At 61.0% G+C, this 57,671-nt stretch carries 38 protein-coding genes and 1 pseudogene (1 of these 39 running past the window's edge); 21 read left to right on the forward strand and 18 right to left on the reverse strand.

Features of this window, described 5'->3' with window-relative positions:
* Positions 1-99 precede the first annotated feature (99 nt).
* Positions 100-174: pseudogene (locus J1G18_RS27970) on the reverse strand (flavin reductase family protein); the annotation flags it as partial.
* A 122-nt stretch (positions 175-296) separates the two neighbouring features.
* Between J1G18_RS27970 and J1G18_RS09070 the strand changes: the two are divergent.
* From J1G18_RS09070 to J1G18_RS09080, 3 genes are all read left to right on the forward strand, one after another.
* Positions 297-986, forward strand: a complete 690-nt coding sequence (locus tag J1G18_RS09070; RefSeq protein WP_027613675.1) for a GntR family transcriptional regulator — start codon at positions 297-299, stop codon at positions 984-986.
* A 133-nt stretch (positions 987-1,119) separates the two neighbouring features.
* The gene (locus J1G18_RS09075) at positions 1,120-3,231 is read left to right on the forward strand and encodes a PAS domain-containing sensor histidine kinase (protein ID WP_223007520.1); all 2,112 of its coding nucleotides are present in this window, start codon (positions 1,120-1,122) and stop codon (positions 3,229-3,231) included.
* Between the two features lie 182 nt (positions 3,232-3,413).
* Positions 3,414-6,047: an excinuclease ABC subunit UvrA gene (locus tag J1G18_RS09080; protein WP_223007521.1), complete on the forward strand. Its 2,634-nt coding sequence runs from the start codon at positions 3,414-3,416 to the stop codon at positions 6,045-6,047.
* A 1,053-nt stretch (positions 6,048-7,100) separates the two neighbouring features.
* On the opposite strand, the gene J1G18_RS09085 is transcribed toward J1G18_RS09080, so the two are convergent.
* Genes J1G18_RS09085 through J1G18_RS09110 form a run of 6 tightly spaced genes read right to left on the reverse strand, consistent with a single transcriptional unit; the run spans position 7,101 to position 12,528 of the window.
* Positions 7,101-9,044: a response regulator gene (locus J1G18_RS09085; protein WP_135295934.1), complete on the reverse strand. Its 1,944-nt coding sequence runs from the start codon at positions 9,042-9,044 to the stop codon at positions 7,101-7,103.
* On the reverse strand, positions 9,034-9,909 hold the full coding sequence (locus tag J1G18_RS09090; RefSeq protein WP_134786543.1) for a sensor histidine kinase: 876 nt from the start codon (positions 9,907-9,909) through the stop codon (positions 9,034-9,036). The genes J1G18_RS09085 and J1G18_RS09090 overlap by 11 nt, the downstream gene beginning before the upstream one ends.
* Positions 9,902-10,912 (reverse strand): ATP-binding protein, encoded by a 1,011-nt coding sequence (locus J1G18_RS09095; protein ID WP_223007591.1) that lies wholly within the window; start codon positions 10,910-10,912, stop codon positions 9,902-9,904. Before J1G18_RS09095 ends, J1G18_RS09090 begins: the two co-directional genes overlap by 8 nt.
* Positions 10,909-11,313, reverse strand: a complete 405-nt coding sequence (locus J1G18_RS09100; protein ID WP_003225570.1) for an anti-sigma regulatory factor — start codon at positions 11,311-11,313, stop codon at positions 10,909-10,911. The genes J1G18_RS09095 and J1G18_RS09100 overlap by 4 nt, the downstream gene beginning before the upstream one ends.
* A complete protein-coding gene (locus J1G18_RS09105; RefSeq protein WP_095136273.1) occupies positions 11,310-11,672 on the reverse strand; it encodes an STAS domain-containing protein in 363 nt (120 codons plus the stop codon). Before J1G18_RS09105 ends, J1G18_RS09100 begins: the two co-directional genes overlap by 4 nt.
* A gap of 4 nt (positions 11,673-11,676) precedes the next feature.
* Complete coding sequence (locus J1G18_RS09110) at positions 11,677-12,528, reverse strand: STAS domain-containing protein (RefSeq protein ID WP_096796830.1); 852 nt, start codon at positions 12,526-12,528, stop codon at positions 11,677-11,679.
* A gap of 250 nt (positions 12,529-12,778) precedes the next feature.
* Here J1G18_RS09110 and J1G18_RS09115 point away from each other — a divergent pair, with 250 nt between their 5' ends.
* Positions 12,779-13,048 (forward strand): hypothetical protein, encoded by a 270-nt coding sequence (locus J1G18_RS09115; RefSeq protein WP_098964212.1) that lies wholly within the window; start codon positions 12,779-12,781, stop codon positions 13,046-13,048.
* A gap of 62 nt (positions 13,049-13,110) precedes the next feature.
* Here J1G18_RS09115 and J1G18_RS09120 read toward each other — a convergent pair whose 3' ends face one another.
* Positions 13,111-13,632, reverse strand: coding sequence for a DUF4142 domain-containing protein (locus J1G18_RS09120; protein WP_097087254.1), 522 nt, complete (start codon positions 13,630-13,632; stop codon positions 13,111-13,113).
* Between the two features lie 204 nt (positions 13,633-13,836).
* Here J1G18_RS09120 and J1G18_RS09125 point away from each other — a divergent pair, with 204 nt between their 5' ends.
* On the forward strand, positions 13,837-14,079 hold the full coding sequence (locus J1G18_RS09125; RefSeq protein ID WP_027613686.1) for a DUF465 domain-containing protein: 243 nt from the start codon (positions 13,837-13,839) through the stop codon (positions 14,077-14,079).
* Between the two features lie 108 nt (positions 14,080-14,187).
* Positions 14,188-14,352, forward strand: a complete 165-nt coding sequence (locus tag J1G18_RS09130) for a hypothetical protein (protein ID WP_167734148.1) — start codon at positions 14,188-14,190, stop codon at positions 14,350-14,352.
* A gap of 304 nt (positions 14,353-14,656) precedes the next feature.
* On the opposite strand, the gene J1G18_RS09135 is transcribed toward J1G18_RS09130, so the two are convergent.
* From J1G18_RS09135 to J1G18_RS09150, 4 genes are all read right to left on the reverse strand, one after another.
* Positions 14,657-15,727: an SMP-30/gluconolactonase/LRE family protein gene (locus J1G18_RS09135; protein ID WP_223007522.1), complete on the reverse strand. Its 1,071-nt coding sequence runs from the start codon at positions 15,725-15,727 to the stop codon at positions 14,657-14,659.
* Positions 15,724-16,869: a sterol desaturase/SRPBCC family protein gene (locus J1G18_RS09140; protein WP_223007523.1), complete on the reverse strand. Its 1,146-nt coding sequence runs from the start codon at positions 16,867-16,869 to the stop codon at positions 15,724-15,726. Before J1G18_RS09140 ends, J1G18_RS09135 begins: the two co-directional genes overlap by 4 nt.
* 112 nt (positions 16,870-16,981) lie before the next feature.
* Positions 16,982-17,845 carry a LysR family transcriptional regulator gene (locus J1G18_RS09145; RefSeq protein ID WP_210557347.1) on the reverse strand — a complete coding sequence of 288 codons (864 nt, stop codon included), beginning with the start codon at positions 17,843-17,845 and terminating at the stop codon, positions 16,982-16,984.
* A gap of 895 nt (positions 17,846-18,740) precedes the next feature.
* The gene (locus tag J1G18_RS09150; RefSeq protein ID WP_223007524.1) at positions 18,741-20,459 is read right to left on the reverse strand and encodes a hydrogenase maturation protein; all 1,719 of its coding nucleotides are present in this window, start codon (positions 20,457-20,459) and stop codon (positions 18,741-18,743) included.
* Positions 20,460-20,754: 295 nt separating this feature from the next.
* Here J1G18_RS09150 and J1G18_RS09155 point away from each other — a divergent pair, with 295 nt between their 5' ends.
* From J1G18_RS09155 to J1G18_RS09200, 10 genes are all read left to right on the forward strand, one after another.
* Positions 20,755-21,264 carry a sigma-70 family RNA polymerase sigma factor gene (locus J1G18_RS09155; RefSeq protein WP_027613691.1) on the forward strand — a complete coding sequence of 170 codons (510 nt, stop codon included), beginning with the start codon at positions 20,755-20,757 and terminating at the stop codon, positions 21,262-21,264.
* Positions 21,261-22,208, forward strand: coding sequence for a FecR domain-containing protein (locus tag J1G18_RS09160; protein ID WP_223007525.1), 948 nt, complete (start codon positions 21,261-21,263; stop codon positions 22,206-22,208). Before J1G18_RS09155 ends, J1G18_RS09160 begins: the two co-directional genes overlap by 4 nt.
* A 90-nt stretch (positions 22,209-22,298) precedes the next feature.
* Positions 22,299-25,220, forward strand: coding sequence for a TonB-dependent receptor (locus J1G18_RS09165; RefSeq protein ID WP_098964205.1), 2,922 nt, complete (start codon positions 22,299-22,301; stop codon positions 25,218-25,220).
* A gap of 269 nt (positions 25,221-25,489) precedes the next feature.
* A complete protein-coding gene (locus tag J1G18_RS09170) occupies positions 25,490-25,966 on the forward strand; it encodes an MbcA/ParS/Xre antitoxin family protein (protein ID WP_193774858.1) in 477 nt (158 codons plus the stop codon).
* A complete protein-coding gene (locus J1G18_RS09175; RefSeq protein ID WP_027613695.1) occupies positions 25,963-26,466 on the forward strand; it encodes an RES family NAD+ phosphorylase in 504 nt (167 codons plus the stop codon). Before J1G18_RS09170 ends, J1G18_RS09175 begins: the two co-directional genes overlap by 4 nt.
* A gap of 117 nt (positions 26,467-26,583) precedes the next feature.
* The gene (locus J1G18_RS09180; protein WP_223007526.1) at positions 26,584-29,226 is read left to right on the forward strand and encodes a TonB-dependent receptor; all 2,643 of its coding nucleotides are present in this window, start codon (positions 26,584-26,586) and stop codon (positions 29,224-29,226) included.
* A gap of 226 nt (positions 29,227-29,452) precedes the next feature.
* On the forward strand, positions 29,453-31,303 hold the full coding sequence (locus J1G18_RS09185) for an extracellular solute-binding protein (protein ID WP_223007527.1): 1,851 nt from the start codon (positions 29,453-29,455) through the stop codon (positions 31,301-31,303).
* On the forward strand, positions 31,290-32,354 hold the full coding sequence (locus J1G18_RS09190) for a microcin C ABC transporter permease YejB (protein ID WP_223007528.1): 1,065 nt from the start codon (positions 31,290-31,292) through the stop codon (positions 32,352-32,354). Before J1G18_RS09185 ends, J1G18_RS09190 begins: the two co-directional genes overlap by 14 nt.
* Positions 32,354-33,376 (forward strand): ABC transporter permease, encoded by a 1,023-nt coding sequence (locus J1G18_RS09195; RefSeq protein ID WP_223007529.1) that lies wholly within the window; start codon positions 32,354-32,356, stop codon positions 33,374-33,376. The genes J1G18_RS09190 and J1G18_RS09195 overlap by 1 nt, the downstream gene beginning before the upstream one ends.
* A 1-nt stretch (position 33,377) precedes the next feature.
* Positions 33,378-34,952 carry an ABC transporter ATP-binding protein gene (locus J1G18_RS09200; RefSeq protein ID WP_135295924.1) on the forward strand — a complete coding sequence of 525 codons (1,575 nt, stop codon included), beginning with the start codon at positions 33,378-33,380 and terminating at the stop codon, positions 34,950-34,952.
* A 233-nt stretch (positions 34,953-35,185) separates the two neighbouring features.
* Here the strand turns inward: J1G18_RS09200 and J1G18_RS09205 are convergent, their stop codons facing one another.
* Together J1G18_RS09205 and J1G18_RS09210 are read right to left on the reverse strand one after the other, a co-directional pair.
* Complete coding sequence (locus tag J1G18_RS09205; RefSeq protein WP_019690779.1) at positions 35,186-35,500, reverse strand: SCP2 sterol-binding domain-containing protein; 315 nt, start codon at positions 35,498-35,500, stop codon at positions 35,186-35,188.
* A 64-nt stretch (positions 35,501-35,564) separates the two neighbouring features.
* On the reverse strand, positions 35,565-36,275 hold the full coding sequence (locus tag J1G18_RS09210) for a histidine phosphatase family protein (RefSeq protein WP_223007530.1): 711 nt from the start codon (positions 36,273-36,275) through the stop codon (positions 35,565-35,567).
* Positions 36,276-36,479: 204 nt separating this feature from the next.
* On the opposite strand from J1G18_RS09210, the gene sohB reads away from it, so the two are divergent.
* Together sohB and J1G18_RS09220 are read left to right on the forward strand one after the other, a co-directional pair.
* Entirely contained in the window at positions 36,480-37,511 is a 1,032-nt protein-coding gene (gene sohB, locus J1G18_RS09215) for a protease SohB (protein ID WP_027613703.1), read from the forward strand.
* 187 nt (positions 37,512-37,698) lie between these two features.
* Positions 37,699-42,522, forward strand: a complete 4,824-nt coding sequence (locus tag J1G18_RS09220) for a dermonecrotic toxin domain-containing protein (RefSeq protein WP_223007531.1) — start codon at positions 37,699-37,701, stop codon at positions 42,520-42,522.
* Between the two features lie 24 nt (positions 42,523-42,546).
* Here J1G18_RS09220 and J1G18_RS09225 read toward each other — a convergent pair whose 3' ends face one another.
* Positions 42,547-43,041: a DUF934 domain-containing protein gene (locus tag J1G18_RS09225; protein ID WP_098964198.1), complete on the reverse strand. Its 495-nt coding sequence runs from the start codon at positions 43,039-43,041 to the stop codon at positions 42,547-42,549.
* Entirely contained in the window at positions 43,025-44,683 is a 1,659-nt protein-coding gene (locus J1G18_RS09230) for a nitrite/sulfite reductase (RefSeq protein WP_098964197.1), read from the reverse strand. The genes J1G18_RS09225 and J1G18_RS09230 overlap by 17 nt, the downstream gene beginning before the upstream one ends.
* 524 nt (positions 44,684-45,207) lie before the next feature.
* Here J1G18_RS09230 and J1G18_RS09235 point away from each other — a divergent pair.
* Positions 45,208-46,281 (forward strand): ABC transporter substrate-binding protein, encoded by a 1,074-nt coding sequence (locus tag J1G18_RS09235; protein ID WP_223007532.1) that lies wholly within the window; start codon positions 45,208-45,210, stop codon positions 46,279-46,281.
* Between the two features lie 6 nt (positions 46,282-46,287).
* Here J1G18_RS09235 and J1G18_RS09240 read toward each other — a convergent pair whose 3' ends face one another.
* Positions 46,288-46,506 (reverse strand): DUF2970 domain-containing protein, encoded by a 219-nt coding sequence (locus tag J1G18_RS09240; protein ID WP_007967863.1) that lies wholly within the window; start codon positions 46,504-46,506, stop codon positions 46,288-46,290.
* Positions 46,507-46,683: 177 nt separating this feature from the next.
* On the opposite strand from J1G18_RS09240, the gene J1G18_RS09245 reads away from it, so the two are divergent.
* Entirely contained in the window at positions 46,684-53,700 is a 7,017-nt protein-coding gene (locus J1G18_RS09245) for an NEL-type E3 ubiquitin ligase domain-containing protein (RefSeq protein ID WP_223007533.1), read from the forward strand.
* A gap of 50 nt (positions 53,701-53,750) precedes the next feature.
* Here the strand turns inward: J1G18_RS09245 and metH are convergent, their stop codons facing one another.
* Positions 53,751-57,461: a methionine synthase gene (metH, locus tag J1G18_RS09250; protein ID WP_223007534.1), complete on the reverse strand. Its 3,711-nt coding sequence runs from the start codon at positions 57,459-57,461 to the stop codon at positions 53,751-53,753.
* Between the two features lie 156 nt (positions 57,462-57,617).
* Between metH and J1G18_RS09255 the strand changes: the two genes are divergently transcribed.
* A protein-coding gene (locus J1G18_RS09255; RefSeq protein WP_223007535.1) for a fatty acid cis/trans isomerase crosses the window boundary here: on the forward strand, positions 57,618-57,671 show its 5' end (the start). The gene runs 2,241 nt beyond the window's last position; the window shows 54 of its 2,295 coding nt (coding positions 1-54); it begins with the start codon at positions 57,618-57,620; its stop codon lies beyond the right edge, outside the window.

The raw sequence follows: 57,671 nt of genomic DNA on the forward strand, positions 1-57,671 counted from the left end.
GTGGGTCAGTCGCCAAATGTTTTACTGACCCGGCGCATTCGCGAGCAAGCCCGCTCCCACAAGGGAAAGGCGTTTCGCAGCCGATTTATTTGGCGTCCGCCAAAACCGCTCGCCACCGCCCGCTGCTTCCGTCCACGTTTGCAATGAGCGGGTCGGCAAATCGAAGTCATCCCGCCCTAATCGTATCCAGACCCTGCATCAGGAGGCCGAAGGCGATATCCTGCGCCACACTTATCTGCGCAAACGGCGAATAACGCTGCAACACCGTGTTTGCCCGAGGCTAAAGGAGTGTTCGAATGACCGAGAAGAAACTGGAAACCACGGTCGACCGCGTCTACCAAGGGGTTTACCAAGCGATCAGCAAGCGTTCGCTGCGTCCGGGGATGAAGCTGGGCGAAGCGTCCCTGGCCGAACTGTTCAATGTCAGCCGCACGTCGGTACGAGCCGCGCTCAAGCAACTGGAAGCCGAGGGGCTGGTCACCACCGAGCCGAATAAAGGTGCATCGGTGTCGCTGCCGAGCAACGAAGAGATCCGCTCGCTGTTCGAAACCCGGCGGCTGATCGAAATCGGCATGGTCACTGAACTCTGTCGGCGCAAGGACACCGCCGCCATGCAGGTCTTGCGCGAGCACCTGCTACTGGAGGACGCAGCCCACGCGGCAGGCGATCACGAGCAACTGATTTACCTGCTCGGCGAGTTCCACCTCAAACTGGCGCGCAGCCTCAACAACCCGGTGCTGCTCGACTGGTTCCAGAAGCTGATTTCCCGCGCCTCGCTGTATGTCGCTGCACTGGATGACGACAGCCATGAAGCCTGCCGTGACAACGAACATCTGCGCCTGATCGAATACATCGAGGCGGGCGACCAGAGCGCCGCCATCGAACTGACCTGCACGCATTTGAACGGCATCGAGAAGGCGATTCTCGACGTCGCGGCGAAGATGAAAACTGGCTACCATCCGCTCAAGCACCTGATCGGGGTCTGATCCGGGCCTGCTCTGAAATCGGCTATACCTCTAATGAAACCATTACGGCCGATGAGGCTCGAAACAGACGGGCGTCGCGGCGTTCTGCCGTCGCGATGTATCGGGCAAACACCACAGGACACCGAGTCAATCGATGCAGTTTTTATCCGATAGCCACGGTTGTGAAGGCTGGAAAGGCGAGATGGCCGAACGCATTTGCGCGTTCGACTGGCGCCTCACCGAACTCGGCCCGCTCGACACCTGGCCTGCCAGCTTGTGCAGCACCGTGCAATTGATGCTGGCCTCGCCCTTGCCGATGGTCATGCTCTGGGGCCATGCCGGCTACATGATCTACAACGACGCCTACTCGCAGTTTGCCGGTGGCCGCCACCCCTATCTGTTGGGGGTGCCGGTGGAGCTGGGCTGGCCGGAAGTCGCCGAGTTCAACCGGCATGTGGTCGACACCTGTCTGGCGGGCGGCACCTTGTCCTACCGCAACAAGGAGCTGGTGCTGTTGCGCGATGGCGTGCCCGAAGATGTCTGGATGGATCTGTATTACAGCCCGGTGGCCAACGATGACGGCGTGCCTTCAGGAGTGATGGCGATGGTGGTCGAGACCACCGAGTTGGTGCGCTCCGAGCGCCTGCGTCAGGCGGCAGAAGACGCTTATCGGGCCGACAACGAACGGGTGCGTCTGGCGCTGAATGCCGGGGCCTTGCTCGGCTCGTTCGTCTGGGACGTGAAGAACAATGTGCTGTCGGCCGACGAGCGTTTCGCCCGAACCTTTTGCTATCCGCCGGAGCAGGATCTGAGCAACCTGCCGCAATCCGTCAATGAGTCGCGGATCCACCCGGACGACCTGGCGTGGGTCCATGACCGGGTCAGTCATTCGCTGCAGACCGGTGAGCCGTACAACGCCGAATACCGCGTGCGGCGCGCGGACGGCAGCTACCTGTGGGTGCTCGCCAGTGGCGCCTGCGAGTTCGACGAACACGGTGCGCCGTTTCGTTTTCCCGGGGTGTTGATCGACATCCATGAACGCAAGATTGCCGAAGAATCCCTGCTCAAATTCACGCGCAACCTGGAGCAGCGGGTGGCCAGTGAAGTGGATGCCCGGCTGGCGGCGGAAGAGCAACTGCGCCAGTCGCAGAAGCTTGAAGCCATCGGCGGACTGACCGGCGGCGTGGCCCACGATTTCAACAACCTGCTGCAGGTAATTGCCGGCAACCTGCATTTGCTGGCGCGGCATGAGCCGGACAATGCCAACGTGCAACGCCGGGTCAGCGCCTCGCTGGCAGCGGTCGAGCGCGGCGCCAAGCTGTCGTCGCAACTGCTCGCTTTTGCCCGGCGCCAACCGTTGTCGCCGGCGGTGTGCGATCCGCGGCAGATCTTCGACGGCGTCGGCGAATTGCTGCAGCGCGCGTTGGGCGAAACCATTCAGATCGACGTGCAATTGCCGCAGGACCCGTGGCACATCAACGTCGACCGCAATCAACTGGAAAACGCCATTCTCAATCTGGCGATCAACGCCCGGGACGCGATGAAAGGCGAGGGCACGATTGTTCTCAGTGCCATTAATACTCGGCTGGACAGCACTTTTTGCGCGGGCAAAGGCATCGTCGCCGGCGATTTCGTGCGGGTGGTGGTCAGCGATACCGGCGTCGGCATCGCGCCGCAAATGCTCGAGCAGGTGTTCGAGCCATTCTTCACCACCAAGGCTGACGGCCAGGGCACCGGGCTCGGTCTGAGCATGGTGTTCGGCTTCGTCAAACAGAGTGGCGGCCACGTCGAGATCGACAGCACCGTGGGCGAAGGCACGCGGGTGCAACTGTACTTTCCACGCAGCCTGCGTCCGGTTCTCGATGAGACGCCGAGCGTCGACCCGCAGCAGAGCGGCGGCCACGAGACCATTCTGGTGGTCGAGGATAACGACGCGGTGCGCGCCTCGGCAGTGGAGTTGCTGCGCGAGGAAGGCTACCGCGTACTGACTGCGAGCAATGGCGACGTGGCAATGCAGTTGCTGCTGGACGGCGCGCAAGTGGATCTGATTTTCACCGACGTGGTGATGCCGGGGCTGATCAAAAGCTCTGATCTGGCAGCCTGGGCCAAGGTGCAGACACCACCGGTGGCGGTGCTGTTCACCTCCGGCCACACCCGCGACATCATCTCGCGCAACCACCAGTTGAGTCCGGACACGCATTTGCTGGGCAAACCGTATGGCCCGGAGGCGTTGTTGCAGATGATTCGCTCGGTGCTGAGTGCCTAACTGGCGAATTCCCGATTCCCTGTGGCGAGGGGATTCATCCCCGATGGAGTGCGCAGCACTCCCCAGCATTTTTCCAGCTATATGGAATTTGCAGTGACTGCGCCGGCTGCGCCGCCGATCGGGGATAAATCCCCTCACCACAGGGTTCAACTTCGCTCCTAATTTTTCTGCAGGGACAGCTAATGACTTCCAAACGCACCTCCAAAGCACCCGCCGGCATGGTCCGGGTGCGTGGCGCCCGCGAACACAATCTGAAGAATGTCGACGTCGATATCCCTCGCGATGCGCTGGTGGTGTTCACCGGTGTATCCGGTTCGGGCAAGTCGTCGTTGGCCTTTTCGACCTTGTACGCCGAAGCCCAGCGGCGTTATTTCGAATCTGTGGCGCCGTATGCGCGGCGGCTGATCGATCAGGTCGGGGTGCCGGATGTCGATTCCATCGAAGGCCTGCCGCCCGCCGTGGCCCTGCAGCAGCAGCGTGGTACGCCGAGCACGCGTTCGTCGGTCGGCAGCGTGACCACCTTGTCGAGCCTGATCCGCATGCTCTATTCCCGCGCCGGCAGTTACCCGCCGGGGCAACCGATGCTCTACGCCGAGGATTTCTCGCCGAACACCCCGCAAGGCGCGTGCCCGGAGTGCCACGGTCTGGGCCGGGTCTACGAGGTGACCGAGGCGCTGATGGTGCCCGATCCGAACCTGACCATCCGCCAACGCGCCGTGGCGTCCTGGCCGCTGGCGTGGCAGGGGCAGAACCTGCGCGACATCCTCGTGACCATGGGCATCGACGTCGACATCCCCTGGAAGAAACTGCCGAAAAAGCAGCGTGACTGGATTCTGTTCACCGAAGAAACCCCAACCGTGCCGGTGTACGCCGGGCTGACCCCGGAGGAAACCCGGGTCGCCCTCAAGCGCAAGATGGAACCGAGTTATCAGGGCACCTTCACCGGCGCCCGCCGTTACATCCTGCACACCTTTACCCACTCGCAAAGTGCGCTGATGAAGAAGCGCGTTTCGCAGTTCATGCTTGGCAGCCCGTGTCCGTTATGCGACGGCAAGCGCCTCAAGCGTGAAGCGTTGTCGGTGACCTTTGCCGGTTACGACATCGGTGAGCTGTCGCAGATGCCGTTGCTGCAAGTGGCCGAAGTATTGAAACCCGTGGCTGCGGCGACCTATCTGCAGCAGGCCGAAGAAAGCGGCGAAACCCTCAGCCATGCGCAAACCCGCGAGGCGCGCCAGCAGCGCGTGGCCCACGGTGCCAGCGGCCACGCCAGTGCGCCGGACGTGCGCCACACGCCGAACCTGTCGCTGGAAAAACGTCTGGCGGCGCAGCGGATTGCTGAGGACTTGCTGGAGCGGGTCAGCACCCTGACCGATCTGGGCCTCGGTTATCTGGCGCTGGAGCGCAGTACGCCGACACTGTCGTCCGGCGAGCTGCAGCGCCTGCGCCTGGCGACGCAATTGGGCTCGCAACTGTTCGGCGTGATCTACGTGCTCGACGAGCCATCCGCCGGTCTGCATCCGGCCGATGGCGAGGCGCTGTTCGAAGCCTTGCAGCGCTTGAAGGCCGACGGCAACACGCTGTTTGTGGTCGAGCATGATCTGGAAACCATGCGCCGCGCCGACTGGCTGATCGACGTCGGCCCGGCGGCGGGCGAGAAGGGTGGACAGGTGTTGTACAGCGGCCCTCCGGCCGGGCTGGCCGAGATCGATGAGTCGCAGACCCGCGCCTATCTGTTTGCCGAGAGCCAGCGGCAGACCCGCACCGCGCGCAAGCCGAGCGGTTGGCTGAAACTTGACGGGATCAGCCGCAATAACCTGCACAACCTCAGCGCTGAATTTCCCTTGGGCTGCTTCACCTCGGTCACCGGGGTTTCCGGTTCGGGCAAGTCGAGTCTGGTCAGTCAGGCGTTGCTCGAACTGGTCGGCGCGCAACTCGGGCGGCCGCTGGTTGAGGACGAGCCGGAAGAGCTCAGCCTCGAAGACGATGCGCCGCAGGCCAGCACTGGTCAGGTGACGGCGGGGTTGGAGTCGATCAAGCGCCTGGTGCAGGTCGATCAGAAACCCATCGGCCGCACGCCACGTTCGAATCTGGCGACCTACACCGGGCTGTTTGACAATGTGCGCAAACTGTTCGCCGCCACGCCCGAGGCACGGGCGGCGGGGTATGACGCCGGGCAGTTTTCCTTCAACGTCGCCAAGGGTCGTTGCCCGACCTGCGAGGGGGAAGGTTTTGTCAGCGTCGAGTTGCTCTTCATGCCGAGCGTGTATGCGCCGTGCCCGACCTGTCATGGCGCGCGCTACAACCCGCAGACCCTGGCGATTCAGTGGCAAGGCTTGAGCATTGCGCAGGTGCTGCAACTGACCGTGGAAGAGGCGGTAGAAGTGTTCAGCGAGCAGCCGGGGATTCGTCGTTCACTGGAGGTGCTGCGTGACATCGGCCTCGGTTATCTGCGGCTCGGCCAACCGGCCACCGAGTTGTCCGGTGGTGAAGCACAACGGATCAAACTGGCCACTGAGCTGCAGCGCAATCAGCGCGGCGCGACCCTGTATGTGCTGGATGAACCGACCACCGGGCTGCATCCGCGGGATGTCGATCGGCTGCTGGAGCAGCTGGACAACCTGGTCACGACAGGGCACACAGTGATCGTCGTCGAGCATGAAATGCGCGTAGTCGCACAGAGTGACTGGGTGATCGACATCGGCCCGGGGGCTGGTGATCAGGGCGGCAAAATCGTCGCCGCCGGCACGCCGCAGAAAGTTGCCGCGAGCAAGAAGAGCCGAACCGCACCGTTTCTGGCGCGGGCCTTGAACCAATAACCGCGGCGATCCCACTGGCCCCATCGCCAGCAGGCTAACTCCCACAGGTTTTGCGGTGTGCACAAGGCTGGTGATCACCACAGCCCCAAAGTGGGAGCGGGCTTGCTCGCGAAAGCGGTGTGTCAGGCAACGAGATGCTGGCTATACCGACGCTTTCGCGAGCAAGCCCGGCTCCCACAGGTTTTGCGGTGTGCACAAGGCTAGTGATCAACACAGCTCCAGTGTGGGAGCGAGCTTGCTCGCGAAAGCGGTGTGTCAGGCAACGAGATGCTGGTTATACCGACGCTTTCGCGAGCAAGCCCGGCTCCCACAGGTTTTGCGGTGTGCACAAGGCTGGTGATCACCACCAATCCAGTGTGGGAGCGGGCTTGCTCGCGAAAACGGTGTATTAGGCAATCAGATGCTGAATGTTCCGACGCCTTCGCGGGCAAGCCCGGCTCCCACAGGTTTTGCGGTGTGCACAAGGCTGGCGGTCAACACAGCCCCAAAGTGGGAGCGAGCTTGCTCGCGAAAGCGGTGTGTCAGGCAATAGAGATGCTGGCTATACCGACGCCTTCGCGGGCAAGCCCGGCTCCCACAGGTTTTGCGGTGTGCACAAGGCTAGTGATCAACACGCCCCAAAGTGGGAGCGGGCTTGCTCGCGAAAGCGGTGTGTCAGGCAACGAGATGCTGGCTATACCGACGCTTTCGCGGGCAAGCCCGGCTCCCACAGGTTTTGCGGTGTGCACAAGGCTGGTGATCAACACGCCCCAAAGTGGGAGCGGGCTTGCTCGCGAAAGCGGTATGTCAGGCAATAGAGATGCTGGCTATACCGACGCCTTCGCGGGCAAGCCCGGCTCCCACAGGTTTTGCGGTGTGCACAAGGCTGGTGATCAACACAGCTCCAGTGTGGAAGCGAGCTTGCTCGCGAAAGCGGTGTGTCAGGCAACGAGATGCTGGTTATACCGACGCTTTCGCGAGCAAGCCCGGCTCCCACAGGTTTTGCGGTGTACAAAAGGCTGGTGATCACCACCAGTCCAGTGTGGGAGCGGGCTTGCTCGCGAAAGCGACGGGTCAGGCACCATCAAGCGTGCGGCGGACCTTGTCCAGCAGTTCGCTGATCTGGAACGGCTTGACCAGCATTTCCATGCCGCTGCCGAGGAACACCTGGCGATTGATCGCGGTCTCGGCATAACCGGTCATGAACAGGATCGGCAGGCTTTCACGCCAGCCCCGCGCCACGTCCGCCAGTTCCCGGCCGCTCATGCGCGGCAGACCGACGTCGCTCAGCAGCAGGTCGATCGTCGGATCATTCTGCAAGCGCTCCAGCGCGGTTTCGATATCCGCCGCCTGCGTGCAGCGGTAACCCGCGTCTTCCAGCACTTCGGTGACGAACATACGCACTGCCGGCATGTCTTCGACAATCAGGACATGCTCGCCGGCACCCTGCGGATCCACCTTCGGCGCCGGGATGTCGGCGCCGGTCGGGTCGTTCGTCGCCGGCAGCATGATGGTCACTTCGGTGCCACGCCGTGCCACGCTGCGGATATGTGCATCGCCACCGGACTGGCGGGCGAAACCGTAAATCGTCGACAACCCCAGACCAGTACCCTGGCCCAGCGGTTTGGTGGTGAAGAACGGGTCGAACACCTTGTCGATCACACTGTGCTCGATACCGGTGCCGTCATCGCGCACCGACAGCGCGACATACGCACCATCGGCCATGTTCGGGTCGCCGTGGGAATACGCGGCATAGGTGTTGACCCAGATATTGCCGCCTCGGGGCAGCGCATCCCGGGCGTTGATGACCAGATTCAGCACCGCGCTTTCCAGCTGTACCGGGTCGACCAGGGCAATCGCCGGTTTGTTGGTCAGTTCAAGTTTGAGGGTGATGCGTTCGCCGATGGTGCGCACCAGCAATTCTTCCAGCGAGCGCACCTGCTCATTGATGTCTACCGGCCGGGTATCCAGTGGCTGTTGGCGGGCGAAGGCCAGCAGACGATGAGTGAGCGAAGCCGCACTCATCGCTGAATTCAGCGCTGCTTCAGCATAGAGCTGCACTTTGTCGGGCCTGGCATCGGCGATGCGTTTCTGGATCAGTTCGAGGCTGGTGATGATCCCGGTCAGCAGATTGTTGAAGTCGTGGGCGATGCCCCCGGTGAGCTTGCCCAGTGCGTCCATTTTCTGCACTTGCAGCAACTGCGATTCGGCGCGCACCCGCTCGGCGACTTCCTTTGCCAGTTGTGTGGTGGTGTCGTCCAGCTGTGCCAGGTGCGAGCGCTCGCGGTGGCGATGCTCGGTGACATCTTCGACGAATACCAGGCTCAACTGCGGCGTGCGATATGGCGAAATCTGCCACTCGGTTTCGCGGACCTCGCCCTGTACGCGCATGTTCAACGTGCCTTTCCAGCGCTCGCCATCGACCAGCCGCAGGCGCAACTCGTTGAGGATCGCGCCCTGGTCTTGGTCAAAGCACTCGCTGAGAGTTTCCGGGTTGCGGTTGTCTTGAATCATCTGCGTGAAGGCGTGGTTGCATTCATGCACTTTCAGGTTGGCATCGAGCACGGCAATCGGCGCCGAGACGTTGACGAAAATCTCGCGAAACCGGGCCTCGCTCTCGCGCAGCGCGTTTTCGGTATCACGCACTCGCAGCAAGGTACGCAGGGTTGCCAGCAATACGTCCGGGTCTACCGGGTGAATCAGGTAAGCATCCGCCCCGGCGTTCAGGCCGGTGATGATGTCGCCGGTCTGGATCGACGCCGCAGACACGTGGATCACCGGCAGCAGCGCGGTGCGAGCATCAGCACGCAAGATGCGCACGATGTCGAAGCCGCTCATGTCCGGCAGGTTGACGTCGAGGATCAGCGCATCGAGTGGCTCGCTCGCGATCAGCGCCAGGCCTTCGCTGCCGGTGCCGGCCTCCAGCACCTCGTAGTCATGGCGCTCCAGGCGCCGGCGCAAGGCGTAGCGGGTGGCGGCGTTGTCGTCGACGATCAATAGACGGATGTCACGTTTCATCGACGTTCTCCAAGGCGAGCGCCAGCGGAATGATCACGAAAAAGGTCGAGCCGACCCCCGGTGTGCTGTCCATCCCGACCTCGCCGCCGAGCAGGGCAGCGAAGCGCTTGCACAGGGACAAGCCGAGGCCGGTCCCGCGCAGACGTTTCTGCAGCGGCGAGTCGACCTGCGAGAAGTCCTCGAACAATGCACCGTGCAGCTCCGGCGCGATACCGATACCGGTGTCGCTGACGGCAAAACGTACTTTGTCCGAGCCTTCCAGGCGCGCCGAAACCCGCACTTCACCGCGGGTGGTGAATTTCAGAGAGTTGGAAATGAAATTGCGCAGAATCTGCCCGAGTTTTTTGTCGTCGGTGTACAGGCGTGGCAGGCCGACCGGCTCTTCGAAGATCAGGTCCACCGCCGAGGCATCGACGATCGGCCGGAACATCCCGCGCAGGGCGGAGAACAGGTCGAACATGTCGAACCATGCCGGGGAAATAGTGATCCGCCCGGCTTCGATCTTCGCCAGATCGAGCAAGTCATCGACCATGTCGCTGAGTTCACGCGCGGCGCTGCTGACGAACGCCACCTGCTTGTGCTGCTCGGGGCTGAGCGGGCCGTCGAGCTCATCGGCCAGCAGGCTGTTGATGCTGAGGATCGAGCCGAGCGGGGTGCGGAACTCATGGCTCATGTACGACAGAAAGCGGCTTTTCAGGTCCGAGGCCTGCCTCAGTTCTTCCGCCTGGGTGTCGAGTTCGGCGTAGAGCGCCAGCACGCCCTGGTTGGTCTCGTCGAGTTCCTCGCGCAGGGCCGCGGTCTCGCTCTGCAATCGGGCGATCAGCGCAGCCTGTTCGGCGGCATTCAGGCTTGGCGACTCAGCCATGGGCGGCCTCCAGGGCAACGACCAGCACGGTTACATCGTCGCGCCCGCGACAGAAGTCGCGGTGCAGGACGCTGGCTATCACGGCGGGATGGCGGTGCACCAGACCGGGGTAGTCTTGAAGATTCCAACGGGACTGCAAGCCGTCGCTGTACATGATCAATAGATGTCCGTTCACGTGAGCATAGTCAAAGGGCTGGGCTTTCCGGTATTGGCCGCCGACGATGCCCGGATGCGAGGCCAGCCCGCGCGACTTGTCGGCGGTGATCAGGCTGGCGCCGATGTTGCCCACCCCAGTAAAGGTCAGGCCGTCGCGGGCGGCATTGTACTGGGCGAACGCGGCGGCGCCGCCACGGCTGCCGATCATGTCGCGGTGCATATCCTCCATCAGCAGCACCGGACTGGCGAACGGGGTCTCGGCGAACACCCGCTCGCCGGCCTTGGCCGCGCGTTCGGCATCCTCTCCGTGGCCGAGGCCGTCGATGATCAGCGCGCTGACATTCGCGCCGTTGTACGCCAGGTGCCAGGTGTCGCCACACGCCGGATCGTTGTGCAGCGAATGCTGGCTGACGCCGTAGCGCAAGTCCGGTTGGCGGTCGCCGCGCGGATATAGACGCGCCAGCAGCACCGCGCCACGGGCATCGGCGTGCACGTCGAAGACCTCGGTCTGCCGCGCCACGGCACCCAGACCGATACCCTGGGTGCCACCGGTGGAAAAACCATCGGTCAGGCAGGCGTCCAGATCAAAGCCCTGTGCGCGATCGACCGCGAGCATCTCGATGCCGAATCCGCCGGGGCGCGGCAACAGCCGCAGGTGAACTTCGCCGCGGCTGGCGTGCTTGAGCACGTTGCTGGCCAGTTCGGTGGCGACCAGCGCCACCCGCCCGGCATCGGTTGCATCAAAACCGTGTTGCTCGGCGAGCCGTTGCGCGGTGCGCCGGGCATGGCCGATCTGGCTGCTGTCTTCGATCAGCAGCACCTGGGTCAGCGACCCAGCGATATTCATGTCCATCGGGTGATCGTTATTCGCGTGCCCTTGCCCGGCTCGGTGTCCAGTTCGAACTCCTCGACCAGGCGTTTTGCCCCGGTCAGGCCCAGGCCCATGCCGCTGCCGGAGGTCCAGCCGTCGGTCATCGCCAGTTTGATATCGGCAATACCGGGGCCTTCGTCGCGGAACGTCAAGCGCAGCCCGACCTTGTGATCTTCATCGAGAATCTGCCAGTCCATGTCGCCGCCGCCACCGTACACCATGGTGTTGCGGGCCAGCTCGCTGACCGCCGTGACCATTTTGGTCAGGTCGATCAGGCGCATCCCGCATTCGGTGGCGAGTTTGCGGGCGGTCTGGCGTGCGAGCACGACATCCTGCTCGATATGGATGGGTTGAGTACCGCTGCTGCGTACGGTCATTGCCGGTCTACTCGTTCCTGCAGCAGTTTCATCCCGCGCTCGACGTTCAGTGCGGTGCTCACGCCGGGCAGGGTCAGGCCGAGTTCGACTAGGGTGATCGCCACGGCCGGCTGCATGCCGACCAGCATGGTTTCGGCGTCCATGATTTTCGACAGCCCGGAGATGGTGCTGATCATCCGGCCAATGAACGAGTCGACCATGTCCAGCGCCGAGATATCGATCAGCACACCGCGAGCCGAAGTGTTGCTGATGCGCTCGGACAAGTCGTCCTGCAACGTGAGGGCAAGCTGGTCATGCATGTCGACCTGAATGGTCACCAGCAGGAACTTGCCCATTTGGAGAATCGGGATACGTTCCATCGGCTCAGACCGCTTTGCCGAGGCTGATACCCAGGCGGGAGAGGGCGAGCTTCAGTGCGTCGGCCAGATTGGCCTTGGTCACCACGCCTTGCAGGTCGAGGCCCAGATGGACGATGGTCTGGGCGATCTGCGGACGCACGCCGCTGATGATGCAGTCGGCACCCATCAGACGAATGGCGGTTACGGTTTTCAGCAAGTGCTGGGCGACCAGGGTGTCGACGGTCGGGACGCCGGTGATGTCGATGATGGCGATTTCCGAACCGGTGTCGACGATGCGTTGCAGCAAGGACTCCATCACCACTTGGGTGCGTTGCGAATCGAGGGTGCCGATCATCGGCAGCGCCAGGACGCCGTCCCACAGTTTGACCACCGGCGTGGAGAGCTCCAGCAGTTCTTCCTGTTGGCGCTTGATCACTGCTTCGCGGGACTTCTGGAAGGTGCGGATGGTGTGCATGCCGAAGGCGTCGAACAGTTCGGAGATTTCCCAGAGTTGTTCGGCGAGCAGCGCTGGCTGTTCTTTATAGTGCGCTTGCAGCAGGGCAAACAGCGGGCCCTTCAGGGCGAAGATGAAACTGGCAGTCTGTTGCGAATCCTGACCGAGCTGGGCACGGCTGTGGGAGAGTTTTTCGAGGAACTGGCGGGTGGCTTCCCAACCCGGCGCATTGATGTTGGTGCCGTTGTCATCCTGCAGGCCATTGATCACCAGTTGCAGGAATTCGCTGGTCTGTTGTTGCAGGTCATGGTCTTTGAGATTGCGGGTGGCGCCGCTGGCTTCCAGGCCGTTGATCCATTCGCTCAGCAGTTGGGGTTGTTTGTTTTTCATCGCATCGAATGTGCTGTTCTGCAGTGCTGCCATGTGCCTGTTGCTCCGTAGCGTATTGGGGCCGGTTCTGTAAAAAGTGACCGGTGCGAAGTCAGTGACCTTTGCCGTTCAAAATAGTTGTTCAGGTGCGCAAGGATATTTTTGATCCGGCGCAAGGAATGCCCCGGTAACTCTAGTCGGCGCCCTTCAAACCAGCGATGTTTTGAACGTTGGCACCGTAGCGGCTTCGAATATACGAGGCCGACGGGTTTGAGTCGCGCCGGTAGTGAAAAACGAGGTAGCCATGAACGAGCAAACCAAGCAACAACAGAACCACGGTACAGAGCCGATCAATCGCAACGACCCGGCCATCGACCCGCAAGTGCCGGGACAGAGTCCGCCAACGCAACCCACGGGTGGCACCGAGCAGGCGCAGAGCGCCGATCCGGCGGTGGATCAAAAGAACAAACACACCGATAACGACAACGAGTTCAGCCCCGGTTTCGAGCCTGAGCCCGATCGTCCGAAGCCCGGTGAAGAAACCGATGCCGACATCGATACTGACGGCGGTTGATCGCGCTGAAACGACAAAAGGCCGCATTTATCAATGCGGCCTTTTGCTGTACAGCGCCCGGGTTACTTGCTCGGGTGCTTGGCTTGCAGCTCTTTGGCCGCGGTCAGGTGTTTTTCCAGCGCCGGCAACATTTTCTGTGCGAAGGCCTTTAGTTCGGGGGCGCCTTTGACTTTGTCGTCGGTGACGGTGTTGGCTTCTTTCTTGAACAATTCGATGGTTTCTTCGTGGGCCTTGACCTGGTTGTTGGCGTAGGCCGCGTCGAAGGATTCATCGCGCATGTCGAGGATCTTTTCCTTGGCCTGCTTGACCAGAGTCGTGGTGTCCGGGACTTCGATGTCATTGGCCTTGGCAATGCTGGCCAGTTCGTCGTTGGCCTTGCTGTGGTCGGTGATCATCATGTTGGCGAACGCCTTGATGTCGGCCGACTGACTTTTTTCCAGGGCGAGGCGACTGGTCTCGATCTCCGCGATGCCACCGGCAGCGGCGTTGTCGACGAAGTCGTTGGAAGTGGCGGCGAAGGCACTGCCCATGCCGCTGCTCAGAGCGACAGCCAGAACGAGATGACGCAGGTTGAATCCGTCCATTGATGTATCTCCACACAGGTTTTTGTTGACGTTATGCAATGGAGGGAGCGCAGCGAAAAAAGGTTTGATCGCGTTTCCGACAGGGCGACGAACGGCAACCGCTGGTCTGACAGGTGGTCGACAGAACGGCCCGACCAAGGCCATTCTGATAACTGCCAGCGCAATCGGTCGCGTTGGTTGCCGATCAACTGACGGAGGTGTTCCATGCCGGTGACTCATGACCTGTATCAGGACTTGAAGCTAACGAAGGAAGAGGTCCAGCAAAAACGCACCGAGGATCCATTTCTGGATGCACTGATCAACAAGTATTCCCAGGCGGACGCCGAAGTAGTCAAGGCCGAGACGGCGACCTCGGATGCACCCAGTGATGACACCCTGAAGAAACTCAAAGAGAAACGCTTGCAGGTCAAAGACAAGATCGTCGCGCAGTTACAGGCTCGATCCTGACCGTCAGTCGCTTCACCGCTTCACAATGGTGAAATGACTGAACGCAGCCCCCGACCGGCACCTCGGATGTACAGAGTCTTCACTCAGCGACTCTTTTCGAGGTGCCCCATGAACAAACCCAGATTCCCCAGTGAAGAGCAGGGCGGTTTCGACCCGGTTCCCACTCACCCTGAGCCCAACAGCCCGGCACACACCACCACTTTTCCCGAAGAGCCGGACGAAGATCTTCCTGAAGACGAAGATCCGGACAAGTTCGACAGATCCGGTAACTGACAGTCCGACTTCGCGAGCAAGCCCGCTCCCACAGGATTTTCAGGTGTCCACAAAGGTTGTGCCAGCCGCTTGAACCTGTGGGAGCGAGCTTGCTCGCGAAGAGGTCAGCCCATTCAACATCATCGTTGCCTGACACTCCGCCTTCGCGAGCAAGCTTGCTCCCACATCGGAATGCGGTTCCCCTGTGGGAGCGGGCTTGCTCGCGAAGAGGCCAGCCCATTCAACATTATCGTTGCCTGACACTCCGCTTTCGCGAGCAAGCTCGCTCCCACATTGGAATTACAGCTCCCACATTTGCCATGCATCATTTCAATGCATCCGCCAACGGCAGCCGCGCCATGTGCGTAGCCTTCAGCGACCCCAGATACAACCAGTCCCCATACTCGCGCGCTGTGGTGATCGGCGAGTAATTGCCGCTGCTGGCGTCCTGCAGATTGGCGATCACCTTGCCCTCAAGATCCAGCCCCAGGACGAACCCGCGTTTCTCCACCGGTTTTGGCAGCACCGTCAGCGCGCGCACGATCATCTTGCGCACCCGCGGATGCCCGGCGGTCCGATCGAGCAAGGCACTGCGCGGTGCGTACAGCGCGACCCAGAAGCGGTTGCTGCCATTGAACGCGAGGTTGTCCGGCAGGCCGGGCAGGTTGTCGATGAACAGGTCATGGGTACCGGCCTTGGGCCCCGTCAGCCAGTAACGGCTGATGCGGTAGGCGCCGGTTTCATTGACCAGCACATAAGCGTCATCCGGGCCGAGGGTCACGCCGTTGGCAAACTGCAGTTTGTCCAGCAGCACGCTGGTCTTGCCGGTCTGAAAGTCATAGCGCAGCAGGCGCCCGTCACCGCCATGTTCAATGATCGCCTCACCGTCATGCCCGTAGCCCCAGCGGCTGCTGGCATCGCTGAAATAGGCGTAGTGCCCGGATTTGTCGATCGCCACGTCGTCAGTAAAACCGAAAGGCAGGCCATTGGCCTCGGTGGTCAGAGGAATCAATCGACCCTGAGCGTCGAGCGACAGCAGACCCTTGACCCCGTCGGCAATCACCAGCAAACCATTGGGATGCCGCGCCAGGCCCAGCGGCCGGCCGCCAGTATCGCTCAGCACCTTGCGCTCCTTGCCATCGAGGCTGGTGCGGATCAGGCGCCCGTCATGCAGGCCAGTGATCAGGTAATCGCCCTCCAGCAGCAGTGCTTCGGGGCCGTCGATATCGCTCGGGCCAACCTGTTGGACGGCCTTGAGCCGCTGGTTTTCCGCGTAGACCCCTTCGTTCAGTGACGGCGCCGCTGGCGGTTTCCACGCCACCGGCTGCACCTTGGTCGGCATCAGCAGCAGAAACGCGATGACGAGGATCACCAGCAATAACAGCAGGCGCTTCATGAAAGGTGCCCCGTCAGCGTCAGGTGCCTGAGCGCCATGTCGCGCAGGGCCTGCATCGAGGTCGCCGATTCCCGCTCGATACGGCGCTTGAGCAGCAGCAGATTGGCCAGGCGCATGCCCAGCCCCTCGAACTGATAATCCAGGGTGCGCACGAACCGTGTGCCGTCGCCTTGCGCAGCACACTCGTAAGTCAGCAACAGCGACAAGCCATGATCGCCGCGCGCCCTGGCGCACCAGCGGCGACCGGGCAGGTATTCGGTGACCTCCCAGCGCAAATGGCCGGCGCGCCCGCCGGCATGAATGTCTTCTTCGAAACGCGCGCCAGCATGCAGCGGGCCTTGCGGTCCGTCGATTTTCAGCGACGACGGGTGCCACTCGGGCCAGTGGTTGACGCTGGCGGCGTAGCGGAGCAGGGCGATCGGTTCGCCGGCGATATCGATCTGGTGCTGCATGCGGGTCATGGGCGATCTCGAATAGCGTAACGGGGCGGGTTGCGGCTCCCAGTAGAGGGTGCCGAACAGGTAATCCATCAGCGGGAAAACGATATTGAAATTACGCTCCTGCATGCACTCGCGGCGGTGATGCAATTCGTGCAGATGACGCATCTGGCGGATCCATGGCAAGCGGGTCAGCAGGTTGTGCGGTGGCAGATGCTCGCAAGCGTGAAACACCTCGTAGGTCAGATAACCCAGGACCATGCAGCCGCCGAACAGCCCGGCGACATTGGCGTTGAACTGCGCGAGCAGCCACCACAGCGGCAGGGTGAAAACCAGTGTATGCACGACGATAAGCCAGGCTGGAAACAGAATCACCCGCCAGTCGCGGGCGCCGTCATACGTCATGTGGCCGGGGGTGAAAAAGCTGTGATGGTCGCCGGCATGCCGCGCATAGAACAGCTTGGCGAAGGTCTTTTTGTGGTGGCCGAGATGGCGATGGACCATGTACACGCCAAAGTTGAACAGCAGCAGGGTCAACGGCACGCTCAGCCATTCCAGCGGCTGCACCTGATGCGCGCTGCTCCAGAAAGCGCCGATCGCGAGTACGCCGAACAGCAGCACGAAGGCGCCGTGCAACCACGGGTTGTACAGCGGATGAATGGCCGCACGGTAGCGGCTGCGGAATGCCTCGGTGGTCTGCCTCACTGCGTTCACCTGTGGGTATTGTTGTTATACCCGGCAGATTAGCCGATCCGGCCGTTTGTGCAGGCCGGACCTTGAGGTCAGTTGCGCCATGCTCCGGTGTAAAGCGGCCGACTCAGCTCAGCGGGTTCCAGCGTTGCGACCAGTCGTCATCGGTGGCGATTACCTGGCGCAGCAGATCGAACGCCTGTTGCAGCGTCGCCGAGTCGCGCTCGCGGGCATACACCAGATAGGTTGGATAGCCGAATTCCGGGGCTTTGGTGACCGCTTCCAGGGCGCCGGTTTCCAGATAGCTGCGCACCACACGGGTACGGAAGTAGCCACTGCCGCCATGTTCGAGGATGTATTGCAGGGCCAACGGGCCGAGGTTGAAACTCAGCGCGGCTTTGGCCTTCTCCGGCAGTGCGGCGTCGTGCTGGCGACGAAAATCCGGCCCCCAGTCGATGTAGACGTAGGGATCCGGGCGGTTCGGCGCACGCACCAGAATCAGTTTTTCTTCCAGCACCTGCTCAACCTGCAGGCCCGGCCAGTATTCCGGCTGATAGACCAGCGCGGCATCGAGCACGCCGAGTTCGAGTTGGCGCAACAGGTTTTCACCGTCGCGGATTTCCATGCGCAGGGCGTGGCCGGGGATCTTATCGCGCAGTTCGGCGGCCCAACTGAGCATCAACGGGTTGCACAGGCTGACTTCGCCGCCGATGTGCAGCACGTTGTGATAGCCGTCCAGCAGCGGCAGGTCGCGCCGTGCGGCTTCCCAGGTCTGCACCAGTTGATTGGCGTAGACCACGAAGGCCTCGCCGTTGGCAGTCAGTTTCGCCCCGGCGCGGTTGCGCACGAACAGCGTACTGCCCAGCTGACTTTCGAGTTTCTGCACCCGGGCGGTGATCGCTGTCTGCGTGACGAACAACTTCTGAGCCGCCGCCGCGAGGCTGCCGTGACGGACGATTTCCAGAAAGGTGCGGGCGAGGTCGATGTCCATGGGCGGGCCGGTGTCTGAGGTGCGGGCATTGTAAAGGCAAAAGCCCCTCACCCTAACCCTCTCCCTGAGGGAGAGGGAACTGATTGGGGGATATTGAAGAAATACACCGACTTGAACGATCAGCGTTGAATCCATAATCGACCGAGATATTTCAGGTCGATGCGGGGCGCCAGACACTTTGGTCAGTTCCCTCTCCCTTGGGAGAGGGGGCTGATTGGGGGATATTGAAGAAATACACCGACTTGAGCGATCAGCGTTGAATCCATAATCGACCGAGATATTCCAGGTCGATGCGGGGCGCCAGACACTTTGGTCAGTTTCCTCTCCCTTGGGAGAGGGGGCTGATTGGGGAATATTGAAGAAATACACCGACTTGAACGATCAGCGTTGAATCCATAATCGGCCGAGATATTTCAGGTCGATGCGGGGCGCCAGACACTCTGGTCAGTTCCCTCTCCCTTGGGAGAGGGGGCTGATTGGGGGATATCGAAGAAGTACACCGACTTGAGCGATCAGCGTTGAATCCATAATCGGCCGAGATATTCCAGGTCGATGCGGGGCGCCAGACACTTTGGTCAGTTTCCTCTCCCTTGGGAGAGGGGGCTGATTGGGGGATATTGAAGAAATACACCGACTTGAACGATCAGCGTTGAATCCATAATCGACCGAGATATTTCAGGTCGATGCGGGGCGCCAGACACTTTGGTCAGTTCCCTCTCCCTTGGGAGAGGGGGCTGATTGGGGGATATTGAAGAAATACACCGACTTGAGCGATCAGCGTTGAATCCATAATCGGCCGAGATATTCCAGGTCGATGCTGGGCGCCAGACACTTTGGTCAGTTCCCTCTCCCTTGGGAGAGGGCCAGGGTGAGGGGAAAGGCAGTCACCGCAAAATCAACTGGCCAACTCGGTCGAACGCACCCGCGCCCAGTCTTCCACCAATCGCGCCGGCGTGCCGCAGGCCTTGCGCTTGTAGACGAAGTGGCTGCACTTCTCGGCAAACTGATTGCGGTTGTAGAGCATGTCTTCCTGCATTTCCTGCAGCTCGTTTTCCCGACATTGCTGGATCAGCACCTGATCAACCCGCAACTTGCGCTCGCGCACGGCAGCGTAGGTCGGGTCGGTCAGTGCCGCGTTGGCCCGTTGCAGCAACCACAAGGAAAACTCATCCGGGCAGCGCGGGCCGATTTCCTGGACCATGCCCAGTTGCAGCGCCTGCGTGGCACTGACCGGCAGGCAGGCCTGGGTCAGTTGCTCGGCCATCGCCGGGCCGACGGCGCGCGGCAGGCTGTAGGTCCAGTATTCCGAGCCATACAGGCCCATGCTTTTGTAATGCGGATTGAGCACGATGTCCGCGCGGGCAAACACGATGTCAGCAGCCAGTGCGAGCATCACGCCGCCAGCCCCGGCATTGCCGGTCACGCCGCTGACCACCAGTTGCCGCGCGCTGAGCAGCTCGGCGCAAACATCGTCGATCGCCTGAATATTCGCCCACGCTTCGGCGCCCGGATCCTGCGCCGCTTGGATCACGTTCAGGTGCACGCCGTTGGAGAAGCTGCCGCGCCCGCCCTTGATCAACAGCACGCGGGTGTCACGGGACTTGGCCCAGCGCAGCGCTTCAACCATGCGCTGGCACTGTTCGGTGCTCATCGCACCGTTGTAGAACTCGAACGTCAGCTCCCCGACATGCCCGGATTCGCGGTAGCGGATCGGCTGATAGGCCTCGTCGTTGAACGGCTCGCTGGCGATCGACCAGTCGAGGGTCGGCACGCCGTTCAGTTGCCCGGCCAGCACATGCCGCGCCGGTTGCTTGAAGGTCTCCTCGCCGGGTAGCGGCTTGCGCCGCAACGAGCCGATCCACAGGCTGTGATCGCCGGTGGCGACCAGCACCGCGTCGTCATGCACCGCGAGGATTTTGCCGGGAATCCCGGTGCGCTGATCGAGGTGCGCGTCGTACACGTAATACTGCCCGCCGGCCAGGCTTGCCAAGACCCCGGGCTGGCCGTCCGCGGCGTCGATGCAGCGTTTGATGAACCGCGAGCAGTCGTGCCAGCTGAAGGTGCGATCGGCCTGTTTCATGTTTGGCTGCAGGCGACCACGGACTTTGGGATCGGTGTAGTCCAACGCGACGGGTTGCACGCCGTCGATGAATTTGTCGACCACTTCGCGAATGCAGCGAATCGCCGCATCGCTGACCCGCCCGTTATACAGCTCGGACTTGCGCAAGCCCGACGGCAGATTGAATTCGCAGGTGGCCCAGACCGGGCCGGCGTCCATTTCTTCCACCGCTTGCAGCGCAGTCACGCCCCACTGTGTGAGTTCATTGGTGATCGCCCAGTCCAGCGCGCTGGCGCCACGATCACCGACGATGCCCGGGTGGATGATCACCACCGGGCGCCGCGCATTGCTCCACAGCGCCTGCGGTACGCGGTCCTTGAGGAACGGGCAGATCACCAGATCGGCGCCGCTGTGTTCGATCTGTTCGCACACCGATGCCTCGTCGGTGAACACCACGACGCTGGGCGAGTGCCCGGCCTGACGCAGTTCCAGCCAGGCGCGTTGAGTCAGGCCGTTGAAGGCCGATGACAGCAGAATAATCTTCAGTGATCGCATGGTTTTCTTCCTTGAAGGGATAGCCGCGGGCTCCCGGTGAGCCGTCCTTGGCGTTCGATGAAGCGCGCAGATTAGAGAGTGGCTGCGCGCGGGCAACTGATCAGGGTCAACGTTGTGTCAGTCAATATTTCTGCGGCGACGGAGCGCCTTATTCTCAAAGGTTTGCTTATCCTGATTTTTAATTACTTCAAATGTCCGCAACGCTATTGCACAGTCGCGCCTGATCAAGAGCCGGACGATCCCGGCAAAACGATAGTTTTTCGCAGCGGGTGGGACCCGTTTCAGGGAGCAAGGCATGGGTGATGTTCAGAACCCGCATTACCGGATGATTGGGCACATGTTCCAAAAGGACTATCGCTGGCTGTGCGCTGCCGTTGGCCGCACGCTGGGTTGCCCGCACAGCGCACAGGACATCGCCTCGGAAACTTTTTTACGGGTGCTGGCCCTGCCGGACCCGAGCGCCATTCGCGAGCCGCGGGCGCTGCTGACCACCATCGCCCGGCGGCTGGTCTATGAAGGCTGGCGCCGCCAGGATCTGGAGCGCGCTTATCTGGAGAGTCTGGCGCTGGCGCCGGAACCGGTGCATCCATCGCCGGAAGAACGCGCGCTGGTGATCGAGGCATTGCTGGCAGTCGATCGCTTGCTCAATGGCTTGTCGGCCAAGGCCAAAGCCGCGTTTCTCTACCATCAGCTCGACGGTTTGACCTACAGCGAAATCGGCGAACGGCTCGGAGTTTCCACCAGTCGGGTGCAGCAATACATGGTCGAAGCCTTCAAACGCTGCTATCAGGCGATGCAGGCATGAGGCCGGACGAAGCGGTGATCGATGAGGCGGCGCAGTGGATGGCGTTGTTGCAGTCCGGCGAAGCCAGTGCTGGCGAGCGCGCGGCATTCGAAGCGTGGCGCGCGGCTGACCCACGCCATCAGCGGATCATCGAACAAATGGGCGGTGGCCTGAACCTGCTGCGCAACCCGACCTTGCGCGGGCTGCCGCGCAACAGTCTGCTGCACAGCCTGAATGCGCCGTCGAGCCGGCGGCGCTTTGTCAGTGGCAGCTTGAGCGTGCTCGGCATCGCGGTGCTGGCCGGTCTGCTCGGGCGCCGCTATGGCTGGCTGCCGGAAGTGGGGGAGTTGGCGACCGGCACCGGCGAGCGGCGCGATTTCACCCTGGAGGATGGCAGTGCGCTGAGCCTGAATGCGCGGACGCGGGTGGTGGCGCGATTCGATGCGACTCAACGCTTGCTGGCGCTGCGCTCGGGTGAGTTGCTGGTGGACGTCGCCAAGGATCCCGCGCGGCCGTTCGTGGTCGAGACCGAACATGGGCGGATGCGGGCGCTAGGGACGAAATTTCTGGTGCAACAGGGCGACGATTCTACGCGGCTGGTGATGCTGCATTCGCAGGTCGAAGTGGTCACCGCCGGCGGTGCGCGGCAGGTGGTGGAGGCGGGGGAAAGTCTGCTGTTCAACGCCCAGGACATTCTCGCCCGCGAACGCAGCAACGGTCAGGAAAGCGCATGGGTGCAAGGTCGCCTGGAAGTGCGCGACCGGCCGCTGAGCGAAGTGATCGAAAGCCTGCGCCGCTATCGCCGGGGCATTCTGCACCTGAGTCCCGAGGTGGCCGATCTGCGCCTGAGCGGCCTCTATCCGCTCGATGACAGCGACCGCACCCTGCAACTGCTGGAGCGCTCGCTGCCGATCCGCGTCACCTGGCACAACCCCTATTGGGTCAGCATCGGCGCGCGGTTATAGCGTCATAACTTCTTGGCCTAATCGCCGCCCTATAAAAAGCGCCGGCCCGCTGCTCATTCCCTGCAGACGCCTTCAACAGGGAAGCCCTTGATGATTTCATTCAAACAACAATTACCGCGCCTGACCCTCGCCGCCGCATTGGCGATGGGGCTGGGGCCGATCGCGGTGTATGCGCAGGATTCTGCGGCCCAGGTCTACACCTTCGACATCGCCAGCGGCCCGTTGGATGAGGTCTTGCTGGACATCTCACGCCAGACCGGCGTACCGATTTCCTTCAGCCAGAATCTGGTGCAAGGCAAGCGCAGCAGTGCGGTGCGCGGTGCGTTGGGCGGGCGTCAGGCCGTCGAGAAGGCCTTGCTCGGCAGCGGCCTGCAAGTCGAGCAAAGTGCCCAGGGCCTGAGCGTGCGTGAAGGCGCGGCGAGCAAACCGGTGGCGGCCAAAGTCAGTGCCGTGGCCCCGGCGACCAGCGCCGATTACCGCATGGAAAAAGTCACCGTCACCGGCTCGCGAATCGCCCGCGCGCAGAGCGATGGCGCGACCCCGGTCAACGTCATCACCCATGAAGAAATGGAAGCGCGCGGCTACAAGAACGTCTACGACGCCTTGGCAACGCAGACGCAAAACACCGGCATGACCCAGGGCGAGGACTACGGCAACACCTGGCAGCCAGCAGCCAGCGCAATCAACCTGCGTGGCCTCGGCCCCAATCACACGCTGGTGCTGATCAACGGCCGGCGCGTCGCCGATTACCCGACCCCATACGACGGTAAGGTCAACTTCACCAACCTGGCGAACATTCCCTCGGCAGTCATCGAACGTATCGAAATTCTCAGCAGCGGCGCCTCGGCGATCTACGGTTCGGACGCGATTGCCGGGGTGGTCAACATCATCCTCAAGAAGCAGATCAATGGCATCGACGTCAATCTCAAGGGCGGCACCAGCGAGCGCGGCGGTGGCGACAATCAGCGCCTGCAAATCAGCGGCGGCGGCAGCTGGGGCGACTTCGACGGCTTGTTCGGCCTGGAGCTGACCAACCGCGATCCGATCTGGGCCGACGATCGCGGCTTCATGCAGAGCGGCCCGCTGGCGGATGTCGGTTACCGTCGCGACCTGAGCAACAACCGCTACCTCGGCCCCGGTTGCGGCGCCTATCAAGGCACTTTCGATAACAAGCTGCTGAACAACGCGGGTCGTTGCCGCACCGATCAGATGTACAACGATTACTGGACGATCCAGACGCAAAAGGAAAACTACGACGGCTACACCCGCGGCACCTGGCACTTCAGCGACAGCGGTCAGGTGTTTGCCGACTTGATGTATGGCCTCGATCACATCCAGAACAACACCCGTGGCCCGACCTTCACTTCACCGGATTTCATCAACCAGAACAGCGGCAATCTCGAGCGCTGGTATCGGCGTTACGGTGAAGAGGAAATTGGTGGCCGCACCAGCAACAACAGCAAGTGGACCGACACTTCGTGGACCGGCACCCTCGGCCTCTCGGACAAGATCGCCGACACCGGCTGGAGCTATGATCTGGCGGCCAACCGCTCGGAGTACCGCAGCGTCAGAACCACGCGCTACACGCCGCTGTCATCGATTCAGGATTTCTACCTCGGCCCGCAATTGGGCACACGTAACGGTTACCCGGTGTTCTCTCCCGATGCCTCGCGTCTCGATCGCCCACTGACGCCACAGGAATGGGATCAGTTTCGCAGCAACCTGACCCAGCGCAGCAAGTCGGTTTCCACCAGCTACAACGCCTCGATCAATGGCGACTTGTTTGACCTGCCGGCCGGCCCGGTCGGATTTGCCGGCGTGCTGGAAGCGGGCAAGCAGGAATATCGCGTCGACCCGGACGACGGTCTGAATGACGGCACTTTTTATGGCGTGAGCCCGGCGCAAAGCTCCGGCGGTTCGCGCAAGCGCTACGCGGCGGGCGGCGAGTTCAGTATTCCGGTCACCGACACCGTGCTGGCCACCGCCGCCGGGCGTTGGGACCAATACAAATTCAGCGGCCGCAGCGAGCAGCAGAAAACCTATAACCTCGGCCTCGAATGGCGCCCGATCACCAGTCTTTTGCTGCGCGGCAGTTACGGCACCAGTTTCCGCGCGCCGGACCTGAACTACATCTACCAGTCCGACAGCAACGGTTACTACCCGGCACAGATCGACTACTACGGTTGCAGCCAGGGCGTGCAGGGCGCGTGTGATCGTGGGCGGGTCGACTACACCCAGAGCGGCACCCCGGATCTTGAGTCCGAGCGCGGCAAATCCTGGACCTATGGTTTTGTCTGGTCGCCGTCGCGCAATTTCGATTTCTCCACCGATTTCTGGCGGGTCGAGATCGACGACCTGCTGACCACCGTCGACGAAAATCGCCTGTTGCAGCAAGAGAACGAATGCCGCAACGGCACCCAGGACATCAACTCGGCCAACTGCCAGTCGACCCTGGCGCGCATCGACCGCAATCCGGGGAATGCCGCCATCGATCCGAATCAGTTGCAACGAGTGCGGGTCAATGCGATCAACGCCGCCAGCGAGCGGGTCAGTGGTCTGGACTTCAAGAGCAACATCCGCTGGGGCGCCGGCCAGTACGGCGCGTTCAGTTCGGCGCTGGGCTATACCCTGGTTCTTTCGCATTTCTATAAAGAGTCGGACGAGGCGCCGACCCAGGACTGGCGCACATCGCGGACCAATTACGACTGGCGCAGCAAGGTCAACGCCAGTTTGACCTGGGATTACCAGAAGGCCACGGCGACGCTGATGGGCATTCGTTACGGCTCCGTGACCAACGGCGCGGGTGACGGGCGCCTGTCGCCGTGGACGGTGTTCAACGCCAGTGCGCGATACAAACTCAATGACCGCGCCAGCGTCGGGCTGACCGTGAACAACGTGCTCAACCAGATCAAACACGATGACTCGGCTGGCTGGCCGTATTACCCGACCGGCAACTATGACCCGTACGGGCGGCAGTGGTGGCTGGATGTGAGTTATCACTTCGGCAGTTGAGCGCGCGGTATTCGTGGGTAATGTCCTACGGAAACAGGTCTGGATTTCGCAGAAACGGGGATATTTCCGACGACATTCTCAGGTTGGTCGTCGGAAGCGCGATCTATAGCATCGGACATGACATTGAAGTCGTAAACGGCTTGGACGCTCAGGCCTCTGATAACGGATGGATTATGCGAACTCCCCACCTCGAATACGAAACGCCTGCTTATTCCCATCGCCTTCACTGGCGCACCGATCGTGCCAGATGCCCCATGGAGGAGGTCACGATGCCCAGCGTCAAGGTACCCCGGCTGACGGGGGTGAAGAGGGCCGAGGGCAGACCTGTCGACTTGCTCGTGAATGGCCGGAACATAGGTGACGATGCCTTTCTGATCGTTGACCTGACCGACGAAGGTTTTGAGCTGAAAGATGTCGTCAACATGCTTTCAACCTCTGAGCTTTATCTGCAAGGCGACATGGTCAAACGCATCACCGGCAAGTCGGTCAGCACCGTACGCCGATTACTGAAGGAAGGTAAAACGGTACGGCTTGACCCGCAGCAGAGCGTCGTCGCCTACCAATATGCCTTGGTGCTGGAAAAGGCCACTCGCGCCTTCGGGAGGCAGTCACGGGCCGAGGAGTGGCTGCGCAAGCCCAGCACCTACCTGAACGGTCGCGTACCGGTGGAGTTTATTCGGCATTCACTGGGGTTTCAGATGGTGGAGCAGTATCTGGGGCAACTGATATACGGGGTTTACACATGAATCCCTTGCCCTGGGACGAGCACTGGTATGCCTGGCGGCTGGACCCCGAGGTTTATGGCGGGACGTGGGACAGCGGGATGGGTTCGAATCTCAATGGTGGCCGATGGAACATACCCGGGCGGCGAGTCGTTTATGCATCAGTCGATCCGTCGTCGGCCATTCTGGAGGTGGCAGCCAATCACAGCTTTGATGCGCTGGACAGTGAACCTTATGTGCTCACGTGTTTTGAGGTCGTCAGCGAAGCAAAAGTGAAAATCGTCCAGCCGGAGGATGTACCGAATCCTTATTGGTTGAGCCCCGCCAAGCCTTCCCCCAATCAACAACTGTTCGCCGATGCGTTATTGGCAGAGCATCCGTTTGTACTGATTCCCTCGGCGGCAACTCGGCACTCGTGGAATCTGCTGGTGAGCTGCGAGTTGGCGGAGGGGCAGTTCAGGATGGTTTCCCAGGAGCGATTCGGGCTGGATACCCGGTTGCTGAGGGAGATGGAGCTGGCTTGATCCACACCAGCCATCTTTTTGCATAACCTCATCACCCAACGGTCTAAATCGGGCTCTATAAAACCCTGCTGTCCATTGCACATCCCTGCATAAACCAAAACGCAGGGATGGCCGTTCATGATCCATTTTTCACCCGTTAGATCCCGTTTGAGCCTGGCCTTGCTGCTGGCGATCAATACCTTGCCGGCAGTCGCTAGCGACGAACCCACGACCCAGTTGCAACGGGTGGAAGTCACCGGCACGGCGATTCGCCGGGTCGATGCGGAAACCGCGGTGCCGGTCACCATTCTGCGAGTTGAAGAACTGCGCGAGCAGGGGGTGAGCACCACGGAAGAACTGGTCAGCCGGATTTCCGCCAACCAGTCCTCGGTCGGCTCCGGTCGTTCGGTGGGTTCGAGCAGCGGCGGGGCGTCGTATGCCGATTTGCGCGGCATCGGCCCGAACAAGACGCTGGTGCTGCTCAATGGCCGGCGGCTGAGTAACAACGCGACCAATGCGATCAACGGTTCCGGGGTTGACCTGAACACCATTCCGTTCGCCGCCATTGATCGCGTCGAAGTCCTGCGTGATGGTGCTTCGGCGTTATACGGCACCGATGCGATCGGCGGGGTGATCAACTTCATCACCAAGACCAGTCTCACCGAAGGCCAGCTCAGCACCAACTACGACACGCCGACCCATGCCGGCGGTGGTGAAAGTCGTAACTTCAGCGGCAGTTGGGGCTTCGGTGATTTGCAGGATGACCGTTTCAACGTGTTTGGCGTGGTCAGTCATGACAAGCAGCAACGCCTGGCTGCCGAGGATCGTGGCTACACCTACAACTATCAGCCGGGACGTGGCCTCGATTACACCTCGGGTACCGCATCACCGGCCAACTGGAGTCAGGGCAGCAACGCCACCAATCCACTGGCCAGTTCCGCTTGCAATGCACCGGGGTTGCTGGCGCGCAATGGCATCTGCCGCCAGAGCCTGTGGAACTACCTCGATCTGGTGCCGGAAACCGAGAAGACCTCGGCTTTCGCCAAAGCCACCGGCAAGCTCGCGGATGATCACAACGTCAGCCTCGAATACTTCTGGGCACGTAACGAAAACCGCACGCAGATCGGCCCCGGTACGCTGATGGGCAATCAGGTCAATCCCGGCACGACGTTCTATCCCGGTAACGGCATTACTCCCGGCCCCAACGGTTTCGCCCTCGACCCGACGCAACCGGTGGATGTGAACTGGCGCGAAACCGCCGTAGGCGCGCGCCAGCACGAAGACGACAACACCGGCCAGCGTTTGCTGTTGAGTTTCGACGGCAGCGTGGTGGGTTGGGACTACAACGTCGGTGCATCGTACAACCAGAACAAAGTGGTCAATGCCATCGAGGCCGGCTACGTCAATGACCGCGCCGTCAGCGCCGGTATTGCCAACGGCATCATCAATCCGTTTGGCGCGCAGACCGCTGCCGGACAGGCGCTGCTGGCAGCCAATGCGGTGGACGGCGATTACTCGACGGCGGTCGGGCGGGTCAAGGCGATAGACGGGCGTGTCAGTCGTGAGATCGGTGACTGGTTCGGTGCCGGCCCTTCGGCGCTGGCGCTGGGTGGCGAATACCGCAAGGAAGATTTCCATCAGGACTTCGCCCAGTTCGCCGCCGACGTGCAGAGCCTGGGTGTCGACCCCAATGCCAGTGTCGCCGGTGATCGCAGCGTCTCGGCGCAGTACGCCGAGGTCAACGTGCCGGTGCTCGACAGCCTCGAATTGTCCGCCGCCGTGCGCCACGACAAGTACAGCGACTTCGGCAGCACCACCAACCCGAAGTACTCGTTCCGCTTCCAGCCGTTCAAGGAACTGGTGGTGCGCGGCGCCTACAGTGAAGGTTTTCGCGCACCGTCACTGTACGAGTTGTACAACCCCAACTTCACGACGTTCACCGTCGCCAATTACAACGACCCGCGACTGTGTGCCGGTGGCAACCCGAGCAACGGCGGGATCGCCAACCGCGACTGCGCTCAGCAGTTCTACAGCCGCACCGGTGGCAATACGGACCTCAGTCCGGAAACCGCGCGCAACGTCACCCTCGGTTTCGTCTATCAGCCGTTCGAACGTCTGACCACCGGGCTGGATTTCTGGTGGATCAACATCGCCAACCAGATCGCCGAATTCCCCGAATCGGCGGTGTTCGAAAACCCGGAGCTGTATCCGGATCGTCTGGTGCGCAAGCCGGACGGCTCCATAGATCACATCGTTACCGGCCTGGCCAACCTCGGCAAGATCAAGACCAATGGCGTCGACGTCAGCTTCGACTACCGTTTGCCGAGCACTCCGTACGGCAACTTCGGGATCGGCCTGCAGGGCACCTATGTCAGTCGGTACGAGTACCAGCAGCAGCTCAAGGGCGACTACATCGACAAGCTCGGCGATTTCCGCGGCGGCGACTTTTCCTCGGCCGGTGCCGTGGCCCGCTGGCGCCACAGCCTGACCGGCAGCTGGAATTACGGCCCCTACGGTATCGCCCTGACCAACCGCTACACCAGCGGTTACCACGACTCCGACCGCGAGACCCACGATTACGTTGGTTCGTACAACGTCTGGGATCTGGCCGGCACCTACACCTGGCGTAAAACCCTCAGCGTGACCCTCGGCGCGAAGAACCTGTTCGACCGCGAGCCACCGTTCAGCAACCAGACCTACACCTTCCAGAGCGGCTACGACCCGAAATACGGCGACCCGTTCGGGCGGACGTTGTACACGCGGGTCAATTACAAGTTCTGAGAATGCCCAGAGGCGGCGGGTTTTAGTCACTTATTGATCTAAGCCTGCTCTATAAAAATTGCCGGCCTGTTGCACATCACAGGTAGGCAGAAGGTTTGGTGACTGTACTGGCCTCTTCGCGAGCAAGCCCGTTCCCGTGGGGAATCTGCGGTGAGCACAACTTCCTTGTGGGAGCGGGCTTGCTCGCGAAGAGGCCAGTAGCAACACCTTGTGAAAGGATCTGCCAATGCTATCCAGGCTCATTCTGTTCAGCGCTTTTGCGCTGCTAAGCCCATTCAGTTGGGCCGCCCCGCAACCCGCGTTAACGGTCTACGGCGAAGCCCCCAAATACGCCCCGGACTTTCAACACCTGGCCTACGCCAACCCCAACGCCCCCAAGGGCGGGACACTGCGCCGCTCCTCACTGGAAAGCGGCCCGTTCGATCACCTGATTCCGTACATCGACAAAGGCACCGGTGTCGCCGACATCGATGGCTGGCTCTACGCGCCGCTGGCCTATCGCAGCAAGGACGAACCCTATAGCGTCTACGGCCTGGTGGCGCAGCAGATGGAACTGGATGCGGATCGTCGCTGGCTGCGCTTCTACCTCAATCCCAAGGCCCGGTTCGACGACGGCACGCCAATCACTGCCGAAGACGTGCGTTACACCTTCGAGCTGTTCACCACTCAGGGCAGCCTCAAATATCGCCAGCAGTTTCGTGACGTCGCCGACGTCGTGGTGGAGTCGCCAACGCAAGTGCGCTTCAATTTCAAGAACAACGACAGCCGCACCTTGCCACTGGATCTGGCGACGCTGCCGGTGCTGCCCGAACATTGGTGGCGTACGCGCAATTTCGCCGAGGGCGCCGGTTTCGAAATCCCGCCGGGCAGTGGCCCGTACCGGATCAGCGCGGTGGATGCCGGGCGCAGCGTGAAATTTCAGCGTGTTACCGACTGGTGGGCCAAGGACCTGCCGATCACTCGCGGCCTGTATAACTTCGATCACTTGAGCGTGGAGTTCTTCGCCGACACCGATGTTTCCCGGCAAGTGCTCAAGGCCGGTGGCTTCGATTACAACCGCGAGTTTTCCGCGACCAGTTACACCATCGGCTATGCCGGGGCGGCGCTGGAACAGGGCAAATTGCTTCGCGAACATCTGGCGCCGGGTGCTGCGCAAGGTTCGCAGGGTTTCGTGTTCAACCTGCAAAAAACCATGTTTCAGGATCGCCGGGTGCGGCAGGCGATCGCCATGCTCTGGGATTTCGAATGGAGCAATCGGCAAATGATGCGCAGCATGTACCTGCGCCAGCGCAGTTACTTCTCGCACAGTGCGTTGTCGGCCACCGAGTTACCGGATGCCGAGGAACTGAAAATTCTCGAACCATGGCGCGGCAAGATCCCCGACGAGGTGTTCACCGAGGTCTTCGAAGCGCCGAAAACCGACGGCAGCGGCAACATCCGCGCCGAGCAGTTGCAAGCGTTGAAGCTGCTGGAAGCCGCCGGCTGGAAACCCCGTGGTGATCAGTTGGTGAATGCCAATGGCGAGCCGCTGCAGTTCACTTTTCTCAACGGTCAGAAGGGTTTTGAACGGCTGCTGCTGCCGTTCAAGCGCAACCTGGCGCAGATCGGCATCGGCTTCGATATTCGTCAGGTCGACACCGCGCAATACACCAACCGCGTGCGCAACCGCGATTACGACATGATCGTCGTCGGTTACCCCGTCAGTCCGGCGCCGGGACGCGAGATGTTCAATTACTTCGGTTCCGACGGTGCCGACGATCCCGGCTCGAACAACTACATGGTGCTGCGCGATCCTGCGGTCGATGCCTTGCTCGAAGGGCTGGTGCAGGCCGACAACCGCGAAAGTCTGCTGCGCCATGCCCATGCCCTGGATCGGGTGTTGCAGTGGGGCTATTACTGGATTCCCAATTACTACCCACCGGGAATTTCCACGGTGTGGTGGAACCGTTTTGGTCGTCCGGCGACGGCGCCGTTGTATGACGCCGGACTCGATACCTGGTGGGAAATCAGCCCGACCGCGCTGACCGCCACGCAGATGCAGCAACAGCAAAAGGAGTACGCCCATGTGGGGTTATAGCCTGCGACGTCTGCTGCTGATCGTGCCGACGTTGCTCGCCATTCTGCTGGTCAACTTCGTCATCGTGCAGGCCGCGCCGGGTGGCCCGGTGGAACAGGCGATTGCCCGGTTGCAGGGCATTGGTGTCGGCGCGGCGGTGGGCGGTGGTCATGTCGAAACCATCGGTGGCGAATCCCGCGCCACCCGGGGTCTCGACCCGAAACTGGTGGCCGATATCGAGCGTCAGTACGGCTTCGATAAACCGGCCGGTGAGCGCCTGTGGCTGATGCTCAAGAGCTACGCGCAACTGGATTTCGGCCAGAGCTTTTTCCGTGGCGCCAGCGTCACCGAGCTGATCTGGCAGAAGCTACCGGTGACCTTGTCACTGGGCTTGTGGGCCACGTTGATCACTTACCTGGTGTCGATTCCGCTGGGCATCCGCAAGGCCGTGCACAACGGTTCGGCGTTCGATGTCTGGAGCAGCGTGGCGGTCATCATCGGCTACGCGATGCCGGGTTTTCTGTTCGCACTGCTGCTGATCATCGTGTTCGCCGGCGGCACCGCGCTGGACTGGTTTCCGGTGCGCGGGCTGGTCTCGGACAACTTCGCGGAGCTGTCACCGTGGGGCAAAGTGGCCGATTACTTCTGGCATCTGGTGCTGCCGGTGACGGCGCTGGTCATCGGCGGATTCGCCACGCTGACCATCCTCACCAAGAACAGTTTTCTCAACGAGATCTCGCGCTTGTACGTGGTGACGGCGCGGGCCAAGGGCCTGAGTGAACGTCAGGTGCTGTACGGCCATGTGTTTCGCAACGCGATGCTGCTGGTGGTGGCCGGCCTGCCTCAGGCACTGGTGACGGTATTTTTCGGCGGCTCGCTGCTGATCGAAGTGATCTTCTCGCTGGATGGCCTCGGTCGCCTGAGTTACGAAGCGGCGGTGTCCCGCGATTACCCGGTGGTGTTCGGTTCGCTGTTCATCTTCACCCTGTTCGGCCTGCTGATAAAACTGCTCGGCGACCTGTGCTACACGCTGGTCGACCCGCGCATCGACTTCACCGCGAGGACTGCCTGATGCTGCCCTTATCTCCCATAGGACAGCGCCGTTGGGCGCGGTTCAAGGCACATCGACGTGGCTGGTGGTCGTTGTGGCTGTTTTTACTGTTGTTCGGCCTGAGCCTGGGCGGCGAATTGATCGCCAATGACAAGCCGCTGCTGGTCGAGTATCAGGGCCAATGGTATTTCCCGGCGTTCAAGCGCTACACCGAGCAGGATTTCGCCGGCGAACTGCCGTTCCAGCCGGACTATCGCAGCGCGCAGGTGCGGCAACTGATCGAGGGGCAGGGCGGGCGGATGTGGTTTGCGCCGATCCCGTTCGGTTTCGATACGGTGAATTACGACCTGACTGAACCGGCACCGAGTCCACCGAGCGGCGAGAACTGGCTGGGCACCGACGATCAGGCGCGGGATGTGCTGGCGCGGGTGATCTTCGGTACGCGGGTGTCACTGCTGTTTGCCTTGGCGCTGACCGCCGCCAGTGCGCTGATCGGCATTGCTGCCGGGGCCTTGCAAGGCTATTACGGCGGTTGGGTCGATCTGCTCGGGCAGCGATTGCTGGAGGTGTGGTCGGGGCTGCCGGTGTTGTATCTGCTGATCATCCTGTCCGGGTTCGTCGAGCCGAATTTCTGGTGGCTGTTGGGGATCATGGCGCTGTTTTCCTGGCTGAGTCTGGTCGATGTGGTGCGCGCCGAGTTCCTGCGCAGCCGCGGTCTGGAATACGTGAAAGCCGCGCGGGCGCTGGGGGTTGGCGATGCGCAGGTGATCAGCCGTCACATCTTGCCCAACGCCATGAGTGCGACCCTGACCTATTTGCCGTTCATTCTTACCGGAGCGATCGCGACCTTGTCGGCGCTGGATTTTCTCGGTTTCGGCATGCCCGCCGGCAGCGCCTCGCTGGGCGAATTGATTGGCCAGGGCAAGAGCAATCTGCAAGCGCCGTGGTTGGGGCTGACGGCGTTTTTTGCCTTGGCGCTGATTCTTTCTCTACTGGTGTTCATCGGTGAGGCCTGCCGAGATGCTTATGATCCGAGGGCTTGAGATGAGCGATAACCTGATTGAAATCCGCGACCTGCGTGTGGCATTCAACGGCCAGCCTGTGGTGCATGGCATCGACCTCGATATTCGTCCGGGCGAATGCCTGGCGCTGGTCGGGGAGTCTGGCTCGGGCAAATCGGTGACCGCTCACAGCATCCTGCAATTGCTTGACCCGAACATCACGCGGATCGACGGCAGCATTCGTTATGCCGGGGAGGAGCTGCTCGGCGTGCATGAGCGCTATCTGCGTCAGTTACGGGGCAACCGTATCGCGATGATTTTTCAGGAGCCGATGAGCTCGCTGAATCCGCTGCACACCATCGAACGGCAACTCGGCGAGAGCCTGGCGCTGCACAAAGGCCTGGCGGGCGCGCAAGCCCGTGAGCGCATTCTCGAATTGCTCGAACTGGTGGGGATTCAAAAGCCCCGCGAACGGCTCAAGGCCTATCCGCATCAACTCTCCGGAGGTCAACGCCAGCGGGTGATGATCGCCATGGCGCTGGCCTGCGAGCCGCAATTGTTGATCGCAGACGAACCAACCACTGCGCTGGACGTGACGGTGCAGCGCAGGATTCTGTTGCTGCTTAAAGAGCTGCAACAGCGCCTGGGCATGGCGCTGCTGATCATCAGTCATGACCTGAATCTGGTGCGCACCATTGCGCAGCGGGTGGCGGTGATGCGCAGTGGGCGGATCGTCGAGCAGGCGTCGTGCGAGCAGCTGTTCCGTGCGCCGCAGCATCCGTACAGCATCGAATTGCTCAACGCCGAGCCGGGGGGCGAAGCGCTGTGCCGGGATGTGGCGCAGGATTTGTTGCAGGTGCGCGATCTGCATGTGCGTTTTCGCCTGGGCGGCGGTTGGCTGCGGCCGAAGACTTGGCTGCAGGCGGTCAAGGGCATTGATCTGAACCTGCAGCGCGGCAAAACGCTGGGGATTGTCGGCGAGTCGGGGTCGGGCAAGTCGACCTTGGGCCAGGCGATTTTGCGCCTGATCGACGCCGAGGGCAGCATTCGCTTTGCCGGTGAGGCGCTGGAGCAGCTGAGTGGCAAGCAACTGCGGCCGCTACGCAAACGCCTGCAAGTGGTGTTTCAGGACCCGTTCGGCAGTCTCAGCCCGCGCTTGTGTGTGGAGCAGATCATTGCCGAGGGCTTGCAGGTACACAGCGACTTGAATGCTGCCGAGCGTGAGCAGGCGGTGATCGATGTGCTGCGCGAAGTCGGTCTCGATCCGGCGACCCGACATCGCTATCCACACGAGTTTTCCGGTGGCCAGCGGCAACGGATTGCCATCGCTCGGGCGCTGGTGCTCAAGCCTGATTTGATTCTGCTCGATGAGCCGACCTCGGCACTGGATCGCACGGTGCAGAAGCAGATCGTTGCTTTATTGCGGCGGCTGCAGGAAGAGCACGGGCTGACTTACCTGTTCATCAGTCATGACCTGGCGGTGGTACGGGCGTTGGCCCATGACCTGATTGTGATGAAGGATGGCGAAGTGTTGGAGCGTGGCGAGACCCGTGCGCTATTCAGCGATGCGCAGCATCCGTATACGCAGGAGCTGTTGGCGGCATCATTTGCTGGTTGATGACAGCTCCAACGTAGTAGAAGGTGCATGCCACGGTTTATGGTGCGCCACGTGACCAATGTGGGAGGGGGCTTGCTCCCGAAAGCGGCGTGACAGGCGGCAAAACTTGTGGCTGATCCGACGTCTTCGGGAGCAAGCCCCCTCCCACCTATGGCCTGTTTATGACGAAACCCGGGAGCCAGACGCAAAAATCCCGCCACCAGGGCGGGATTTTCTTCAAACCGAACGACGTCTTACGACGGGAACAGCTCGGACAGTTTCATCGCCAGCATCATGTCGCCTTCAGCGCGCAGTTTGCCACCCATGAACGCTTGCATGCCGTCGGTCGAACCATCGACGATGCCTTCCAGGGTTTCGCCGTCCATCACCAGAGTGACCTGAGCGTCCGGGTTCTCGCCTTCTTTCAGCTCGCAGGTGCTGTCCTTGACGATCAGCGAGAAGTTTTTGGTGTCGTCGATGCGGAAACCGAAGACCAGATCCAGACCGGCAGCAGCGGCTGGGTTGAACTTGGCTTTCATTGCTTGTACGGCATCAGCTACGGAGGTCATGGTTCGATCCTTTCTTGGGTAATAAGCGCTGGTTGATTACAGCAAGGGTCACAATTATCCGGACTCAGCGGAAAGTGATGAGTTCCGGAGCCTTCAGCAGTTGCAGATGTGCGTGACTGTTGAAGGAAGCCAAAGCCACCTCGCGACCGCGGAACTTCAGCTGGTTGAGCGAGGTGTTGACGATTTGCCAATTCAGTTCAAAGGCCTGCCGGGCAGGCATCTGGGTAATCAGGTGGAGCAGGGCGGTGATGGTGCCGCCGGAGGTGAACACGGCGATTTTCTGGTTGCCGTCGGCCTGTTCGAGGATCCGGTGCAGTCCGGCCTGTACCCTCTCGACGAAACCCAGCCAGCTTTCCAGCCCGGGTGTGTCGTAGGTGCCAGCCAGCCAGCGCTCGATGACCAGGGCGAAGATGCGCTGGAATTCGGCGCGGTTCTGCGCAGCGTTACGCAGGATGTCGATGGCTTCCGGCTCGTCCTCGAGCATGGCCGGGATCAGGGCGCGGATGATCGCGTCGGCATCGAACTCGTTGAACGCGGAGTCGGTCTCCAGCGTCGGTACCGACAGGCCCTTGGCGCTGAATTGCTCCAGCGCACTGCTGGCCGTGTGTTGCTGACGCCGCAGGTCGCCGGCCAGGCAGCGATCAAAGCGGATTCCCAGCTCGGCGAGGTGCTGTCCGAGGACTTCTGCCTGGCGCACACCGATGGGCGACAGGACGTCATAGTAGTCTGCACCAAAGGAGGCCTGGCCATGTCGAATCAGATAGATGCTGCCCACGTCCGCGTCATCCCGGTACGTTGAAGGTTTGGCGAGGTTATGAGGATGAAAGAGTGCTGTCAATGAAAAAACATACGCTTGTTTGAAATGCTCGTTACAGGCCTGTTGCCAGAGGTTTCACGGCTGGCCGACGAGGCGGCGCATGGGTATGCTGGAACCATCCCGCGCGTGTTTTGCATCCGCGCATTGTTTTAAGGAGTCTCTGTGGAGTTTTTCACCGAATACGCCAGCTTCCTGGCCAAGACCGTAACGCTGGTGGTCGCCATCCTGGTGGTGCTCGCCAGTTTTGCTGCATTGCGCAGCAAGGGCCGGCGCAAGTCGGCGGGGCAGTTGCAGGTCAGCAAGCTCAACGATTTCTATAAAGGCTTGCGTGAACGTCTGGAGCAGACCCTGCTCGACAAGGATCAGCTCAAGGCGTTGCGCAAGGGCCAGGCCAAATCGGAAAAATCCGAGAAGAAGCAGAAGAACAAACCAGAGAGCAAATCCCGGGTGTTCGTGCTCGATTTCGACGGTGACATCAAGGCCTCGGCCACCGAGAGCCTGCGTCACGAAATCACCGCACTGCTGACCCTCGCCACGCCCAAGGACGAAGTGGTACTGCGTCTGGAAAGCGGCGGCGGCATGGTGCACAGCTACGGTCTGGCGTCTTCGCAACTGGCACGTATTCGCGAAGCCGGCGTGCCGTTGACCGTGTGTATCGACAAGGTCGCGGCCAGCGGCGGTTACATGATGGCGTGCATTGGCGAGAAGATCATCAGCGCGCCGTTCGCGATTCTCGGCTCGATTGGTGTGGTGGCGCAGTTGCCCAACGTCAACCGTCTGCTGAAAAAGCACGACATCGATTTTGAAGTGCTGACCGCCGGTGAGTACAAGCGCACCCTGACCGTGTTCGGCGAAAACACCGAAAAGGGCCGGGAGAAGTTCCAGGAAGACCTGGACATCACCCATCAGCTGTTCAAGAACTTCGTTTCCCGTTATCGCCCGCAACTGGCCATCGACGAAGTGGCCACCGGTGAGGTCTGGCTTGGTGTTGCAGCGCTGGACAAACAACTGGTCGACGAACTCAAGACCAGCGATGAATACCTGGCAGACCGGGCGAAGAAAGCCGAGGTTTATCACCTGCATTACGCCGAGCGCAAAAGCCTGCAGGAGCGCATCGGCATGGCTGCCAGCGGTTCAGTGGATCGTGTGCTGCTGAGCTGGTGGAGCCGCTTGACCCAGCAACGCTTCTGGTAAGAAAAAGCCAACAAAAAACCCCTTTCACTGTAACGGTGAGAGGGGTTTTTTTAGGGTGGCGGTATATATGTATAGTTTGAGTTTGAATAGTTGATTCGAACTTGAAGTTTTTCATCGGCAATTCGCGCTTTTATAAAAAGGCCTGCTCGATAAGCTGTTGCTACTTTCAGTTTTCGAGATATTCAGTATGTCTTCCTTACCTGTACAGGCTGTCGCGCCTGTATTAACACCCGAACAAAAAGGCATGTTCTTTGAGTTAATCAAGAACAATGCTCCCGGCTGGCTGCTGTCGGCATCGGATGAACTGCGTCAAATACTTTATCAAAGCATGATGGCCAGCCATCGCGCCCAGAGTGAAATGGACCCGTTTCTGAAGACGCTCAAGTCGCCCGAAGCATTTTGCGCGCCGTTACTGACCAGCGCCATGTCGCAAAAGCTCGGCAAGTCGCTGGATATCAGCGGGGTGATTTTTCAGCATGTGCGCTCCACCTCCAGTCTGTTGGGCTTGCGCAGGAAACTGGTGTTGCCAGTCGATCGGGATCTGCTCACGGCTGCCTGCGAAAACTTCGAACTCCGTGAGACTCAGGCCACAAATTATAACGATACCTCCTTGATCTATATTCCCGAGAAAGTAACCGGTCGAGAAGCGCATATATTATCGATCCAGCCCCATGAATTTGCGCTGTTGTGTCGAACCCTGGACTTGGGCCAGCAATATCAGACTCATCTTCGTGCGGTCTTCAATGTGGATGCCGAGGCCAATCCGTTGCGCAGCAAGTTTACTGCGAACTTGCGGTGTCGCTTCGAGGTGGATCGGCACGTCGCATTGCTGAAGAAACACATCAGTGTCGAAGTGCATGAGATGTTGCTGGCAGTCAAGGATAACCGGGACACGATCAAACTGGGCAACAACACCCTGGGTTATCAGGCCTTGCGGATGCTTGGTGTCACACTTAACGGTGTGCTGTTTATCGGCCCGGTGAGTGAGCTCGCCGACAACGACTACCGTTGCGTTGTTTACCTGCCAGGTGATCCGTTGCACCCGCTCAAGGAGTATTCATCCTTCAGCGATTTCGAGAAACAGTTGAGCCAGCGGTTGAAAGGCGCAGCGTTTCGCCAATTCTTCATGCGCTTCATCAAGATCAGTGAGCGCGCAGCGTGGGTGACCGAACTCGATGGGCGTTTGTATCCGCACAGTCATTCAATCCTGCCTCGTGCCTCGTTCTACGTGACGTTGTCCGGCATCGATTTTGCGGGCGACCCGTTCACCCTGATGTATCGCCAGCACGCCGAACAGACCATGGCAGACGCTCGGCTCGTAGTGGTGCCAACGGACGATGAAGACGAGAAAACCCGGCTGGCCCGACTGGACACCTATAAGGCAATCGGGGTCGACCTGCTGTTGGTCGCCGTATCGTTCATACCTGTAGTAGGAGAGGCGTTATTGGCGGTCACTGCGGTGCAGTTGCTCTCACAGGTCTATGAAGGGATTGCCAGTTGGTCCAGAGGCGAGCAGGAGCAGGCGACGGATTACTTTTTCGATGTCGTCGAAAACATGATCCTGATGGCGGCTTTCGCTGCGAGTACCAGGGCGGTAGGCACAGCGTTCAAAGTCGTCAGGTCATCGGCTTTTATCGAGCGCTTGCGCATGGTCAAACTGGCTTCAGGGCAGTCTCGCCTTTGGAAGCCTGACCTGCACGTGTATCAACAGCGTCGGGCCTTGCCTGCCGGAGTACGTCGCGATGGCCGCGGCTTGCGTTGGGTCGATGGCCAGGCGTACCTGACGCTCGATGACCTGCACTATGCAGTGCGCCCCGAGCCTCAGACCGGGCTGTGGGAAGTGCAGGCGCCGCCGGAATCGGCGAGCCGCTATGCACCGCTGCTCGAAACCAATGATCGGGGTGCCTGGCGTCATGACAGCGAGCTGGTTCAGGACTGGGATCGATTGAAGCTGCTGCGCCGCTTCGGCCATCCCCGCGAGGAGCTGTCGGATGCCAGTGCGCTGCAGGCTCTGGCTGTCTGCGGTATCGAAGACAGCGTGTTGCGTCAGATCCATGTAGATCGCGGTCATCCGCCGGCCTTGCTGCTCGACACGGTGTGGAGATTTCGCGCCGATGCAGCGGTGACGGAGTTTATCGAGCAACTGCAGATTCCGTTGTCGGCCCCCATGGCGGATGCTGACCTGCAATTGCACCTGCTGACGACATCGGCCAGTTGGCCGGCAGACTGCGCCATCAGTGTCGTCGATGCAGTGGGCACGCCAATCAATCGTTATGGCGCACCCACCGCCACTACGATCCTGAAGATAACTCAGCAGGATGTGCATCGGGGGAAACTGTACCGTTCTCTGCTGGCTGTACTCGGCAGCCAGCGGCGCAAGAACTTGCTCGGCTTGACGAGCCAGGATTCGGCGGTTCAGACACGCAAGCTGGTGCAAATCATCGGCCAGCAGGCACAAGGTCGACGGGAGCCGTTGTTCCAGCGAATCTATCGACGCCGCGAAGCGCCGAGCAATGGTCGGGTGGCGTTGCTGATGAAGACCTTTGCCGATCTGCCTGCCAGTGTTGCCGAGGAGTTGGCGGGCAGTGCCCTGGATGGCGAAGCGCAAGAGCTGGACGCTGCCCGCGTACCATTGCGGCTGGCGCAGGAGGTACGCCGCTATCAACAGGCAATTGCTGTGTGTCGAGCCTATGAAGGCCTGTACCTGGATAGTGGCGGTGGCCACAGTACCAATCGTCTGGTGCTCGATGCCCTTGAGCATTTGCCGGGTTGGTCAGGGGCTTCAGCGATCGAGATACAGGAGTGGTCGGGCAGCCATGACAGTGTTGCGACGACGGCGTCAAGCTCATCCAGTGAGCGGGTGGTCATCAATGTGTTGGCGGACCGCATCAGCGTTCAGCAGGGTAATGATGCTGCGCTGAAGTCATTTTCCGGGCGCACCCGCGAGCATTATTTCCAGGCCCTTTGGCATGGGTTGTCGGCGCAACGCAAGGTCGCGTTGGGCCTGTCGCTCGAGACCGGGGCGAGCGGGCTGCGGGAGAAAATCACCGAACTTGCCATGAAACGGCGAACAACGTTTGCCAGAACCATGGGCGGCCGTCCCGGCGATTATTCGCCCATGGCCCTGGCTGAACGGCCACCGGCAGGGCCCTGGGCGAACTCAGGTGTGAGCGTTTCAGTGATGGTGCGCCGTATTCAGGAACTCTACCCGGCCCATTCCCCTGCGCAGATCCATGCGCTACTCAACGTTTTGGGCCGCAATGAGATTCTGGTGCTGATGAAGCTGGAATTGCTGCGGCTGGAGTTTCTCGGTATTCGCGAAGTCTTGAATCGTTGGGTGACGCGGCAAACACAGTACAAGGGGATCGATGGCTCATTGGTTGACGTTCCACAGTCAGCGAAGGCCCGTGCCATGCGCGCGATCATCCGCTGCTGGCGCAGAGAGCCAGGGGCCTCGGGCGACGCGCCACCCGACACCTTGAGCTTCGCTCCGGAGCCTTTGGGAGAGTTGCCACTGCTGGTCGGGGACTTCAGCCATGTCACGCATCTGGTCATGGAAGGCATTACGCCGCAGGGACTGACGGCGTTTTTGCGTCATTTCAGAAATTTGCGCAGCCTTTCCCTGAGGGGGAACCAATTGACCCAGTTACCGATGGCATTGGAGCGCATGCCCTGGCTGACGCATCTGGATCTGAGCGAGAACCATATTCGTCTATCTTCTGCATCGGAGCCGTCACTGGCGCGATTGAAAAAGCTGCGGGTGCTGAGTCTGGACTTCAATGCAGACCTTGCGCATGCCCCGGATGTCAGCTCGCTGCCGGATCTGGAAATACTGCGCTTGCGCGGTTGCGCAATCGATCATTGGCCCGAGGGAACCACCGGTTTGAAACGACCGCAACTGATCGATCTGCGCGATAACCAGATAAGCACGGTGCCGGAGGCGGTACTCAGGGCTCCGTTGGTGGTCACCCGCGCCGTTCGCCTGATGGGTAACCCCTTGTCGCCTGACTCTTTGCGACAGATTGCGACGTATCAGCAGGCGAACAGCGTCAGTTTCGGTGTAATGGCCCGGGTCTATCGACATCAGCCGCTACCCAGCGTGTCGTATGAAGGTCAGAGTGCGCGCTGGCTGACCGGCAGGCCTGCCGTCGAAGCGATACCGCGCAGCGTTACCTGGGAGGCGGTAAGGGCAGCGCCCGGCTCGCGGGATTTCTTCAATGTACTTTCACAATTGATCCACACGGCCGATTACACCCGGTTGTACCCGTATTTCAGCCAGCGTGTGTGGAATGTGGTCGAGGCGGCCGCTGAAGACACGCGGTTGCGCAGCGAATTGTTCCGCACGGCGCGCGTCGCCACCAGCGTCGATGGTTATTCCGCGGTGTTCAGTGAGATGGAAGTCCAGGTTCTGTGTTACCGAGCCACGGTCGCGGCCGGGATCGATGGCGCGCCGCTGGAGCGGCAATTGACGCATTTGCTCAGAGGCTTGTTTCGCCTGCAAACGCTGGAAGAGCGCACCTTGGCAGAGATCAACGCCCGCGCCCAACCGAGTGTCTACGAGCATGCGCTCGAATTCAGTCTGGCCTATCGGGTGGGGCTGGCGGAACGTCTGAATTTGCCTGGGCAGCCAAGGGCGATGAGCAGCCCGTTGAATGTCGAGGTCTCGCAGGTAGAACTGGATCAGGCCAATCAGGCCGTGATGCGTATTGAAGGCTCTTCGGCGTTTCCCGACTGGTGTATCGGCCAGCGATTCTGGGTCGAGTTTCTCGAATCGGCCTACCCCGACGCTTTCGCCCTTGTCTATGTCCGAACTTCGCAGGCATTAGCGCGCCTGGAGGAGCAGGCGGAGCTGACGCGCGATCAGGCAGCGGTGCAGATGAACGCGATTCACGACAATTTCAGAAATGAACGTCAGGCGCTGATTCGCCAGCTCACCGATCAGGCACTCGCGCGCCATCCGGCCAATGAGCTGGCCAGTTCGGATACAGAAGAGGAGGGAAGTACGCCTTGAGCAGGTGCTCAAGGCGTATTCGAGTCAGCGGCGACGGAACAGCGGCAGCGGTTCGTCAGTGGCGGCCTGGTAGGTCACCGAGAAGTCTTTCAGGCTTTCCAGTGCCTCGTACGGGTCCTTGTCGGCGCGCAGGGCAAACGCATCGAAACCGCAACGGTGCATGTAGAACAGCTGATCGCGCAGCACATCGCCAATCGCCCGCAGTTCACCTTTGAAACCATAGCGGTCGCGCAGCAGGCGGGCGTTGGAGTAGTTGCGGCCATCGGTGAAGGCCGGGAAGTTCAGCGCGATGACCTGGAACTGCGCGACGTCGTCACCGATTTCCTCGGCTTCTTCATCGGCGTCCAGCCATACACCCAGCCCGCCGTCGCGGGCCTTGAGCGCGTGAGCATGATCGCGCCACAGGGCCAGCGGCACGATCAGGTCGTCGCAGTTGGAGATACCGTCGAGGGTCGCGTCCTTGGGCAGCAAGTGCCAGGTTTCGTCGACCACCTCGTTGTTCTTAATGATTCGCTGCATAGACGCGTTCCTTGAAGAGGTCGATGCCAATACGCTGGTAGGTGTCGATGAAGCGCTCGTCTTCGGTACGTTGTTCAACGTACACGTCGATCAGCTTCGAGATCACGTCCGGCATGTCGTCCTGGGCGAAGGACGGGCCGAGGATCTTGCCCAGGCTGGCGTCACGGCTGGCGCTGCCGCCGAGGGACACCTGGTAGAACTCTTCACCTTTCTTGTCCACCCCGAGGATGCCGATGTGGCCGACGTGGTGGTGACCGCAGGCATTCATGCAACCAGAGATGTTCAGGTCCAGCTCACCGATGTCGAACAGATAGTCCAGGTCGTCGAAACGGCGCTGGATCGATTCGGCGATCGGGATCGACTTGGCGTTGGCCAGCGAGCAGAAATCACCGCCCGGGCAGCAGATGATGTCGGTCAGCAGGCCGATGTTCGGCGTGGCGAAACCACCTTCACGCAGCTCGCCCCAGAGGGTGAACAACTGGCTCTGCTCGACGTCGGCGAGAATGATGTTCTGCTCGTGGGACGTGCGCAGTTGACCGAAGCTGTAGCGCTCGGCCAGATCGGCGACGGCATCGAGCTGCTTGTCGGTGATGTCGCCCGGCGCAACGCCGGTCGGCTTCAGCGACAGGGTCACGGCCACATAGCCCGGCTTTTTGTGCGCCAGGGTGTTGCGCGAACGCCAGCGGGCGAAACCCGGATGCTCTTTGTCGAGTTCGGCCAGGGCGGCAGTCTGGTTCTCCAGCGCCTTGTAGTCCGGATCAACGAAGTGTTTGGCGACGCGATGCAGTTCGGCTTCGGTCAGTGTGGTCTGGCCGCCGCGCAAGTGTTCCATTTCGGCATCGACTTTCTGCGCGAACACTTCAGGGGTCAGCGCCTTGACGAGGATCTTGATCCGCGCCTTGTATTTGTTGTCGCGACGGCCATAACGGTTGTACACCCGCAGGATGGCGTCGAGGTAGCTCAACAGGTCCTGCCATGGCAGGAATTCGTTGATGAAGGCGCCGACCACCGGGGTACGGCCCAGGCCACCGCCGACCAGCACACGGAAGCCCAGCTCGCCGGCGGCGTTGTGGACCGGCTCCAGGCCGATGTCGTGGACTTCGATGGCCGCACGGTCAGCGGTCGAACCGTTGACGGCGATCTTGAACTTGCGCGGCAGGTAGGCGAATTCCGGGTGGAATGTAGTCCACTGACGGACGATTTCGCACCATGGGCGTGGGTCGATCACTTCATCGGCAGCGACACCGGCGAACTGGTCGGTGGTGACGTTGCGCAGGCAGTTGCCGCTGGTCTGGATCGCGTGCATCTGCACGGTGGCCAGTTCCGCGAGGATGTCCGGGATGTCTTCCACCGCCGGCCAGTTGAACTGCACGTTCTGCCGGGTACTGATGTGGGCGTAGCCCTTGTCGTAGTCACGGGCAATCTTGGCCATCATGCGCGTCTGACGGGAAGTCAGTTGGCCGTAAGGCACCGCCACGCGCAACATCGGCGCAAAACGCTGGATGTAGAGGCCATTTTGCAGGCGCAGGGGGCGGAATTCTTCTTCGCTCAGCTCGCCTGCCAGATAGCGTCGGGTCTGATCACGGAACTGCTTGACGCGGTCCTCGATGATCCGCTGATCGTACTCGTCGTATACGTACATATAAGTCCTGTTCTCAGGCTTTGGGCTACTCGGAAAACGCTGCGTTTTCGCTTGCTGGAGTCCGATGGTGCCTCGGCAATTACGCGCGCACGGCCGCGCACTCCCTAACGGAGCCGGGGCAATATACCCGTTTGCAGTTATGCGCAAAAGTGATGTTTGAGTATATGTAAAGAACCAAATCGCCTAACGAGAATAGTTGTTGATTAACCCACATTTGTCGCGGGGACAATCATCGTCTTAACTGTGATCGAGTCTTTCTGCAATCACCGATAAAACCGACAAGAGGCGATGCAATGAGCAATCCGACCAAGGCAAGAAAAAGCGATAGCAGTGTCGATGCATGGGCCATTCTGTTCCTGATTATTCTGGTAGTAGGGACGGCGGTATTCTGGGTCAGTCATCAGTAAACGACCGATCCGGGTCCGCTTCCGACGATTGTCGGACAAAAAACGGGATCAGGCGTCAATAGTCGCTGGTTCGAGGGCTATAATGCGCGGCCATTTTTCCTTGGGCCCGGATCATTCATGTTGAAGTTTTTCCACCTCAGCCTTCTGCTGTTCGGTGCGGTTTTCGGTTCTGCGGCCCGGGCCGAGTCGGTGCTGTTCCTCAATCCTGGGTCAACTCAGGAAGCCTTCTGGGTCAGCTACTCGCAATTCATGCAAGCGGCCGCCCGCGACCTGGGCGTCGATTTGCAGATTCTCTATTCCCAGCGCCAGCCGGAATTCACCCTGGCTCAGGCCAGAGTTGCCCTGCAGGGACCGAATCGTCCCGACTATCTGGTATTCGTCAACGAGCAGTACGTGGCGCCGCAGATCCTGCGTATGGCGGAGGGCAGCGGGGTCAAGCTGTTCATGGTCAACGCGGTGCTCACCCCCGATCAGCAGGCGCTGATCGGCGAGCGTGCCGATCGCATCGGCAGCCTGGTGCCGAATGACGAGGAGGGCGGCTACCTGATGATGAAGGAACTGATTCGCCTGCATCCGCCGGTGGCGCGGGGCGAACAGATTGAAGTACTGGCGTTTTCCGGCCTGAAGATCACCCCGTCAGCGCAATTGCGCGAGCAGGGCATGCAACGCGCCTTGGCCGAGTATCCGCAGGTGCGACTGCGGCAACTGGTGTACAGCGGCTGGACCCGGCAGCGTGCCTACGAGCAGGCGCGGCAACTGGTCAGCCGTTATCCGAAGGTGTCGCTGGTGTGGGCAGCCAATGATGAAATGGCGTTCGGCGCCATGCATGCGTTTGCCGAAGCCGGCAAAGTCCCTGGCAAGGATGTGCTGTTCAGCGCGGTCAATACCTCACCCGAGGCGTTGCAGGCGGTGGTCGACGGGCGCTTGAGCGCGCTGGTGGGCGGTCACTTCACTCTCGGCGGGTGGGCGCTGGTGGAGTTGCACGATTATGAGCAGGGCGTCGATCTGGATCGTTATGGCGGGCGTGACCGACAATTGTCGCTGCTGCAACTGATCGACAAGCATCAGGCACAGCAAATGCTGGCCATGGGCGCCGCGCCGGATTACGGCGTGAGTTTTCGCAAGTTGTCGGCCAAGGGCCACCCCACGTCGTATCGCTACCCGTTCAGCCTGCAGATCCTGATGCACTGAACCCCGTCAGACCCCGGCGAAATGCAGTACCAGCTTGACGATGACAAACAGCGTCAAAGCGAACACGGCGGTGAAGCCGATCCCCAGGATCACGAAATGGCTGGGCTTGCCATGGGTGAAGTCCCTTGCCCGGTTCTTCCCGCTTTGCACGCCGAATGCCGCAGCCATCACGCTGTGCAGCATCTGCCAGAAGCTCGGTGGCTTGTTGTCGACTGGATCGTCCATAAATCCCCCGTCCGAAAGGCTGTCCCGATAGCATAGTCAATCCAGCGGGTTGTGCCGTGGTCGCACGCGGGTTCCAGACTTGTCCGGTAACACGTCCATGCCGATACGATAACTATGTACCGCAGATCACCGTGGCGGACATGGTGTCCTGTCCTCCCATTTTTCAGGAGAGACAGGATGTCCACTCATCCCCCGACATTGCCCCGCACGCCGGTCAGCGCCAGCCTTCACGGCAAGCTGCTGGAGCAGCTGATCCCCGATTGGCTGATCGCCGCTTCACCCGAGCGGCGAGCCGCGATGAAAGTGGCCAGTACCCGGCCAGCGCACGGCTATCACCATTTCCCGAATGATCAGCAACAAGCCTTGAAAGACCGGGTCACGGCGGCCTTTGTCGCCCAGAGCCGACTCGACAGAACCATGGCCGGCCTTGAAAGCGTCGATGCATTTGCCCAGGCGCTGCTTGGCAAGGCACTCAAGGATCAGTTCAACGTCACGGTCGATCTCGGCAAAACCTTGCTGTGTCTCAGACGGCCCCTCGAACTCGGGGTGCTGGAAGTTGAAGTTTCCACGTTCGAAGTGTTGAAGCTGCCCTTGCTGCAAGCGGCATTGCACAACTTCGAGGCTTCGGAATGTGAAGCAGGTGCCTATCACGCCAGATCCGGTTTCGTGGTCGAGACGGCAACCCCGGGCGAGTTTCAGGCAGTAGACATCGGCATCACGGTCAGGCAGTTTCTGACGCTGTGTCGTTCGCTGGACGTCGGTGCCCGTTATCAGGCAAGGATCAAAGCGTTTTTCGAGAAAACCGACACCTTGCGCCGGCACTTCATTGCCAGCCAGAAAACCGCGTTGCGTGCCGCCGCTGAATGGGCGCTGCTGAAACAGGACATCGAGCCCGCCGACTACCGGATGATTCTGTCGGTGGTGGACGGCCAGATCTATCCGCAACTCGGCGGCAAGGCCGTGTGGTTTCGTGATCTGAGCCTGATGAAGCGGCGGATGACCGGTTGCGTGGTGTTCAGCATCAGCGAGCGCTACCGCTACACCAACGAGTTCATCGTCTACATTCCCCATGACCCACAACACCCGCTCAAGCGCTACACCATGGCGCAGATGCGTGAGGTGTTCAAAGGCAAGTTCACCGCTGCTGACCCTACGGCTTCCGCGCCAGGCCCGACTGCTTACCAGCAGTTTTTCAGTCAGTTCGTGGCCTATGCCGACCGTCCTTACTATTTCAGTCAGTTCACCCAAAAGGCTGCGGACTCGCCGAGTGACCCGTTGCATTCGATCTGGGTCAAGGTTGCACAGCTGATACCGCCACTGTCGACCATCGCGCGAATCAAGGAGCTGCCACCCGAAGCCCCCGGCAAGCGCGAGCCGCAGCCTGACCCGTTTCTCGACCCGTTGCCAACCACCCGCAAAGGCGTGGCCGGGATCTGGGCCGACAATACCGATCTGTGGCAGTACCTCTATGAGCAGCACCAGGCCAAATTTATCGCCGATGCGAAGGCCCACGCCGTCCCCACAGCGGATGTCGACGCCCGGGTACGCGCAGAAAAACTCAGTCATCTGCTCGAGCTCGGCATGATGGCGTTGAACCTGGTGTCGATGTTTGTCCCGGTACTGGGCGAAATCATGATGACCGTGATGGCCGGGCAACTGCTCTATGAATCATTCGAAGGCGCCATCGAATGGTCGGAAGGTGATCGCCAGGCTGCCAAGGCGCATCTGGTCGATGTGGCGCAGAACCTGGCGCTGATTGGCGTGATGGGCGCGGTCGGCAAGGGCGCAGGCCGACTCCAGGCGGCCTCCGCCGAGCCCGTGATCGAGCATCTGCAGCCGGTCGAACGGCCTGACGGCTCGGTCCGCCTGTGGAAGCCTGACCTTGATGCTTACGTCAGCGATAGTGTCCTGCCGGCGAGTGCCGTGCCTGATGCGCAGGGCGTGTATCGATTCGACGGCAAGACCTTCATTCGCCAGCAGGGCAAGGTCTACCAGACGCACTACGACGAGACCCTGAAAAGCTGGCGCATCCGCCACCCGCATGATCCTGCGGCGTATCAACCGATCCTTGAGCACAATCGACTGGGGGCCTGGCGCCACAACCTGGAGCGACCGTTGAGCTGGGATCGACTGACCCTGCTGCGGCGCATCGGTCACTCGACTGAGGCGTTTTCGGATGCGCAACTGCTCGAAATCGCCGATGTCAGTGGTGTCAGTGATGAAGCCCTGCGCCAGATGCACCTCGATCATCAGCCAGCGCCACTGGCCCTGGCCGACACTTTGCGCCTGTATGAAGCGGAGCAGCAGGTCGGGCGGCTGATCGATCAGGTCGAACGAGGAACCCCCCTGGATGATTCGTATCTGCTGACGCTGCCAATGCTCACGCAAATGCCGCGCTGGCCGAGCGGAAAGATTCTGCAAGTCTTCGACGGAGCGCAGCTGTCCGGCCCCAGCCGGCTGTTCGGCGCAGAATCAGGCTTGATCGAGGGCCAGACGCATACACCGATCCAGGTGACCCGCGCCGAAGTGCTCGACGGCCAATTGCCTGAACGTATTCTGGCCGCGCTGGATGAGCCGCAAACACGTTGGCTGCTGGGCGCCGAGCCGGCGCGTGTGGTCGAATCGCGGCCGCTGGAACTGCGCAAACAGATCGCCGATTACCTGCGCACCCGGCAACCGGCGATGTTCGACAGGCTCTATGACGAGCCCGCGTTGAACGACCGGCGAATCGCCAGGCTGCAAGCCGCGACACCGGGGTTGGGCAGTTCGGCGGCAATCCGCGTGCTGCTGGAGGCGAACGCCGAGGAGCTGGCGCGCCTGCAAAGCGGCAAGCGGGTGCCGTTGCGGCTGCTGGAGATCTCCCGTGAATTTGCCCGGCGACGCCGCTTCAACCACGCGGTCGCCGGCCTGCACATGGAAAATTCCGGCGGCAGCGAAAGCCAATGGCTGGCCTTGCGCGCCCTGGAACGACTGCCGGGCTGGTCGGACGAGGTGCGTCTCGAGGTGCGCGAAGGTAGCCTCGACGGGCCGTTGATTGACAGTGTCGGCAACGAAAGTGCCGGCCAAACCAAGTATCTGGTCAAGCGCGGGCCGGTCTATCAGGCGTACAACGAGCGCGGCGAAGCGCTCAACAGTGTTCCGCGTCACGGCGACAACTTTTTTGCCTCAATCCTCCATGCCTTGCCCGATCAGTCGCGGCAGGCCCTGGGTTTTACCCAGGTTGCGCGTAGCGCCGGACTGCGTCGGGCACTGATCCGGTATGTGGCCCGACACCGTGCCGAACTGGCTCGACTGGCGAGCAGACGCCATGGCCACAAGCAACGCTTCAAGGCGCCGGTGCGGGTACGCCAGCACGGGCTGGGTTATTACGCCAGCGGTCGCGGCGAAGGCGTCAATCCGTTGCTGGTGACGCGCGTGCAGGATGTGTATCCGGCGCTAACGGATCAGCAGGCGGGCGGGTTCATCCTCAAACAACTGGCCGCCGGGCGGACTGACGCGCAGATCTACGAGCTGTTGCAAAGGCGCTTGCGTGAATGGCAGGAACTCGAATCGTCGCTGGCGCAATGGGAAGGTGTGCCGGCCCCTGAGCCGACGCTGGAGTCGATGATCGGCGGTCGATCCAGCGTGGTGCGCAGCCTCAAGCAGAGCTGGCGCAATTCGCCGCTGGCCGATAGCCACGCGAGTGCCGCACGCCTCGATCTGACCTGCGATGATCCGCTGCCGGTGCTGACGGCGGACTTCTCGCATGTGCGCGATCTGCGAGTCAGGGGGCGGTGCATCACCGATGCCAACGTCGATGAACTGTTGGGCAGTTTTCCCAGGCTCAAGTCGCTGCGCATCAATGCCACCGCAGAAACGTTCACCAACGTGCCGGCGGTGTTGCAGAACCTGCCGGAATTCACTGACCTGACGCTTTACAGCGCAATGCCCTATGCCGCCGATATGCCGGCACGCCTGGCTCAATTGACCCGGCTGGAAGCTTTGAGTGTCAGCACCTCGAGCTATCAGCCGCTGGCTTTCGACGTCAGCGGCATGCGTAATCTGCGCACACTGGAAATCGTCGCCTATTCATTGTTCGACTGGCCTGCGGGTGCGCTGGAGTTACCGGCCCTGGAGCGTCTGAACCTCAGGGACACCGGAATCAGCACCGTGCCGGCAACACTGTTGCAGGGGCATGGAAAACTCTGGTCGGGGCTGTCGCTGGACTGGTCAAGATTCTCCCGGGAAAACTTCACGGGCGTGTACGAATACGTCAAGACCCATCCAGAACACCTGATCGATCGAGAGACGATGGTCAGGGATTATTGCCGTGGCGAGTTGCGGCGCCTGGGCGAGGGCGTGAATCAATCACCCGAGGGGGTGTTCAATCGTTTCTTCGAGCAATGGCCGGACGAGCAGCAGCGTTTCACCGCGATCAATGCCTTGAGCGATCAATATGCTGCGCTGGATAGCCAGCTCAATCAGTGGCAGCAGCGCGTGGTGGTGTCGGAAGAATCGCTGCGCGAACTCGTCGCGCGATCAAACCTGGCCCATGTCCTGAAAACCAGTTGGCGCAAGGGCATGTTCAAACGCTACGGCGCGACCATCAGTGCTTCGACCCTGGACTTGTCGGGGCTGATGCTCAGCGAACTGCCGGCATTACCCGCTGACGCATTTGCGCATGTACGCACGCTGCTGCTCAGTGGCCAGCGCGTTGCAGCCGTGCAGATGCGCGGTTTCCTCAGTGCGTTCAGCGAAGTACGAACCCTTGATCTGAGTGACAATGCCTTGCACGAATGGCCGATCGAGTCGCAAAGCCTTTCGCGCCTGGTGCACCTGGATCTGGCCGACAACCAGTTGACCGACGCTTCAGGCCTGGAGCGCGGATTGAGTGAATTGCCTGCGCTCGAACAGTTGAATCTGCGGAACAATCCGCTGAGCGAGATGAACGTTGGCAGCCTGCAGCGCTTGAAGGCCCTCGACCTGCAGGCAACGCACCTGCAACAGTGGCCGACAGGGGCCGATGGTCTGCCGCAACTGGCGTGGCTGGATCTGCGCGACACCCGTATCAGCACGCTGCCGCCTGCCGTGCTCGAGAGCACCGCACTGCTCAATACCAACCTGACCGGTACGCCGCTGACCGCCGCGGCTTCGGCTGAACTGCGTCTGGCGCAACGGCGGCTCGAAGACACCCTCGGCCTGCCTGCCGGCGCGCTGGATGCGTTTGCCCGGCAGCCAGTGCCGGCGACTTTTCCGCCGGCGGAGAACGGTGTATCAGTGGCCCGCCAGTTGCTGCCGCTGACGCAGGCACCGGTCAGTACCGGGCTGACACGGATGCGCCAGGACCTGCAGCGAGTGCAGCCGGCCCTTAGCGATGAACAAGCCACGCAAATGATCGAGGCGCTGCGCAATGAGGGTGCGACCGAAGTGCAGATCCGCGAGCGGATCACCGGTTGGAGTCAGACCTTTGAAACCCTCGTTCGCCAACTCAATGGCTGGCTGTATACCCGGGAAACCCGTGGCGTCGATTGGGTTATCTCCTCGCAATCACGCAGCCTGGCGGCGTGGCGCATCCTCACCTGCTGGCGCGCACGGTTATCGGTTGCCGGGGGCGATGCGGTTCTGGATCTCAACGGCCTGCAATTGGGCGATCTGCCGCCGCTGCCTGAAGACTTTGGGCATGTCGGCAGTTTGAACCTGACAGGCACACGAGTGACGGCCGAGGGCAGCAACGGCTTTCTCAAGGCTTTCACCCGCCTGCGCAGTCTGACCCTCAATGGCAATGAGCTCACCGCGCTGCCTGATGCCGTCCGGCAAATGCCGGAGCTTGAGCGACTCGAGCTTGCCAGCAACAACTTCAGTGACACCGAGCATCTGTATGCCGCGCTGTCCGGTCTGCAGCATCTGCAGGCACTGGACCTGGGCTACAACCATCTCGATGCGTTCGACGTCAGTTACTTCGAGCATTTGCAAAGTCTGGATCTGCGCAACAACAACCTGGCCGAATGGCCGGCCGGGACGCTGGATGCCCAGCACCTGCGGACACTCAACCTCAGTCGCAACGACATCACCGCCATCCCCGAACAGGCGCTGGACGGTGAGCACGATGAGCTGATGGACGGCACCGACCTGACTGACAACTACAACCTCTCGGAGGAATCCCTCGAAAGGCTCAGAACCTATCAGGCTGCGGGTAACCGCCCGCGAGTGCTCGGTTTTTCCAGTTCCGATCTGGAGGAAATGGCTGACGACGTTGCCGGCGGGCTGAGTGAAACCACCGACAGCATCGAGTCCGACGAAACCCTCCCGGGCGAACAGGCCCATGCGCAACAGAAAGCACCGTGGCTGGTGAATCTGCCGGCGGAGCAGGCGTTGGCACGCGACAAACTCTGGGATCAACTCGCTGCCGAACCGGATAGCGCGGCATTCTTCCATTTGCTTGATCGATTGCAGGACACCCAGGAGTTTCGCGTGGCCAACGCCGATCTGACCCGACGGGTGTGGATGGTCATGGAAGCGGCGGCGGCCAACAGTGAGCTGCGCGAGGTGATTTTCGCCGGCTCGGCCACACACGGGACTTGCGTGGACGGGCGCATCCTTACGTTCAGTGGTCTGGAGGGCAAGGTCTTCACTTACAACGCCTTGCTCGATTTGCCGGCCGGCCGTCCGGGAATCCGCGGCGAGGCCTTGTTGTCGCTGTCGCGGCAGCTGTTTCGGCTGGACAAGGTCGATGAGCTGGCAAAAGCGGCGGCGGCGCGCAGTGGTTTCGACGAAGCCGAAGTCCGCCTCGGTTACCGGATCGGTCTGACCGGGGGCTGGGACGATGGACTGGAATTGCCCGGGCAGCCGAAAAACATGAAATTTGCCTCCGGTGTCACCCCGCAGCAGTTGGTCAATGCGCGGGCCGAAGTGGTCAGCGCGGAACGCTCCGAGAGATTTCTGGAGGACCTGATCCAGCGCGATTACTGGCTGGACTATCTCAAGGAGCAGCAGCCCGAGGCGTTCCGGCAAATGGATGAACTGCAGTTGATGGAGGAGGGCGAGGACGAAGGTCTGAGTGCTGACGATCCGCTGTATCTGAGCAGGTTGTTCGACCAGGCGGCCGCGCGAAATGCCAGGCTCATCGAATTGTCGCGAGAGGAGATCGAACGGATCGGTTTGTCTGCCGGCAACGCACAAATGCCCGGTACGTCCGGGCAAATGTCAGGCGGGTAAAACCCGCTGAACGGTCAGTCCCCGGGAGGTTCGGGGACTGACCGTTGCGCTTATTCGTCGTAACCGAGGTTCGGCGCCAGCCAGCGCTCGGTCACGCTCAGTTCCTGACCTTTGCGCGAGGTGTAGCTCTGCACCTGATCCTTGTCGACCTTGCCGACGGCGAAGTATTGCGCCTGCGGATGGGCGAAGTACCAGCCGCTGACCGCTGCCGCCGGGAACATCGCGTAATGCTCGGTAAGGAACACGCCGCTGCGCCCGGCACGCATTTCGCTGGCTTCAGGATCGAGCAGGGTGAACAACGTGGCTTTCTCGGTGTGATCCGGGCAGGCCGGATAACCCGGTGCCGGACGGATACCGGAGTACTGTTCTTTGATCAGCGCGTCGTTGTCCAGCACCTCATCCTTGACGTAACCCCAGTGTTCTTTACGCACTTGCTGGTGCAGCCATTCGGCGCAAGCTTCGGCCAAGCGGTCGGCGAGGGCCTTGACCATGATCGAGTTGTAGTCGTCGCCAGCGTCCTGATAGGCCTTGGCGACTTCTTCGGCGCCGATGCCGGCGGTGGTGATGAAACCACCGACGTAGTCGGTCACTTCGCTGTCTTTCGGCGCGACGAAGTCGGCCAGCGAGAAGTTCGGCTTGCCGTCGGTCTTGATGGTCTGCTGACGCAGGTGATGCAGGCGCGCCATAGGCTTGCCGTCATCGCCGTACAGTTCGATGTCGTCGTCATGCACCTGATTGGCCGGCCAGAAACCGAACACCGCACGGGCGCTGATCAGCTGCTCGTCGATCAGCTTGGTGAGCATCTCGCGCGCATCCTTGTACAGCGCGGTGGCGGCTTCACCGACCACTTCGTCTTCGAGGATGCGCGGGAATTTGCCGGCCAGATCCCAGGAGATGAAGAACGGCGTCCAGTCGATGTACTCGGCCAGAACGTTGAGGTCGATGTTGTCCAGTACGCGGGTGCCGGTGAAAGTCGGTTTGACCGGCGTGTAGTTGGCCCAGTCGAACTGTGGCTTCTTGGCAATCGCCGCCGCGTAGCTCAGGCGCTCGGTACGGGCGCTGCGGTTGGCGGTGCGCTCACGCACATCGACGTATTCCAGACGGGTCTTCTCGACGAAACCGGCCTTGAGTTCCTTGGACAGCAACTGCGTCGCGACACCGACCGCACGCGAGGCGTCGGTCACGTAGACCACCGCATCGTTGCTGTACTTCGGCTCGATCTTCACGGCGGTGTGCGCCTTGGAGGTGGTCGCGCCACCAATCATCAACGGCAGATGGAAATCCTGACGCTGCATTTCACGGGCAACGTGGACCATCTCGTCCAGCGACGGGGTGATCAGGCCAGACAGGCCGATGATGTCGCACTTTTCTTCCTTGGCGACCTGGAGGATTTTCTCCGCCGGGACCATCACGCCGAGGTCGACGATGTCATAGCCGTTGCAACCCAGCACCACGCCGACGATGTTCTTGCCGATGTCGTGCACGTCGCCTTTTACCGTGGCCATCAGGATCTTGCCCTTGGCTTCCGGCTTGTCGCCTTTTTCCAGTTCGATGAACGGGATCAAATGCGCCACGGCTTGCTTCATCACGCGGGCGGATTTCACCACCTGCGGCAGGAACATTTTGCCGGCGCCGAACAGGTCGCCGACGATGTTCATGCCGGACATCAGCGGGCCTTCGATGACTTCGATCGGGCGGGCGAACGACTGGCGCGACTCTTCGGTGTCTTCGACGATGTGCGTGGTGATGCCCTTGACCAGCGCATGCTCCAGACGCTTGTTGACGTCCCAGCTGCGCCACTCTTCGGTCTCGGCTTCCTTGACGCTGCCGTCGCCCTTGTACTTGTCGGCGATGGCGAGGAGGGCGTCGGTGCCTTCCGGTGTGCGGTTGAGGATCACGTCTTCGACGGCGTCGCGCAGCTCCTGCGGGATCTGGTCGTAGATTTCCAGCTGACCGGCGTTGACGATACCCATGGTCAGGCCGGCGCGGATCGCGTACAGCAGGAACACCGAGTGAATCGCTTCACGCACCGGGTTGTTGCCACGGAACGAGAACGACACGTTGGACACGCCGCCGGAACTCAGCGCATACGGCAGCTCGTCGCGGATGTAGGCACAGGCGTTGATGAAGTCCACGGCGTAGTTGTTGTGTTCTTCGATGCCGGTGGCCACGGCGAAGATGTTCGGGTCGAAGATGATGTCTTCCGGCGGGAAGCCGACTTCGTTGACCAGAATGTCGTAGGAGCGTTTGCAGATTTCTTTCTTGCGCGCTTCGGTGTCGGCCTGGCCGGCTTCGTCGAACGCCATCACCACCACCGCAGCGCCGTAGCGTTTGCACAGCTTGGCGTGATGGATGAACTGCTCGACGCCTTCTTTCATGCTGATCGAGTTGACGATGCCCTTGCCCTGAATGCACTTCAGACCGGCTTCGATCACTTCCCATTTCGAGGAGTCGATCATGATCGGCACGCGGGAGATATCCGGTTCACCAGCGATCAGATTGAGGAAGGTCACCATGGCCTTCTTCGAATCGAGCATGCCTTCGTCCATGTTGATGTCGATCACCTGCGCGCCGGCCTCGACCTGCTGCAGGGCGACCTCCAGGGCTTCGGTGTAGTTGTCTTCACGGATCAGACGGGCGAACTTGGCGGAACCGGTGATGTTGGTGCGCTCGCCGACGTTGACGAACAACGAGCTGCGATCGATGGTGAACGGTTCCAGGCCCGAGAGGCGGCAGGCCTTGGGGATGTCCGGAATCTGCCGCGGTGCGTAACCGGCCACGGCCTTGGCGATGGCTTCGATGTGGCCCGGGGTGGTACCGCAGCAACCGCCGACGATATTGAGGAAACCGCTCTGGGCGAATTCTTCGATGACTTTGGCGGTGTCTACCGGCAACTCGTCGTACTCGCCGAACTCGTTCGGCAAACCGGCGTTCGGGTGCGCGGAAACGTGGGTGCTGGCCTTGTTCGACAGCTCTTCCAGGTATGGACGCAGCTCACTGGCGCCGAGGGCGCAGTTGAGGCCGACCGAAATTGGCTTGGCGTGGGCCACGGAGTTCCAGAACGCTTCGGTGGTCTGGCCCGACAGGGTGCGGCCGGACGCATCAGTGATGGTCCCGGAAATCATGATCGGCAGTTCGATGTGCAGCTCTTCGAACACGCCTTGCACGGCGAAGATCGCGGCTTTGGCGTTGAGCGTGTCGAAGATGGTTTCGATCAGGATCAGGTCGACGCCGCCCTCGATCAGGCCTTTGGTGGCCTCGGTGTAGTTCTCCACCAGTTCATCGAACGTGACGTTGCGGTAGCCGGGGTTGTTCACGTCTGGCGACAGCGAGCAGGTGCGGCTGGTCGGGCCGAGCACGCCGGCGACGAAACGCGGCTTGTCCGGGTTCTCGGCGGTCTTGGCGTCGGCCACCTTGCGCGCCAGTCGTGCGCCTTCTACGTTTAATTCGTACGCCAGTTCTTCCATGCCGTAGTCGGCCATGGAAATGCGTGTGGCGTTGAAGGTGTTGGTTTCCAGAATGTCGGCGCCGGCATCCAGATAGGCCTTTTCGATACCGCCGATCACGTCCGGACGGGTGATCACCAGCAGGTCGTTGTTGCCCTTGACGTCACTCGGCCAGTCAGCGAAGCGTTTGCCGCGATAATCCTGCTCCTCGAGCTTGTAGCTCTGGATCATCGTGCCCATGCCGCCGTCGAGAATCAGGATGCGCTCTTTGAGGGCTTGCTTGAGAGCTTGAAGGCGGACGCTGCGATCGGACATTGGGACTACTCGAAAAGACCATGACGAAGGGCCGGGATCATAACAAACCTGTGCGCTTTTGGAGCACGTGCTGCTTTTGCATGAATATCGTTCATGTTGGTACGAGCGTCATACTGTAGAATCGCGGGCGTTTTTTTCACGATCGGGATCATGGGCATGTCGTACCGCGTCATCAGCATTTTCATGCTGTTTTTAAGCTGGGGCGCCATT

This window comes from Pseudomonas sp. MIS38 (assembly GCF_019891575.1).
GTDB lineage: Bacteria > Pseudomonadota > Gammaproteobacteria > Pseudomonadales > Pseudomonadaceae > Aquipseudomonas > Aquipseudomonas putida_A.

Coding starts and splice junctions, on each gene's coding strand:
- J1G18_RS09220 (WP_223007531.1), top strand. CDS start 37,699: ATGTCTTCCTTACCTGTACAGGCTGTCGCGCCTGTATTAACACCCGAA.
- J1G18_RS09150 (WP_223007524.1), bottom strand. CDS start 20,459: ATGCGATCACTGAAGATTATTCTGCTGTCATCGGCCTTCAACGGCCTG.
- J1G18_RS09180 (WP_223007526.1), top strand. CDS start 26,584: ATGATCCATTTTTCACCCGTTAGATCCCGTTTGAGCCTGGCCTTGCTG.
- J1G18_RS09160 (WP_223007525.1), top strand. CDS start 21,261: ATGAGGCCGGACGAAGCGGTGATCGATGAGGCGGCGCAGTGGATGGCG.
- J1G18_RS09095 (WP_223007591.1), bottom strand. CDS start 10,912: ATGAATATCGCTGGGTCGCTGACCCAGGTGCTGCTGATCGAAGACAGC.
- J1G18_RS09195 (WP_223007529.1), top strand. CDS start 32,354: ATGCTGCCCTTATCTCCCATAGGACAGCGCCGTTGGGCGCGGTTCAAG.
- J1G18_RS09245 (WP_223007533.1), top strand. CDS start 46,684: ATGTCCACTCATCCCCCGACATTGCCCCGCACGCCGGTCAGCGCCAGC.
- J1G18_RS09090 (WP_134786543.1), bottom strand. CDS start 9,909: ATGGCTGAGTCGCCAAGCCTGAATGCCGCCGAACAGGCTGCGCTGATC.
- J1G18_RS09110 (WP_096796830.1), bottom strand. CDS start 12,528: ATGGCAGCACTGCAGAACAGCACATTCGATGCGATGAAAAACAAACAA.
- J1G18_RS09085 (WP_135295934.1), bottom strand. CDS start 9,044: ATGAAACGTGACATCCGTCTATTGATCGTCGACGACAACGCCGCCACC.
- metH (WP_223007534.1), bottom strand. CDS start 57,461: ATGTCCGATCGCAGCGTCCGCCTTCAAGCTCTCAAGCAAGCCCTCAAA.
- J1G18_RS09120 (WP_097087254.1), bottom strand. CDS start 13,632: ATGGACGGATTCAACCTGCGTCATCTCGTTCTGGCTGTCGCTCTGAGC.
- J1G18_RS09070 (WP_027613675.1), top strand. CDS start 297: ATGACCGAGAAGAAACTGGAAACCACGGTCGACCGCGTCTACCAAGGG.
- J1G18_RS09080 (WP_223007521.1), top strand. CDS start 3,414: ATGACTTCCAAACGCACCTCCAAAGCACCCGCCGGCATGGTCCGGGTG.
- J1G18_RS09190 (WP_223007528.1), top strand. CDS start 31,290: ATGTGGGGTTATAGCCTGCGACGTCTGCTGCTGATCGTGCCGACGTTG.
- J1G18_RS09135 (WP_223007522.1), bottom strand. CDS start 15,727: ATGAAGCGCCTGCTGTTATTGCTGGTGATCCTCGTCATCGCGTTTCTG.
- J1G18_RS09130 (WP_167734148.1), top strand. CDS start 14,188: ATGAACAAACCCAGATTCCCCAGTGAAGAGCAGGGCGGTTTCGACCCG.
- J1G18_RS09175 (WP_027613695.1), top strand. CDS start 25,963: ATGAATCCCTTGCCCTGGGACGAGCACTGGTATGCCTGGCGGCTGGAC.
- J1G18_RS09125 (WP_027613686.1), top strand. CDS start 13,837: ATGCCGGTGACTCATGACCTGTATCAGGACTTGAAGCTAACGAAGGAA.
- J1G18_RS09115 (WP_098964212.1), top strand. CDS start 12,779: ATGAACGAGCAAACCAAGCAACAACAGAACCACGGTACAGAGCCGATC.
- J1G18_RS09185 (WP_223007527.1), top strand. CDS start 29,453: ATGCTATCCAGGCTCATTCTGTTCAGCGCTTTTGCGCTGCTAAGCCCA.
- J1G18_RS09230 (WP_098964197.1), bottom strand. CDS start 44,683: ATGTACGTATACGACGAGTACGATCAGCGGATCATCGAGGACCGCGTC.
- J1G18_RS09170 (WP_193774858.1), top strand. CDS start 25,490: ATGCCCAGCGTCAAGGTACCCCGGCTGACGGGGGTGAAGAGGGCCGAG.
- J1G18_RS09235 (WP_223007532.1), top strand. CDS start 45,208: ATGTTGAAGTTTTTCCACCTCAGCCTTCTGCTGTTCGGTGCGGTTTTC.
- J1G18_RS09155 (WP_027613691.1), top strand. CDS start 20,755: ATGGGTGATGTTCAGAACCCGCATTACCGGATGATTGGGCACATGTTC.
- J1G18_RS09145 (WP_210557347.1), bottom strand. CDS start 17,845: ATGGACATCGACCTCGCCCGCACCTTTCTGGAAATCGTCCGTCACGGC.
- J1G18_RS09225 (WP_098964198.1), bottom strand. CDS start 43,041: ATGCAGCGAATCATTAAGAACAACGAGGTGGTCGACGAAACCTGGCAC.
- J1G18_RS09100 (WP_003225570.1), bottom strand. CDS start 11,313: ATGACCGTACGCAGCAGCGGTACTCAACCCATCCATATCGAGCAGGAT.
- J1G18_RS09105 (WP_095136273.1), bottom strand. CDS start 11,672: ATGGAACGTATCCCGATTCTCCAAATGGGCAAGTTCCTGCTGGTGACC.
- J1G18_RS09205 (WP_019690779.1), bottom strand. CDS start 35,500: ATGACCTCCGTAGCTGATGCCGTACAAGCAATGAAAGCCAAGTTCAAC.
- J1G18_RS09075 (WP_223007520.1), top strand. CDS start 1,120: ATGCAGTTTTTATCCGATAGCCACGGTTGTGAAGGCTGGAAAGGCGAG.
- J1G18_RS09165 (WP_098964205.1), top strand. CDS start 22,299: ATGATTTCATTCAAACAACAATTACCGCGCCTGACCCTCGCCGCCGCA.
- J1G18_RS09240 (WP_007967863.1), bottom strand. CDS start 46,506: ATGGACGATCCAGTCGACAACAAGCCACCGAGCTTCTGGCAGATGCTG.
- J1G18_RS09200 (WP_135295924.1), top strand. CDS start 33,378: ATGAGCGATAACCTGATTGAAATCCGCGACCTGCGTGTGGCATTCAAC.